This window comes from Streptomyces sp. SAI-135, assembly GCF_029893805.1.
In the GTDB taxonomy this organism is placed as follows: Bacteria; Actinomycetota; Actinomycetes; order Streptomycetales; family Streptomycetaceae; genus Streptomyces.
Genome location: NZ_JARXYP010000002.1, coordinates 7141203 through 7198873, shown reverse-complemented (window position 1 = coordinate 7198873; position 57671 = coordinate 7141203). Strand labels below are relative to the sequence as shown.

The 57671-nt window shown below is 71.7% G+C and carries 47 protein-coding genes and 2 pseudogenes (2 of these 49 cut by a window edge); 28 read left to right on the top strand and 21 right to left on the bottom strand.

Annotated features, from left to right (window positions below):
- The 4 genes from M2163_RS36945 to M2163_RS36930 all read right to left on the bottom strand — a co-directional run.
- A protein-coding gene (locus tag M2163_RS36945) for an NCS2 family permease (protein WP_280848566.1) crosses the window boundary here: on the bottom strand, window positions 1-955 show its 5' portion. 503 nt of this gene lie to the left of the window's left edge; only the first 955 of its 1458 coding nucleotides appear in the window; it begins with the start codon at window positions 953-955; its stop codon lies off the left edge, out of view.
- Window positions 956-1128: 173 nt separating this feature from the next.
- On the bottom strand, window positions 1129-3519 hold the full coding sequence (locus M2163_RS36940) for a molybdopterin cofactor-binding domain-containing protein (protein WP_280896160.1): 2391 nt from the start codon (window positions 3517-3519) through the stop codon (window positions 1129-1131).
- 1 nt (window position 3520) lies between these two features.
- Window positions 3521-4057 (bottom strand): (2Fe-2S)-binding protein, encoded by a 537-nt coding sequence (locus M2163_RS36935; RefSeq protein ID WP_280896159.1) that lies wholly within the window; start codon window positions 4055-4057, stop codon window positions 3521-3523.
- Complete coding sequence (locus M2163_RS36930) at window positions 4057-4947, bottom strand: FAD binding domain-containing protein (RefSeq protein ID WP_280896158.1); 891 nt, start codon at window positions 4945-4947, stop codon at window positions 4057-4059. Before M2163_RS36930 ends, M2163_RS36935 begins: the two co-directional genes overlap by 1 nt.
- Window positions 4948-5290: 343 nt before the next feature.
- Here M2163_RS36930 and M2163_RS36925 point away from each other — a divergent pair, with 343 nt between their 5' ends.
- Together M2163_RS36925 and M2163_RS36920 are read left to right on the top strand one after the other, a co-directional pair.
- Entirely contained in the window at window positions 5291-6964 is a 1674-nt protein-coding gene (locus M2163_RS36925; protein ID WP_280848570.1) for a PucR family transcriptional regulator, read from the top strand.
- Between the two features lie 127 nt (window positions 6965-7091).
- Window positions 7092-7865, top strand: a complete 774-nt coding sequence (locus tag M2163_RS36920; RefSeq protein WP_280896157.1) for a hypothetical protein — start codon at window positions 7092-7094, stop codon at window positions 7863-7865.
- A 330-nt stretch (window positions 7866-8195) separates the two neighbouring features.
- On the opposite strand, the gene M2163_RS36915 is transcribed toward M2163_RS36920, so the two are convergent.
- Window positions 8196-8996 (bottom strand): GntR family transcriptional regulator, encoded by an 801-nt coding sequence (locus tag M2163_RS36915; protein ID WP_280896156.1) that lies wholly within the window; start codon window positions 8994-8996, stop codon window positions 8196-8198.
- A 155-nt stretch (window positions 8997-9151) separates the two neighbouring features.
- Here M2163_RS36915 and M2163_RS36910 point away from each other — a divergent pair, with 155 nt between their 5' ends.
- Window positions 9152-10033, top strand: a complete 882-nt coding sequence (locus M2163_RS36910) for a (2Fe-2S)-binding protein (RefSeq protein ID WP_280896155.1) — start codon at window positions 9152-9154, stop codon at window positions 10031-10033.
- Window positions 10034-10347: 314 nt separating this feature from the next.
- On the top strand, window positions 10348-11385 hold the full coding sequence (locus tag M2163_RS36905; RefSeq protein ID WP_280896154.1) for a DUF2637 domain-containing protein: 1038 nt from the start codon (window positions 10348-10350) through the stop codon (window positions 11383-11385).
- Window positions 11386-11476: 91 nt separating this feature from the next.
- Here M2163_RS36905 and M2163_RS36900 read toward each other — a convergent pair whose 3' ends face one another.
- From M2163_RS36900 to M2163_RS36890, 3 genes are all read right to left on the bottom strand, one after another.
- Window positions 11477-11899 (bottom strand): ATP-binding protein, encoded by a 423-nt coding sequence (locus M2163_RS36900; protein WP_280896153.1) that lies wholly within the window; start codon window positions 11897-11899, stop codon window positions 11477-11479.
- An 809-nt stretch (window positions 11900-12708) separates the two neighbouring features.
- A complete protein-coding gene (locus M2163_RS36895; protein ID WP_280848575.1) occupies window positions 12709-13173 on the bottom strand; it encodes a hypothetical protein in 465 nt (154 codons plus the stop codon).
- Between the two features lie 95 nt (window positions 13174-13268).
- Window positions 13269-13880, bottom strand: a complete 612-nt coding sequence (locus M2163_RS36890) for a hypothetical protein (protein WP_280896152.1) — start codon at window positions 13878-13880, stop codon at window positions 13269-13271.
- 229 nt (window positions 13881-14109) lie between these two features.
- Between M2163_RS36890 and M2163_RS36885 the strand changes: the two genes are divergently transcribed.
- On the top strand, window positions 14110-15477 hold the full coding sequence (locus tag M2163_RS36885) for a helix-turn-helix domain-containing protein (RefSeq protein WP_280896151.1): 1368 nt from the start codon (window positions 14110-14112) through the stop codon (window positions 15475-15477).
- A gap of 46 nt (window positions 15478-15523) precedes the next feature.
- On the opposite strand, the gene M2163_RS36880 is transcribed toward M2163_RS36885, so the two are convergent.
- Window positions 15524-17266, bottom strand: coding sequence for a pyruvate dehydrogenase (locus tag M2163_RS36880; RefSeq protein ID WP_280848578.1), 1743 nt, complete (start codon window positions 17264-17266; stop codon window positions 15524-15526).
- Between the two features lie 54 nt (window positions 17267-17320).
- Window positions 17321-19189 carry a protein phosphatase 2C domain-containing protein gene (locus M2163_RS36875; protein WP_280896150.1) on the bottom strand — a complete coding sequence of 623 codons (1869 nt, stop codon included), beginning with the start codon at window positions 19187-19189 and terminating at the stop codon, window positions 17321-17323.
- Window positions 19190-19370: 181 nt separating this feature from the next.
- Here M2163_RS36875 and M2163_RS36870 point away from each other — a divergent pair, with 181 nt between their 5' ends.
- Together M2163_RS36870 and M2163_RS36865 are read left to right on the top strand one after the other, a co-directional pair.
- Window positions 19371-19853: a DUF456 domain-containing protein gene (locus M2163_RS36870; RefSeq protein WP_280848580.1), complete on the top strand. Its 483-nt coding sequence runs from the start codon at window positions 19371-19373 to the stop codon at window positions 19851-19853.
- A gap of 120 nt (window positions 19854-19973) precedes the next feature.
- The gene (locus M2163_RS36865; RefSeq protein ID WP_280896149.1) at window positions 19974-20345 is read left to right on the top strand and encodes a PPOX class F420-dependent oxidoreductase; all 372 of its coding nucleotides are present in this window, start codon (window positions 19974-19976) and stop codon (window positions 20343-20345) included.
- Here the strand turns inward: M2163_RS36865 and M2163_RS36860 are convergent.
- The 3 genes from M2163_RS36860 to rsgA all read right to left on the bottom strand — a co-directional run bounded on the left by M2163_RS36860 (window position 20342) and on the right by rsgA (window position 23535).
- The gene (locus M2163_RS36860; RefSeq protein WP_280848582.1) at window positions 20342-20824 is read right to left on the bottom strand and encodes a methylated-DNA--[protein]-cysteine S-methyltransferase; all 483 of its coding nucleotides are present in this window, start codon (window positions 20822-20824) and stop codon (window positions 20342-20344) included. The genes M2163_RS36865 and M2163_RS36860 overlap by 4 nt on opposite strands.
- 2 nt (window positions 20825-20826) lie before the next feature.
- Window positions 20827-22206, bottom strand: coding sequence for a DNA-3-methyladenine glycosylase 2 family protein (locus tag M2163_RS36855; protein ID WP_280897371.1), 1380 nt, complete (start codon window positions 22204-22206; stop codon window positions 20827-20829).
- A 228-nt stretch (window positions 22207-22434) separates the two neighbouring features.
- Window positions 22435-23535 carry a ribosome small subunit-dependent GTPase A gene (gene rsgA / locus M2163_RS36850; protein ID WP_280896148.1) on the bottom strand — a complete coding sequence of 367 codons (1101 nt, stop codon included), beginning with the start codon at window positions 23533-23535 and terminating at the stop codon, window positions 22435-22437.
- Window positions 23536-23884: 349 nt separating this feature from the next.
- Here rsgA and M2163_RS36845 point away from each other — a divergent pair, with 349 nt between their 5' ends.
- The 7 genes from M2163_RS36845 (at window position 23885) to M2163_RS36815 (ending at window position 30454) form a co-directional block, all read left to right on the top strand.
- Window positions 23885-24697, top strand: coding sequence for a hypothetical protein (locus M2163_RS36845; protein ID WP_280848584.1), 813 nt, complete (start codon window positions 23885-23887; stop codon window positions 24695-24697).
- 105 nt (window positions 24698-24802) lie between these two features.
- Window positions 24803-26002, top strand: coding sequence for an FAD-binding oxidoreductase (locus M2163_RS36840; protein ID WP_280896147.1), 1200 nt, complete (start codon window positions 24803-24805; stop codon window positions 26000-26002).
- Window positions 25999-26298: a (2Fe-2S)-binding protein gene (locus tag M2163_RS36835; protein ID WP_280896146.1), complete on the top strand. Its 300-nt coding sequence runs from the start codon at window positions 25999-26001 to the stop codon at window positions 26296-26298. The genes M2163_RS36840 and M2163_RS36835 overlap by 4 nt, the downstream gene beginning before the upstream one ends.
- A complete protein-coding gene (locus tag M2163_RS36830; RefSeq protein WP_280896145.1) occupies window positions 26291-27691 on the top strand; it encodes an FAD-dependent oxidoreductase in 1401 nt (466 codons plus the stop codon). Before M2163_RS36835 ends, M2163_RS36830 begins: the two co-directional genes overlap by 8 nt.
- An 87-nt stretch (window positions 27692-27778) precedes the next feature.
- The gene (locus M2163_RS36825; protein WP_280896144.1) at window positions 27779-28675 is read left to right on the top strand and encodes a dihydrodipicolinate synthase family protein; all 897 of its coding nucleotides are present in this window, start codon (window positions 27779-27781) and stop codon (window positions 28673-28675) included.
- Between the two features lie 34 nt (window positions 28676-28709).
- The gene (locus M2163_RS36820) at window positions 28710-29711 is read left to right on the top strand and encodes a proline racemase family protein (RefSeq protein WP_280896143.1); all 1002 of its coding nucleotides are present in this window, start codon (window positions 28710-28712) and stop codon (window positions 29709-29711) included.
- Between the two features lie 65 nt (window positions 29712-29776).
- Window positions 29777-30454: a GntR family transcriptional regulator gene (locus M2163_RS36815; RefSeq protein WP_280896142.1), complete on the top strand. Its 678-nt coding sequence runs from the start codon at window positions 29777-29779 to the stop codon at window positions 30452-30454.
- Window positions 30455-30500: 46 nt separating this feature from the next.
- On the opposite strand, the gene M2163_RS36810 is transcribed toward M2163_RS36815, so the two are convergent.
- The 4 genes and pseudogenes from M2163_RS36810 to M2163_RS36795 form a co-directional block, all read right to left on the bottom strand.
- Window positions 30501-31973 (bottom strand): cellulose binding domain-containing protein, encoded by a 1473-nt coding sequence (locus tag M2163_RS36810; protein ID WP_280896141.1) that lies wholly within the window; start codon window positions 31971-31973, stop codon window positions 30501-30503.
- Window positions 31974-32339: 366 nt separating this feature from the next.
- Entirely contained in the window at window positions 32340-33662 is a 1323-nt protein-coding gene (locus M2163_RS36805; RefSeq protein ID WP_280848592.1) for a radical SAM protein, read from the bottom strand.
- Window positions 33663-33720: 58 nt separating this feature from the next.
- A pseudogene (locus M2163_RS36800) lies at window positions 33721-34376 on the bottom strand (pyridoxamine 5'-phosphate oxidase family protein).
- A 91-nt stretch (window positions 34377-34467) separates the two neighbouring features.
- A complete protein-coding gene (locus tag M2163_RS36795; protein WP_280896140.1) occupies window positions 34468-35475 on the bottom strand; it encodes a hydroxyacid dehydrogenase in 1008 nt (335 codons plus the stop codon).
- 108 nt (window positions 35476-35583) lie between these two features.
- Between M2163_RS36795 and M2163_RS36790 the strand changes: the two genes are divergently transcribed.
- The 10 genes from M2163_RS36790 to M2163_RS36745 all read left to right on the top strand — a co-directional run bounded on the left by M2163_RS36790 (window position 35584) and on the right by M2163_RS36745 (window position 49071).
- Window positions 35584-36840 (top strand): D-arabinono-1,4-lactone oxidase, encoded by a 1257-nt coding sequence (locus tag M2163_RS36790; protein ID WP_280896139.1) that lies wholly within the window; start codon window positions 35584-35586, stop codon window positions 36838-36840.
- Between the two features lie 114 nt (window positions 36841-36954).
- Entirely contained in the window at window positions 36955-38199 is a 1245-nt protein-coding gene (locus M2163_RS36785; protein ID WP_280896138.1) for an ROK family transcriptional regulator, read from the top strand.
- 36 nt (window positions 38200-38235) lie between these two features.
- Window positions 38236-40080, top strand: coding sequence for a glycoside hydrolase (locus M2163_RS36780; RefSeq protein WP_280896137.1), 1845 nt, complete (start codon window positions 38236-38238; stop codon window positions 40078-40080).
- Window positions 40081-40311: 231 nt separating this feature from the next.
- Window positions 40312-41574, top strand: coding sequence for a sugar ABC transporter substrate-binding protein (locus M2163_RS36775; protein WP_280848597.1), 1263 nt, complete (start codon window positions 40312-40314; stop codon window positions 41572-41574).
- Window positions 41575-41594: 20 nt separating this feature from the next.
- Window positions 41595-42563 carry a sugar ABC transporter permease gene (locus tag M2163_RS36770; protein ID WP_280848598.1) on the top strand — a complete coding sequence of 323 codons (969 nt, stop codon included), beginning with the start codon at window positions 41595-41597 and terminating at the stop codon, window positions 42561-42563.
- A complete protein-coding gene (locus tag M2163_RS36765) occupies window positions 42560-43429 on the top strand; it encodes a carbohydrate ABC transporter permease (protein ID WP_280896136.1) in 870 nt (289 codons plus the stop codon). The genes M2163_RS36770 and M2163_RS36765 overlap by 4 nt, the downstream gene beginning before the upstream one ends.
- Before the next feature lie 27 nt (window positions 43430-43456).
- Window positions 43457-46321 (top strand): glycoside hydrolase family 2 TIM barrel-domain containing protein, encoded by a 2865-nt coding sequence (locus M2163_RS36760; protein WP_280896135.1) that lies wholly within the window; start codon window positions 43457-43459, stop codon window positions 46319-46321.
- Window positions 46322-46452: 131 nt separating this feature from the next.
- Window positions 46453-47460 (top strand): ATP-binding cassette domain-containing protein, encoded by a 1008-nt coding sequence (locus M2163_RS36755; protein WP_280848601.1) that lies wholly within the window; start codon window positions 46453-46455, stop codon window positions 47458-47460.
- Between the two features lies 1 nt (window position 47461).
- Window positions 47462-48265, top strand: a complete 804-nt coding sequence (locus M2163_RS36750; RefSeq protein WP_280896134.1) for an ABC-2 family transporter protein — start codon at window positions 47462-47464, stop codon at window positions 48263-48265.
- A gap of 5 nt (window positions 48266-48270) precedes the next feature.
- Entirely contained in the window at window positions 48271-49071 is an 801-nt protein-coding gene (locus M2163_RS36745) for an ABC-2 family transporter protein (RefSeq protein ID WP_280848603.1), read from the top strand.
- Window positions 49072-49117: 46 nt separating this feature from the next.
- On the opposite strand, the gene M2163_RS36740 is transcribed toward M2163_RS36745, so the two are convergent.
- Both M2163_RS36740 and M2163_RS36735 read right to left on the bottom strand, forming a co-directional pair.
- Entirely contained in the window at window positions 49118-50368 is a 1251-nt protein-coding gene (locus M2163_RS36740) for an MFS transporter (RefSeq protein ID WP_280896133.1), read from the bottom strand.
- A gap of 74 nt (window positions 50369-50442) precedes the next feature.
- A complete protein-coding gene (locus tag M2163_RS36735) occupies window positions 50443-50898 on the bottom strand; it encodes a MarR family transcriptional regulator (RefSeq protein WP_280896132.1) in 456 nt (151 codons plus the stop codon).
- Between the two features lie 173 nt (window positions 50899-51071).
- On the opposite strand from M2163_RS36735, the gene M2163_RS36730 reads away from it, so the two are divergent.
- The 3 genes from M2163_RS36730 to M2163_RS36720 all read left to right on the top strand — a co-directional run bounded on the left by M2163_RS36730 (window position 51072) and on the right by M2163_RS36720 (window position 53511).
- Window positions 51072-52037 (top strand): alpha/beta hydrolase, encoded by a 966-nt coding sequence (locus M2163_RS36730; protein WP_280848606.1) that lies wholly within the window; start codon window positions 51072-51074, stop codon window positions 52035-52037.
- 102 nt (window positions 52038-52139) lie between these two features.
- Window positions 52140-52727 carry a TetR/AcrR family transcriptional regulator gene (locus M2163_RS36725; RefSeq protein ID WP_280848607.1) on the top strand — a complete coding sequence of 196 codons (588 nt, stop codon included), beginning with the start codon at window positions 52140-52142 and terminating at the stop codon, window positions 52725-52727.
- Window positions 52720-53511: an alpha/beta hydrolase gene (locus M2163_RS36720; protein WP_280848608.1), complete on the top strand. Its 792-nt coding sequence runs from the start codon at window positions 52720-52722 to the stop codon at window positions 53509-53511. Before M2163_RS36725 ends, M2163_RS36720 begins: the two co-directional genes overlap by 8 nt.
- A gap of 400 nt (window positions 53512-53911) precedes the next feature.
- Here M2163_RS36720 and M2163_RS36715 read toward each other — a convergent pair.
- Window positions 53912-55588 (bottom strand): annotated as a pseudogene (locus tag M2163_RS36715) (DUF2264 domain-containing protein); the annotation flags it as partial.
- A gap of 126 nt (window positions 55589-55714) precedes the next feature.
- Window positions 55715-56755 (bottom strand): rhamnogalacturonan acetylesterase, encoded by a 1041-nt coding sequence (locus tag M2163_RS36710; RefSeq protein ID WP_280896131.1) that lies wholly within the window; start codon window positions 56753-56755, stop codon window positions 55715-55717.
- 194 nt (window positions 56756-56949) lie between these two features.
- Here M2163_RS36710 and M2163_RS36705 point away from each other — a divergent pair, with 194 nt between their 5' ends.
- A protein-coding gene (locus tag M2163_RS36705; protein ID WP_280896130.1) for a rhamnogalacturonan lyase B N-terminal domain-containing protein crosses the window boundary here: on the top strand, window positions 56950-57671 show its 5' end (the start). It continues 961 nt past the right edge of the window; the window shows 722 of its 1683 coding nt (coding positions 1-722); the start codon lies at window positions 56950-56952; the stop codon falls past the right edge of the window.

Below are 57671 nucleotides of genomic sequence, written 5' to 3'. Positions count from 1 at the left end.
GTTCGTCGGCGAGCTTCGCCTCGGTGCCGACGCCGATGATGGTGGCCATCGCGTCGAAGAACCCGGCGAGCACCAGCGTGAACACGATCATGCCGACCGTCATCGCGCCGACCTCGCCCCAGCCGCCGAACTCGACCTTGCCGAAGATGGAGAAGTCCGGCATGGAGACCGCGCTGCCGTGCAGTTCGGGTGCTCCGCTCGCCCACTGCTTCGGGTCGACGGCCCCGGCCGCGTTGAGGACGACGGCCAGTACGGTCCCGCCGAGGATGCCGATCAGGATCGCGCCGGGGACGCCCCGCGCCTGGAGCATGAAGATGGCGAGGAGGGTGAGGGCGAACAACAGGACGGGCCAGCCCGCGAGTTCGCCCGTCGGGCCGAGGGTCACCGGGGTGGCCTTGCCCTGGTGGACGAAGCCGGCCTTGTAGAAGCCGATCAGGGCGACGAACAGTCCGATGCCCATGGTGATCGCGTGCTTGAGGGCCAGCGGGATCGCGTTCATGATCATCTCGCGCAGGCCGGTGACGACCAGCAGCATGATGACCACGCCGTACATCACGCACATGCCCATCGCCTGCGGCCAGGTCATCGCGGGCGCGACCTGCGAGGAGAGCACTCCGGAGACGGAGAGACCGGCGGCGAGGGCCAGCGGCACCTTGCCGAAGAAGCCCATCAGGAGCGTGGTGAGGGCCGCCGCGAACGCGGTCGCGGTGATGAGCGCCTTCTGGCCGAGCGTGTCCCCCGCCACGTCCTTGCCGGACAGGATCAGCGGGTTGAGCAGGAGGATGTACGCCATCGCCATGAAGGTGGTGACGCCACCGCGCAGTTCACGCGCGACGGTGGATCCTCGCCGGGATATGTGGAAGTACCGGTCGAGCCAGGACCTGCCGGCCGGGACGCGGGTGCCTTCTCCCGCGTCGTCGGCGGTGGTCGCTGGCTCCAGTTGCTGCTGGGTCATGTGGGCCTACTCCCAAGGTTCACAGGGGCACCCGTGCGAACCGCCTCGGCGGTCACGGGATTTGGGAAGGTGCTGCGGCCGCACGACCCGGGGGACGGCCCGAGACGAACGATCTGGGTACTCCGGGCGGCGCGGCGAAGTGTGACGTTCCCTGTGCCGCCCGGAGGGACTTGCTACGCCTGGCCCGTGAGGTGTTCGGGCCTGACCGGCGTCCGGTTGAGCTCGAGCCCCGTCGCGTTGCGGATCGCCGCGAGGACGGCCGGGGTCGAGGACAGGGTGGGTGCCTCACCGATGCCACGCAGCCCGTACGGCGCGTGGTCGTCGGCGAGTTCGAGCACGTCGACGGGGATGGTCGGCGTGTCGAGGATCGTGGGGATCAGGTAGTCCGTGAAGGACGGGTTCCTGACCTTGGCCGTCACGGGGTCGACGATGATCTCCTCCATCACCGCCACGCCCAGGCCCTGGATGGTGCCGCCCTGGATCTGGCCCACGACGGACAGCGGGTTGAGCGCCTTGCCGACGTCCTGGGCACAGGCCAGTTCGATCACCTTGACCAGGCCGAGCTCGGTGTCGACCTCGACGACCGCGCGGTGGGCGGCGAAGGAGTACTGGACGTGGCCGAAGCCCTGCCCGGTGCGCAGGTCGAAGGCCTCGGTGGGCCGGTGCCGCCACTCCGCCTCGACCTCGACGCTCTCGCCCTCCAGCACGTCGGCCAGGTCCGCGAGGACCTCGCCGCCGTCGGTGACGACTTTGCCGCCCTCCAGGAGCAGTTCGGCGGTGGCCCAGGCGGGGTGGTAGGAGCCGAACTTGCGGCGCCCGATCTCCAGGACCTTCTCCCGGACCAGCTCGCAGGAGTTCTTGACGGCGCCGCCCGTGACGTACGTCTGACGGGAGGCGGAGGTCGAACCCGCCGAGCCCACCTGCGTGTCGGCGGGATGGATGGTCACCTGGGTGACGCCGAGCTCGGTGCGGGCGATCTGCGCGTGGACGGTGACACCGCCCTGGCCGACCTCCGCCATGGCGGTGTGCACGGTGGCGACGGGCTCGCCGCCGACGACCTCCATGCGGACCCTGGCGGTGGAGTAGTCGTCGAAGCCCTCGGAGAAGCCGACGTTCTTGATGCCGACCGCATAGCCCACGCCCCGCACGACGCCTTCGCCGTGGGTGGTGTTGGACAGACCGCCCGGCAGCTGCCGTACGTCCGCCTGCTCGCCGGCCGAGAGCCACTGCTGCTCCGGAGGAAGGGGCATCGCCTTGACGCGGCGCAGGAGTTCGGCGACGGGGGCGGGCGAGTCGACGGGCTGGCCGGTCGGCATGATCGTGCCCTGCTCCATGGCGTTCAGCTGCCGGAACTCCACCCGGTCCATACCCACCGCGTCGGCGAGCTTGTCCATCTGGGCCTCGTAGGCGAAGCACGCCTGGACCGCGCCGAAGCCGCGCATCGCGCCGCACGGCGGGTTGTTGGTGTAGAGGGCGATGGCCTCGATGTCCACGTCGTCGACGACGTACGGGCCGATCGACAGCGAGGAGGCGTTGCCGACCACGGCCGGGGAGGCGGAGGCGTACGCGCCGCCGTCCAGCACGATCCGGCACTTCACGTGGGTCAACTTGCCCTCGCGGGTGGCCCCGTGCTCGTAGTACAGCTTGGCGGGGTGGCGGTGGACGTGTCCGAAGAAGGACTCGAACCGGTTGTAAACGATCTTGACGGGCTTGCCGGTGCGCAGCGCCAGCAGACAGGCGTGGATCTGCATCGACAGGTCCTCGCGGCCGCCGAAGGCCCCGCCGACGCCGGACAGCGTCATGCGGACCTTGCGCTCGGGCAGGCCGAGGACGGGCGCGATCTGGCGCAGGTCGGAGTGCAGCCACTGGGTGGCGACGTAGAGGTGGACACCGCCGTCCTCGTCCGGCACCGCGAGACCCGACTCGGGGCCGAGGAAGGCCTGGTCCTGCATGCCGAAGGTGTACTCGCCCCTGACGACGAAGTCGGCGCGCTCGGCGGCCTGTCGCGCGTCACCGCGGACGATCGGCTGGCGGTGCACGATGTTGGGGTGCGGGACGTGTCCGATGTGGTGGTCGTCGCGGTTCTCGTGGATCAGGATCGCGTCGGGAGCGGTCGCCGAGGCCTCGTCGGTGATGACGGGCAGCTCGCGGTACTCGACCTTGATCTTGGCGGCCGCCCGGCGGGCGGTCTCGGGGTGGTCGGCGGCGACGATCGCGACCGGCTCACCGTGGTGACGGACCTTGCCGTGGGCGAGGACGGGGGTGTCCCGGATCTCCAGGCCGTAGTTCCTCACCTCGGTCGGAAGGTCGTCGTACGTCATCACGGCGTACACGCCCGGCAGGGCGAGCGCCTCGCTGGTGTCGATGGACACGATCTCGGCGTGCGCGACGGTCGAGCGGAGGATCTGTCCCCAGAGCATGTCCTCGTGCCACATGTCGGACGAGTACGCGAACTCGCCGGTGACCTTGAGGGTGCCGTCGGGGCGGAGCGTGGACTCGCCGATGCCGCCCTTGGTCTGCGAACCCTGGGTGATCTTGGTGGGGGTTCCGTTGGGAGTGGACACGTCAGACCGCCTCTCCCTGCCGGGCGGCCGCGAGACGGACCGCGTCCATGATCTTCTCGTAGCCGGTGCAGCGGCACAGGTTGCCCGAGAGCGCCTCGCGGATGTCCGCGTCGCTCGGGCTGGGGTTGCGCTCCAGCATCTCGTCGGCGGCCACCAGCAGGCCCGGTGTGCAGAAGCCGCACTGGACGGCGCCGGCGTCGATGAACGCCTGCTGGATCGGCGAGAGTTCGGTGCCCTCGCCGGTCTGGGAGTCCTGCCCCTCGGGAGCCGGGTGCCCGCAAGCGCGCTGCTTGGCGAAGTCCGCGAGCCCCTCGACCGTGACGACCTCGCGCCCCTCGACCTGCCCGGCCGCGACCAGGCAGGAACACACCGGGACGCCGTCCAGCCGCACCGTGCACGATCCGCACTCGCCCTGCTCGCAGGCGTTCTTGGAACCAGGCAGCCCGAGCCGCTCGCGCAGCACGTACAGCAGGGACTCGCCCTCCCACACGTCGTCGGCTTCCCGCGGACGTCCGTTGACTGTGAAGTTGACGCGCATTACGCAGCTCCCTCCGTGGTGGCGGCGGTGCCGCGGTAGGACTCCCAGGCCCAGGTCAGCGTGCGGCGGGCCATGATGCCGACCGCATGGCGGCGGTAGCTCGCCGTGCCCCGGACGTCGTCGATCGGGTTGCAGGAGGCGGCGCACAGGTCCGCGAACTGCTTGGCGACCGACGGGGTGATGATCCGGCCGTTGTCCCAGAACCCGCCTTCTTCCAGAGCGGCGTTCAGGAAGTCCTCGGCGGCCTTGGCCCGAACGGGGGTGGGAGCCGCGGAACCGATGCCCGTCCGCACCGTCCGCGTCGCCGGGTGCAGCGCGAGCCCGAAGGCGCACACGGCGATGACCATGGCGTTGCGCGTGCCGACCTTGGAGTACTGCTGGGGCCCGTCGGCCTTCTCGATGTGTACGGCGCGGATGAGCTCGTCGGGGGCCAGCGCGTTGCGCTTCACGCCGGTGTAGAACTCGTCGATCGGGATGCGGCGCGACCCGCGCACCGACTCGACCTCGACCTCGGCGCCGGCCGCGAGGAGCGCGGGGTGGGCGTCACCGGCCGGGGAGGCGGTGCCGAGGTTGCCGCCGACGCCGCCGCGGTTGCGGATCTGCGGGGAGGCGACGGTGTGCGAGGCGAGGGCCAGGCCCGGGAGCTCGCCGCGCAGGCTCTCCATGATGCGGGTGTACGGCACGGAGGCGCCGAGCCGCACCGCGTCCTCGCCGACCTCCCACTCGGTGAGGTCGCCGATGCGGTTCAGGTCGAGCAGGTACTCGGGCCGCCGATGGTCGAAGTTGATCTCGACCATCACGTCGGTGCCGCCCGCGATGGGCACAGCGGTGGGGTGCTCAGCCTTGGCGGCGAGCGCCTCCTCCCAGCTGGCGGGGCGAAGGAAGTCCATGACCGGCTCTCTTCTTCGTCTCGTGATCGTACGGATCGAGCCAGTTCGTGTGCGGCGGGCCCGGCTCGTTCATGTGCTGTTTACGCGGAGTGAGGTCAGTACACAGCGGCGTACTCCGACGGGGTCAGTCACGGAAACCATGAAGGAGTTGGCTGGTCGCGGCCCTCATCTTGTAGATTCGTATGAACGGAGGCCCTCAGTAACCTCCATGTTTTCCTGCGGAAACGTGCGGCACGGCCCACGTGACCTGGGACACAGCACCGGAGGCGGCAGCGGCCGCTCCCCACTCCACCGGACCCCTTCCCCATCGTAGATTTCGAGACAAAGAACGGCGGCGACGAGAATGCGGCTGCGCGCACTGCTGGACACCGACGCGCTGGGCCTGCGGCTGCTCGGCGGCGAGGACGAACTGGATCGCACCGTGCGCGGTGTGATGACCACGGACCTGCGCGACCCCAGCCGCTACCTCTCGGGCGGGGAACTCGTCCTGACGGGTCTCGCCTGGCGCCGGGACGCCGCCGACTCGGAGCCGTTCGTCCGCCTGCTCGTGCAGGCCGGGGTGGTCGCGCTGGCGGCCGGCGAGGCGGAGCTGGGGGATGTCCCGGAGGACCTGGTCGTGGCCTGCGCCCGGCACCGCCTGCCGCTGTTCGCCGTCCACGAGTCGGTGGCCTTCGCGACGATCACCGAGCATGTCGTACGGCAGGTCTCCGGGGAGCGCGCGGGCGATCTGGCGGCCGTGGTGGACCGGCACCGCCGCATGATGACCTCGGGTCCGGCGGGCGGCGGCCCGGACGTGGTCCTGGACCTGCTGGGCTCGGACCTGGACCTGCGCGCCTGGGTCCTGTCCCCCACCGGCCGACTGATCGCGGGCCCGAAGGCGGCGGGCCCCGGCCTGCCCGCGGACACCTGCGCGAAGCTCGCGGCGGAGCACCTGGCCGCGGTCCGCACCGGCCGCCGGGGCCCCCACAGAGTCACGGTCGGCCCGGCGGCGTACTCCCTCTTCCCGGTCCGCAGCTCGGGGCGCGCCCCGCAGGCGTCGAGGGACGTGCGCGAGACGGTCCTGTCCGACTGGCTGCTGGCGGTGGAGGCGGACGCCGGCGACTGGCCGGCGGAGCGCCTGGACCTCCTCCAGGGCGTCGCCCAGCTGATCGCGGTCGAGCGCGACCGCAGGGACGCCGCCCGTACCGTCCGGCGCCGGCTGGCCCAGGAGGTCCTGGAGCTGGTCCAGACCGGAGCGGCACCGGCCGAGATCGCGGCCCGGCTGCGGGTTGCGGCCCCCGTCCTGCTTCCCGGCCTCGGAGCGGCCCCGCACTGGCAGGTCGTGGTGGCGCGGGTGGAATGGCAGGACGGCGAGCTGGAGGGCGGCCCGATGGCGCAGTCCCTCCTGGAGGAGATCCTGGTGGACCCCCTCGCGACCGGCCCCGAGCCCTCCGACCGCATCGCGGTGGCCCACACCGGCGACGAGGCCGTCGCACTGGTCCCCCTCCCCGCGGTCTCGACCGAGCACGACGGCTCGGAGTCGGGCATCCTGGCGGACGCGCTGCTCGAAACGGTCCGCGACCCCCTGTCGGCAGGCCTGGACGACGACGGCCGGGTCACCCTGGGCGTCAGCGCGTCCGTCCACTCGGCGGAGGGCCTGCGCGGCGCGCTGGAGGAGGCCCGCCACGCCCGCCGGGTGGCGGCGGCCCGCGTCGGCCGGGTCTGCGCGGCAGGCCACCAGGAACTGGCCTCGCACGTCCTGCTGCTGCCCTTCGTGCCGGACGACGTGCGCCGCGCCTTCACGGCCCGCCTTCTCGACCCGCTGCGGGACTACGACCGCCGCCACCGGGCCGAGCTGATCCCCACCCTTGAGGCCTTCCTGGACTGCGACGGCTCCTGGACCCGCTGTGCGACCCGCCTCCACCTGCACGTCAACACGCTGCGCTACCGCGTCGGGCGGATCGAGCAGTTGACCAGCCGGGACCTTTCGCGCCTCGAGGACAAGCTGGATTTCTTCCTGGCGCTGCGGATGAGCTGAAACCCGGAGGTGCCCGGACTCCCACGACTTTGTGAATTCCTTCACCCACCCCCTTGGCCGGGCCCGTCGTTTCGTGCTGAGATGCCGCCACCACTCAAAGCTCGACGGCGCGCTCGGGGAGGGCAACGTGGCGCATACCGCCATGTCTGGTAACGGAACGACCGCCGGTGACGATCCACTCCAGACCGCGGTATGGCGGCTGCGCTCAAGAGCCTGCTGGGCCGACGCGGCCGCCCTGCTCCAACCGGTCACCGCGCCGGCGGCCCTGCAGAGAGCGGCACTTCTGGTGGAACGCTGCCTGTACACGGAGCAGGGCTGGGCGGAGGCGGAGGACGCGCTGCGCACCGCCGAGGCGCTGGCCCACAGCGACGACGAACGGGGAGCGGCCGCTTGTGAACGGGGGCAACTTGCGTACGCCTCGACGCTCCACGGGGTCCGGGACCGCGCGGACGAGGCGAGGGCGGCGCTGGGCCGCGCGGCGGCGCTGATCCCTCCGGGGGCACAGGGGCGGGCCCTGCTGGACTTCCGGCGGGGCCTGCTGGCGGAGAACCTGACCCACTCCCCCCAGGCGGCCCGAGCGGCCTACCGCCGCGCCCACGCGGGCGCCACGGCCCAGTCCGACTCCCTGCTGCTGTCCTTCACCTGGCGCCACCTCGCCGGACTGGCCCTGCGCGAAGGGGAGTTGGCCGAGGCGCGGCACGGCTTCGCCGAGTCGCTGCGGATCCGCGAGGAGTTGGGCTACCTGGTGGGCACGGCACCGGCGCTCGCCTCGCTGGCGGACGCGGAGGTGGAACCCGAGGCGTCCCGGCTGCGCGAGGAGGCGCGGCGGCTGTACCGATTGCTGGGGGGCGTACCCACGTGGCTGGCGCGGCAGTTGGCCCCACCGGCGGCCACGGCCTGAGCTGACGGGGTGCGGGTGAGGGTCGTGAGGCGACTGCGGGTCGGCGGGGGCTGATCGCGCAGTTCCCCGCGCCCCTGGGCAGGTGCAGTCACCCGCACCAGGAGGGGCCGCGGGTTGCAAGGGCCCACCGAAGCCGCACAGGCCGCCGCAGGCATCAGGGGCACGGGGAACCGCGCAACCGGCCCCCAACGGCCCGCGGACAACAGACAACCGCTCCGCGGATTGCAGACGCCCACCGGAGCCGCACAGGCCGCCGCAGGCATCAGGGGCGCGGGGAACTGCGCAACCGGCCCCCACCGGCCCGCGGACGACAGACGACCGCAGGAACCCTCAGGTTCCGCCGGCGAAGTGGCCGCCCACCAACGCCCGCACCACATCCAGGTCCCGCGCGATCAACGCGTCCAGCAGCGCCGTGTGTTCGGCCGCGTCCGCGATCAGGTCCGCCCGCCCCCGCGCGGCGGGCCCGCCCACCAGCGGCCACTGGGACCGCCGGTGCAGGTCCTCGGAGATCTGGACCAGTTGCTCGTTCCCGGACAGCAGCAGTACCGCGCGGTGGAACGTCCGGTCGGCCTCCGCGTAGGTCGCCCGGCACCCCGAGGACGCGGCCCGTACGGTCGCCTCCGCCACCGGGCGCAGCTCGGCCCACCGCTCCACCGGCACGCTCCGCGCCAGCCGCAGCACCACCGGCACCTCGATCAGCGCCCGCACCTCGGCCAGCTCGGCCAGCTCACGGGCACCCCGCTCGACCACCCGGAACCCCCGGTTGGGGACGACCTCGACGGCCCCCTCCAGCGCGAGCTGCTGCATGGCCTCGCGCACGGGCGTCGCCGAAACCCCGAACCGTTCCCCGAGCGCGGGCGCCGAGTACACCTCGCCGGGCCGCAGTTCCCCCGCGAGCAGCGCCGTGCGCAGCGCGTCGAGGATCTGCCCCCGCACCGAGGCCCGCTGCACGACCGGGCGCGGAATCGGCACCTCGCTGTGGGTGTGCTCGCCCCGGGCCCCGGAACCGGTCTCGTCCCGGACCCGCGCCCCGTCGGAGACCCGTGTCTGCGGCGGCACCCGGACCGCGCCCACGCCGGCGTCCCGCCGCGCACCCGTCGTCCCGGCGGAGCCCTGCGCACCCTGCTTCACGGGCCCTCCTCCGGACGTGTCAGTACTTGAGGTCATTAACGGCAGGTTGTTACTCACCCGTCAAGCACCTTAGGCGCAGAACCCTCCAGTTCAAATCCCGGACGAGTTGGTAAGGTAAGGCTTACCTTTAAGCGACTGCGAATCGGTGGACCCGCATGCCCGTACCGCTGCCCGCCCCCCGTTCAGCCCCTGGTCCGGCCGCCGGTTCGGCCGTCACCGCCGCCTACGCGCGCCTGACCGAGGCCCTCCCGGCGCTGACGGTCACGGAGCTGCCGCAGGACACCGCCCTCCCGGCCACCGACGGCTGGGTCACCGCAGCCGCCCTCGCACAGCACGCGCCCGCCCTGGACGCCTTCCTCGCCTGGGACGACGAGCAGGTCCTCAGGGACAACGCCCAGAAGGGCCGCCCGGACGTGATCGCCGGCTTCGGACTGCACCGGTACGCCTGGCCGGCCTGCCTCCTCTTCACCGTCCCGTGGTTCCTGCAGCGCCGGGTCCCCCGCTACCCGGTCGCCCACGTCTCCTACGACCGCACCCGGGGTCCGATGTCCCTCGCGGTCCACCCGGGGCCCTTCGCCTGCCTCCCGGACGACCCCGCGGCGGCACTGCCGGGCGCGTACACGGTGCCCGACGAGGAGGCCCTGCGCGCCGAGTTGCGGGAGGCGATCGCCGAGCACATGGAACCGCTCCTCGCCACCTTCGGCCCGCGCATGCGCCGACGCGGCAGGGCGCTGTGGGGCATGGTGACCGACGAGATCGTCGAGGGCCTCTGGTACGTCGCCGAGCTGTTCGGCGAGCACGAGAAGCGCCGGGCCGAGCACGCCCTGGAGCTCCTGCTGCCGGGGACGACGAAGCCGTACGCCGGCTCCCCGGCCTTCCGGGTGCTCGCCGGACCGGACGGCGGGCCCCTGCTCACCCGGGACCGGGTGAGCTGCTGCATGTACTACACGCTGGCCCCCGAGGACACCTGCGTCACCTGCCCGCGCACCTGCGACACGGACCGGATCGCCAAGCTCACGGCGGCCGCGGCGAGTTGAGGCACCCTCAGGGGACCCCCGGCGCGGACACCGCTTCGGCGTCCCGTAAGATCAACGCCGACTGGGACGCCCGTTCGGTTACAGGCAATTCACAACTTCCTCACTTGGCGCAGGAACTTTCCGGGGAACCACCCGTACGGGTAGTCTTATTCGAACTCAACTCCCGCCCCTCATGCGGCAGTTCGAGCAGAATGCCGCCCTGGGCAACCCCTTGCACTTCCTTGGCGGCCTCTTGCCCCGAAAACGCCTGAGGGTCGTTGGGATTGGGCCACTATGGCGGGCGTTACGCCCTATCCCAATGCAAGGGACCCCAGATGAGACTGACCGACATATCGCTGAACTGGTTGCTTCCGGGCGCCGTACTGCTCCTGGGCATGCTGGCGGCGGTGGCGGTGCTCGCGCGGAGCAAGCGGTCCGGCGGGGAGCACGCGAAAGACGACTCGTGGGAGCGGAGCGAGGAGCGCCGCAGGCGCAAGGAGGCCATATACGGCACCGCCTCCTATGTCCTTCTGTTCTGCTGTGCGGCGGTCGCCGCCGCCCTCTCCTTCCACGGTCTGGTGGGCTTCGGCCAGCAGAACCTGAACCTGTCCGGCGGCTGGGAGTACTTGGTCCCGTTCGGCCTGGACGGGGCGGCGATGTTCTGCTCCGTGCTCGCGGTCCGCGAGGCCAGCCACGGTGACGCGGCCCTCGGCTCCCGGATACTCGTGTGGACGTTCGCCGGTGCGGCGGCCTGGTTCAACTGGGTCCACGCGCCCAGGGGGTTCGGCCATGACGGCGCCCCGCAGTTCTTCTCCGGCATGTCCCTCTCGGCCGCCGTCCTGTTCGACCGCGCGCTGAAGCAGACCCGCAAGGCCGCGCTGCGCGAGCAGGGTCTGGTGCCGCGTCCGCTGCCGCAGATCCGTATCGTCCGCTGGGTGAGGGCGCCTCGTGAGACGTACAAGGCCTGGTCGCTGATGCTGCTGGAGAACGTGCGCAGCCTCGACGAGGCGGTGGACGAGGTCCGTGAGGACAAGCGTCAGAAGGAGGCGGCCCGTCTCAGGCGCCGCGAGCAGGAGCGGGTCGAGCGGGCCCAGCTCAAGGCGATCAGCCGGGGCCATCGCGGGTTCGTGGGCCGGGGCGGCGGGCGCCAGTTGGAGCAGCAGCCGCAGGCAGCCCTGGAGCGGGCCTCGGCGGAACCCGCGATATCCAGCCCGGAGCCGCTGCCGGTACGCCAGCGGCCCTCTCTCCAGCCCGTCCGGGGCGGCTCCGAGTCGCACTCGGTCGACCTCACCGCGGAGGACGACACAATGGCGCTGCCGCGTCTCGACTCGCTGGAGCGCAAACTCAAGGACCTTGAGCAGCAGTTCGGCTGAGGCGAGGGCCGAGGCCTGAAGGGCGCGGCCGCGAGGCCGAAGCATCACGGGAAGGGGGCGTGACCGAGCGGTCACGCCCCCTTCCCGTGGTTCACGCCGCTCCGGCGTCGAGTTCGAACCAGACGGCCTTGCCCACTCCGTGTGCCCGTACGCCCCAGGCGTCCGCGAGGGACTGGACCAGGGCCAGGCCCCTGCCGTGCGTGCACTCGTCGGTGTTCGGCACCCGGACCCGGGGTATGCGGGCGACGAAGTCCCGCACCTCCACCCGCAGGGCCCGCGGACCGACCGTGGCGGTCACGACCGCGTCATGGTCGGTGTGCACCAGGGCGTTGGTGACGAGTTCGCTGGTGAGCAGTTCGGCTATCTCGGACCGTCCGGGCCTCCCCCAGTGTCGTAACAGCTCGCGCAAGGCCCTGCGTGTCTCCGGTACGGCCCCCAGGTCCGCCCGCTCCAGTCTGCGCCGGAGCTGAGGCGACTGCGCCTGCTCCAGGGCGCTGTCGGCCTTCTCCTCCATCGTCTGTGCCGAGAAGGCCCCTCCTGCCGTGGGACCGCCTCCTCGTGCCTGCCTCTTCATGACCCCCGCCCGCGTGCCGATGTCGGTTTCCCTCCTGCTCGAACACGTTCACGGGGATCCATGCCCCCGTAGTTCAGGCGCCAGTCATGTCGAATCGTCAACGACCAGGTGTTCGGCCACGTTTGCTGCGGCGACCAGGGGCGTGCCCGCGAAGCGGAGGAAGCCCGGACCGCGCCGGGCGGCACCCCGCGCGCGACGGCGCGGTCGCATGACGACGGCGCCCCGCGGCGGTCCCTGCGGGCCTCCCGCCCTGCGGTGCCTGTGCCGCCGGTTCCCCCCGGGTGGCATGTGCCCGGCCCCTCGGCGCCCGCCCCGGCCGACCCGCCGCGCGGCGCGCCGTCCCTTCACGAGCGGGAAGGCACGGGAAAGTACCTGGTCGGCGGGGTGGCTCCGAGGACAGGGAGGAGCGAGCGGAACGGGGTTGCCAGGTGAGGACCGGTCCCGGCCGCCCGCGGCCCCGGCCCGGGCGCCGGGTCGGGAGCCTGCCGTACGACGGCTCACGCGCCCCGTGCACGGCGTGCGCCCCCGCCGCCCGGGCCCGGTGGACGGGGCCCGGAGGGCGGGGGTGAGCCGGTGCGGGTGCCACCTCGGCGGGCCTCCGGGTCCGCGGTGCCGCAGGGCCCGCCGGCCCACCCGGCTCCGGGACACCGGGACCGCCCGGCGTGGGCCGATCCGCCGACCGCGCGCTGCCGAGCCCGTCGTATCCGGGGAAGGGCTGGGGCGGCAGGGAAACTGGCCTGATCTGGCCGCTACTTGCTCTTGAGGCCCTTGGCGCCGATGTGGAGGATCTTGTGGCTGTCGCGGGTCATGTCGACGACGAGGGTGCTGGTCTGTCCGGCGCTCCAGGTGAGGGTGACGACGGCCTCCGTGCGGGCGGCGGTTCCGTTGTCGGTGACCTTCCACGCGAGCGGTACGTTCTGGGCGCGCAGGACACCGTCGGCGTGCTCCTTCTCCTCCCAGGCGTTCAGTTCCTTCTGGAAGGCGGGCGTCAGGTAGTGCGCGCGCAGCGCGTCCTGGAGTTCGCCGGCGCCCTCGTCGCTCACCGCGTCGATGTAGGCGCCGTAGAAGTCGGCGATGCGCGTGATGTTGTCGGAGGGCTTCCCGCTGACGCTGCGCGGGGCTCCGGCCGAGGCCTGGGCGGTGACGCCGAGGCCGAGGGCCAGGGCGAGGCCGACGGCCACAGTGGCGCGGCGGGTCGTCTTGGTCGTGGTCATCGTGTTCCCCGTTTTCGTTCCGGTGTGAGCTGCTGGTGATGTGGTCCGTGCGGGGCCGCCCGCCCGACCCCCGTGCGGGAGGGCGGCCCCGGTTCTCAGTAGAGCTTGTTCACCGCGGTGGCGGTCGTCTTCTTGAAGGCCTTCACCGGGGCGTCGGCGAAGTCGCCCATCTGGGACCACTCCACGACGGTGACGGTCCGGTCGTCCCGGCCCACGGACAGCAGGTGGATGTCGGTGGCGCCGATCGCGTGCTCGGTGTGCAGACCGTGCACCCGGGCGCCCTCCTCGACCGCGACCTTGCCGTAGTCCTTGTACGTCGCCTCCAGGTCCGGGTCACCCTGTTCGAGGCGGTCCGCGCAGGTGCGGATCTCCTTGTTCATACGGGCCGCCAGGGCCGCGGCCTTCGCCTTGGTGCCGACCTCGATCGTCAGCTGGCGGGCACTGGTGTCCAGGTCGGTGCGGAAATCGCGGTACCGGGAGTCGTAGCCCGGCAGCGCGTCCGCGAGGCAGAGCAGCAGTTCGTCCGGAACGCCGTCGGTCACCTTGCCCGCCGTCCAGGCGGACGAGGGGTGCGGCGGGAGCTCGGCGGCCGAGAGGAACCTGGGCGCGGCGGGCGCGGCCCCGGCCTCGACGGAGAGGGTGACCCCGAGCATGAGGCCGGTGAGAGAGAGTACGGTGAGCGCGCCTGCTCGACTGCGCTTGGGCATGGGTGTCCCCCGTGAGATACGTGCACCAAGAAAATGGGTGCAGGGATGTGGGATGCCACGCCGACGCCGGATGGTCGGTCCGGCCCGGTCGGTGCGACACCAAGAGCATCAGCGGTCACACCGGGCGGACGCAACATGGGACACGGGATCCGTCGGCATGGAACCATCCCAGGCCCTCTGACGTGCAGGTACAGGGAGTGGCTGGGATGCGGGAGCTAGGGGGAAATCGTTGTCGGCACCGGAACCACAGGACGATGTCCAGGAGTTCGCGGCTCTGCTGCGGCGGCTGAAGGAGCGCACGGACCGCAGCTACGGTTCGCTGGCCCGGCGGCTGAACATGAACACCTCGACGCTGCACCGGTACTGCGCGGGGGATGCCGTACCGGTCGACTTCGCACCGGTGGAACGGTTCGCCGCCCTGTGCGGGGCCTCGGCCGAGGAGCGGATGGACCTGCACCGGCTGTGGCTGTCGGCGGTGGCGGCGAGGCAGCGGCCACGGATCGCGGAGGCTTCGGAGGCCCTCGTCGTGCCGGCCGGGACAGCGGGAGATCCGCGCGCGGAGGAGAGCAAGAGCGAAGACGAGGGACCGGGCGACAGTGGGCGGGCGGACGCGCCGGACACCGTGCGGGTGACGGTGTCCGCGCCGCCGCCCCTCCCCTGGTTCCGCCGCCGGCGTTTCCTCGTCACCGCGGCCGCCGTCGTGGTCGCTCTCGCCACCCTGGGCAGTCTGTCGGCGCTGCCGTCCGGCCGTCCCGCCTCGGACAAGGTGGCCCAGGCTCCCGACCCGTCGTCCCGGGCGACCGCGTCGGGTCCGCCCGCCCGCTCCGGATCGCCGTCACCGAGTCCCGGCGCCACGTCCGCCTCCCCCTCCGCCGAGGCCAGCGGGACGCGGCCCTCCGCTTCGGCCTCCCACAGCCGCGGCACCTCGAAGAAGAGCACGGGGGCCGGGCAGCAGGGGACCTCTGTCGGCACTCCTCTGACCTGGAGCGCGAACTCCCAGATCTGGGAGGGAAGCTGCGGTCACGACTACGTCATCGACAAGCCGCCCTCCCAGGTTCCGCCGCCCCCGCTCGTGCAGGACGCCGGGACCTGGGCGGCGACCCAGGGCGCGATCCACGGGCGGGAGACGAAGGTGCAGATCACCGTGCAGGGGCGGTCCTCCACGGCCGTCGTCCTGGAGGCACTCCGCGTCCGGATCACCGGCCGCGGCTCCCCGGCACCCGGTACCGCGTACGCCATGGACCAGGGCTGCGGCGGCGGGATCACCCCCCGCGGCTTCGACGTGAACCTCGACATCGACCGCCCCGTCGCCCACGCGGTCGCCGGCAACGACACCGGACAGACCGTCCCCGCGGTGGAGTTCCCCTACCGGGTCTCCGCCACGGACCCGGAGGTGCTGCTGGTCACCGCGACGACACAGACCTACGACTGCAACTGGTACCTGGAACTCGACTGGTCCTCCCAGGGCCGCACGGGCACGGTCCGCATCGACGACCACGGCCGCCCGTTCCGCACGAGCAGCATCAAAGGCCTGACCCGTCTCTGGTACGGCACGAACGCCGCGGGCGAGCGCGCGTGGGTGAAATCCGAGGGCTAGGAGCCGACCGGGGACGCCCCCGCTCGGCGAAGCCGTCACGCGGCTCTCAGGGCCGTGGCACGTTGCGGAGGTTGGAGCGGGCCATCTGGAGCATGCGGCCGACTCCGCCGTCGAGGACGATCTTCGATGCGGACAGGGCGAAGCCGGTGACCATCTCGGCGCTGATCTTCGGCGGGATGGACAGGGCGTTGGGGTCGGTGACGATGTCGACGAGGGCCGGGCCCTTGTGCCTGAACGCCGACTTGAGCGCCCCTGCCAGGTCCTTGGGCTTCTCGACGCGCACGCCGTAGGCCCCGCAGGCCTGGGCCACGGCGGCGAAGTCGGGGTTCTTGTTGGCGGTGCCGTAGGAGGGCAGCCCGGCGACCAGCATCTCCAACTCGACCATGCCGAGCGAGGAGTTGTTGAAGAGGACGACCTTCACGGGCAGGTCGTACTGCACGAGGGTGAGGAAGTCGCCCATCAGCATGGAGAACCCGCCGTCGCCGGACATCGACACGACCTGGCGCCGGCGGTCGGTGAACTGGGCGCCGATCGCCATCGGCAGCGCGTTCGCCATCGACCCGTGCGAGAACGAACCGATCACGCGGCGACGGCCGTTGGGCGAGATGTACCGCGCGGCCCACACGTTGCACATGCCGGTGTCGACGGTGAACACCGCGTCGTCGTCGGCGAGTTCGTCCAGTACGGCGGCCACGTACTCGGGATGGATGGGGACGTGCTTGTCGACCTTGCGGGTGTAGGCCTTGACGACCCCTTCGAGCGCGTCGGCGTGCTTCTTGAGCATCTTGTCGAGGAAGCGCCGGTTCGTCTTCTCCTTCACCCGCGGCGTCAGACACCGCAGGGTCTCCTTCACGTCACCCCAGACCGCCAGGTCCAGCTTGGAGCGGCGGCCGAGGTGTTCGGGCCGCACGTCGACCTGGGCGATCTGGACGTCGTCGGGGAGGAAGGCGTTGTACGGGAAGTCGGTGCCGAGCAGGATCAGCAGGTCGCACTCGTGGGTGGCCTCGTAGGCGGCGCCGTAGCCGAGCAGCCCGCTCATGCCGACGTCGAAGGGGTTGTCGTACTGGATCCACTCCTTGCCCCTGAGGGCGTGCCCCACCGGTGACTTGACCTTCTCCGCGAACTCCATGACCTCGGCGTGCGCGCCCGCGGTGCCGCTGCCGCAGAAGAGCGTGACCTTCTGGGCCTTGTCGATCATCTCGACGAGCTTGTCGATCTCGGCGTCGCCGGGGCGGACGCTGGGCCGGGAGGTGACGAGGGCGGTCTCGGCGGCCTTCTCGGGGGCGGGCTGGTCGGCGATGTCGCCGGGGAGGGAGACGACGCTGACTCCGGAGCGGCCGACGGCGTTCTGGATGGCGGTCTGGAGCAGCCTCGGCATCTGCTGGGGGGTGGAGATCATCTCGCTGTAGTGACTGCACTCCTGGAAGAGGCGGTCGGGGTGGGTCTCCTGGAAGAACCCGAGGCCGATCTCGCTGGAGGGGATGTGCGAGGCGAGGGCGAGGACCGGGGCCATGGAGCGGTGGGCGTCGTAGAGGCCGTTGATGAGATGGAGGTTGCCGGGCCCGCAGGAGCCGGCGCACGCGGCCAGCTTCCCGGTGATCTGCGCCTCGGCCCCCGCGGCGAAGGCGGCGGTCTCCTCGTGCCGTACGTGCACCCAGTCGATGCCGGCGTTGCGGCGGACCGCGTCCACGACCGGGTTGAGGCTGTCGCCGACGACGCCGTAGAGGCGTTTCACCCCGGCCCTGACGAGGATGTCCACGAACTGTTCGGCGACGTTCTGCTTGGCCATGGATCCATGCACCCCTTCGGTCTCCTTGGGTCCATCAATCCACACTGGCCGCGATCACGCCTCCCAAACAGCTGCGGCCGTACGGTCGTCGGCGTATCCCTTGACCCGGACTTGGCTGTCGGCGAGGAACGCGGCGAGGCCGGGCGGGGGGCCTGACCACCTTCCGGTGAGGTAGTCGCACAGTTCGGGCTCGCCGCGCAGCGGGTCGGCGAGGCCGCCGGTGCACATGAGGAGGGTGTCACCCGGGCGGGCGACGGAGGCGCGGAAGCGGAAGGCCTCGCGGGGCGGCTCCGGGGCGGGTTCGTAGGGGCTCGGGGGTGTGGGGATGCCGAGGTCCATGGTGAGGCGGTCGCCGTCGGGGGTCTCGGAGGGCAGCGAGCCGAAGCCGACGACGGGTTCGCCGGTGACGTCGGTAATCCGCGGTTCGATGTCGTGCCACTCGCCGTCGCGGAGGCGGAAGAGGCCGCCCGCGCCGACGCCGAAGAAGACGCGGACACGGCAGTCGGGGTCGGCGGGCAGGAGCAGACAGCGCAGGGTGGCGGCGTACTCCTCCGGGTCGACGCCCTGTTCGACGGCGCTGGCGCGGAGCTTGCCGAGGCTGCGGTCGGTGAGCCGGTGCAGCCCCGACTTGAGGTCGCCCCGGCGGGCGGCACCGATGTCCTGCGCGAGCCGGGCGTGGCTGCGTCCGACGGCCCGGCCGATCCAGTGGCACGCCTCGGCGGCGGCGCGGTGGGCGCCGGGGGTGGCGCGGGCGCCGGTGGCCATGGCGACGAGGATCAGCGCCTGGTCGCCGGTGCCGAACCGGGCGGTGAGCAGGGAGTCCCGCCGTGGCTCGCCCCGGAACCTGGCCGAGTCCCCGCGCACCGACACCGCCCGCAGAGTGCAGGCTCCGTACCGGGCCCCGTCCAGCACGGTGTCCGCCACCAGGTCGTCGAGCTCGTCGGGGTCGGCGGGTGGCAGGGCGGTGGGTTCGGCGTCATAGGTGGGCGGCCCGGAGCCGACGAACCCGACGGGGGCGGGAGGGAGGGTGGGCAGGTCGAGGCGGGTGGCGGTGCGGGGTGTCTGCGGAGCGGGGGCGGCTTCGTGATCGTGTCCGGGGGGCTCGGGTGCGGGGTTGGGCTGGGTGGAGCCGGGACCGGCGGGGGCTTCCTGGGCGGCGCCGGTTTCGGGGCCGGGCGGGGTGGCCCACCAGTCGCCCGCACCGTGCCGCGTCTCGGCCGCGCCCACGGGACCCGGCACGTCCTCGGCACGGGCGTCGGTGTTCTGCGGTGGGGCGGAGGGGTACGGGGGTGCCGGGGGCCGCGGGGGTTCGGCCGGTGTCGGGGGTTCGGTCGGCCTCGGGGGGTCGGTCGGCATGCGTGAGGCCGGGACGGTCGGGGTCGGAGGTGTCTCCGTGGACGCGCGACCAGCGGGTGGCGAAGGTGGCCGGTCCTCTGGGGCGCGCGCGACGAAGCCGGGTGGTTTGGGGCCGGGCGGGAAGGGTGCGGGCGCGTCAGGAGGCGGTTCCCACGGAGTCCGGGGGCCGCCGGGCGATGGGCCCACTGCATCGGACGAACCTGCACGCGGCGCGGGAACCCCGCCACCGCCCCGAGCGCGCCACTCGTCCCCTGACCCGGCCCCGGACCCAGACTCGGACTCGGGCCACTGCCCCCCGGCCCCGGTCTCCGCCCGGGCGGCGGCCCGCTCGCCCTCGCCGCCGGCCTCCGCGGAGCCGGGTTGCCGGGGCGTGCCGTCCGCCCGGTCACCGGCACCGCCACCACGCCCCTCCCGGGTCGCCGCGTCCCCGACCGCCCCCGTGGCGGAGGCGAAGCGGTCGTCCAGGGTGTCCGGGGCAGGTGCGGGGCCCGTGTCGTCGGTGGAGTCGTACAGCTGTCCCCACCAGTCGTCCTCGTGACCGGTGGGCCTTCCCCCCTGCTGGCTCATGCCCCTAATTGTCCACCGCGGCGGCCGTATGAAAACGGGGCATCGGGAAAATCAAGCACCGCCGCACCCGTCGAACGGCGTGTCGAGTGATCCGTCGAACTCACGTCCCCCACCAGGTCGCCGGGCCCCGCCGGACGTGCGCTGATCTGCGCTTCGCGCCACCCTCCTGCACCCTGGACGAATGGGAGTGTGGGACCTCCTGCTGGTCGGCCTGGTCATGCTGTTCGGCCTGGTCGGGGTTCTGGTGCCCGGTGTGCCGGGGTCCTGGTTCGTGTGGGCGGCGGTCCTGTGGTGGGCGCTGAAGGATCCGCAGCCGCTCGCCTGGTTCGTGCTCGTGTCGGCCACCGCCGCCCTGTTCCTGTCCCAGGTGGTCCGCTGGGCGCTGCCACCGCGCCGGCTGCGAGACAGCGGGGCCACCCCGCGGATGGCGGTGTACGCCGGTCTGGGCGCGTTCCTCGGGTTCTTCCTCGTCCCCGTGCTCGGCGCGATCCCCGGCTTCATGGCCGGCGTCTACGTCTCGGAACGGCTCCGCCTCGGCCGCCACGGCGAGGCGAGGGCGGCCCTGCGGCAGGCGATGCGCTCGGGCGGCTCCAGCGTGCTGGCGGAACTGTTCACCTGTCTGCTCATCATGGGCGCGTGGCTGGGGGCGGTGCTGTGGGGCTGACACGGAACCGCGACCCCGGACGGGCCCCGGCCCGGCCGCCCCGTCCACCCCGTCCACCCCGGACGAGCCCAGGACCGGAGTCCGATGTGCGGGCGGCTCGCGCGTGTTTGGGTGGTTGCCATGACCGAATTCAGCGAGGCCGAGCGCGCGTACCTGAGGTCCCAGCGGCTGGGGCGGCTGGCCACCGTCGACCCGCAGGGACAGCCGCAGGCGAACCCGGTCGGCTTCTTCCCGCAGGACGACGGCACCATCCTGATCGGCGGCCACGCGATGGGCCGCACCAAGAAGTGGCGCAACCTCCAGAAGAATCCGAAGGTCGCGCTGGTGGTGGACGACATCGTCAGCCTGAGGCCGTGGCGGGTGCGCGGCATCGACATCCGCGGAGAGGCGGAACTCCTCACCGGCCCGCACGAGTTGGGCCCGCACTTCAGCGAGGAGCTGATCCGCGTCCATCCGCGACGCATCCACAGCTGGGGGCTGGAGGAGTCCTAGAGGGCCCTTTCGAGGGCGAGCAGGGCCGTCTTGCGCTCCAGGCCGCCCGCGTATCCGGTGAGCCGGCCGTTGGCGCCGATCACCCGGTGGCACGGGCGGAGGATCAGCAGCGGGTTCGCTCCGATCGCGCCGCCCACGGCCCGGACGGCGACCCCGGAGGCACCGACACGGGCGGCGATCTCACCGTACGTCGTGGTGGCGCCGTACGGGACGTCGTCGAGGGCGTCCCACACCCGGCTCCGGAACTCGGTGCCCTCGGGGCGCAACCGCAGCTGGAACTCCTTGAGTTCACCGGCGAAGTAGGCGGCGAGCTGCTCCTCTGCGTCCCGGAAGGGGGCGGGGTCGTGGACCCAGCCCTCCTGGACGGTACGGCCGTTCTTCTGCCCGGGCACGGACAGCGAGGTCAGCGCGCCGGTCTCGTCGGCGGTGAGGAGCAGGCTGCCGACGGGGCTGTCGACGCGGGTCCAGCGGACGGTCATGATTACTCCAACTCCCCTGCGGTGCGCAGGTGTTGCCAGGCATAGGAGCGCCAGGGGCGCCAGGTGTCGGGGGCGTCGAGGCCCGGTGGGGCGACGTCGGGGTCACCGAGGGCGCGGGCGCGCATGACAGCGACGGTACGGGCGTCCAGACCCGGCAGGGCGAGCAGCGCCTGCTGTGCCTCGTCGCGGTCGGCGCCCGGATCGAGTCGTACGGTTCCGTCGGCGAGGGCGGTGGCGAGGGTGCCCAGGGTGCCGGGCGCCCCGGAGAGGGCCGCGGGCTCGGGGAACAGGTGGGTCAGGCTGCCGCAGGGCGCGTCCAGGGTCTTGCCGTACCGCTGGACGAGCCGTTCGGATTCGGTACGGCCCACCAGTGCCCGTACGGCGAGCTCCTCGGGGTCGGCGGCGCCGGGTGACCGCAGTCCGGGCCGGGCGGCGACCAGAGGGGCGAGCCGGGGGTCCGCGCCGAGCCGTTCGTCCACGGCGTAGGGATCGGCGTCGAGGTCGAAGAGGCGCCGCAGCCGTCCGACGGCGGTGGTCAGGTCGCGGGGGTCGGTGAGGTGCAGCTGCGCGTCGAGCCAGCCGCCGGGGTGCGCGCCGGAGGTGGTCCTGGTGGTACCGGGGCGTTCGTGGACGGCGACGATGCCGGTGCCGTGCGGGAGGCGGAGGGTACGGCGGTAGGTGCGCCGGCCGGGTGGTCCGCTCACCTCCTCGACGCCGGGTACGGCCTCGCGCTCCAGCAGGTCGAGGACGGCGCCGGAGCGGTAGGGGCCGCGGTGGGCGAGCCGTAGCGGAATGCCGGCGGTGGGGGTGGGTGCGCGGCGGGCGGTCCGGGCGGCGGCCCGCAGTCCGCTGGGGGTCGAGGCGTAGATCTCCCGGATCGTGTCGTTGAACTGCCGGACGCTGGCGAAGCCCGAGGCGAACGCGATCTCCGTGACCGGCAGGCCGGTGGTCTGGAGCAGGACGCGCGCGGTGTGGGCGCGCTGGGCGCGGGCCAGGGCGACGGGTCCGGCGCCCAGTTCGGCGGTGAGCTGGCGCTGGACCTGGCGTGCGCTGTAGCCGAGGCGGCCGGCGAGCCCGGCGACGCCCTCCCGGTCGACGACGCCGTCGCCGATCAGGCGCATCGCCCGGCCCACCACGTCCGCCCGGACGTTCCAGTCCGCGGAGCCGGGCACCGCGTCCGGACGGCACCGCCGGCAGGCCCGGAAGCCGGAGCCCTGCGCGGCGGCGGCCGTCGCGTAGAAGCGGACGTTGTGCCGTTTCGGGGTCACCGCGGGGCAGCTGGGCCGGCAGTAGATGCCGGTCGTCTCGACAGCGAAGAAGAACTCCCCGTCGAACCGGGCGTCCCGGCTGCGGACCGCTTCGTACCTGGTGTCCTCGTCCATCACGCGTTCCAGTCTCCGCCCTGCGCGGGGGCGCCGCTGGCGGAAATCGGACAGGGCGATGCCGGGGGGAGAGCGACGGGCCCGTGGCCGGGTGCGGGTGCGTCGTGGCTGGTCGCGCAGTTCCCCGCGCCCCCAAGCAGGTGGGTACAGCCAGGCGGTCCACGACTGCACCCACCCAGGGGCGCGGGGAACTGCGCGACCAGCCCCCGCTCGGCCGCAGCCGAACGTCTACGCCCAGCGCCCCCTCTTCGCCTCCATCGCCGCCTTGCCCTGCGCCCCCCGCTTCTTCCACTCCTTCCGGATCTCCGAACGGAGCCTCGCGTCGGTCTTCGCCACGATCCGCTGGTTCTCCCGGATCAGCTTCCGGTAGCTCTCCAGCCGCCGCTCGGGCAGCTCACCGGAGTCGATCGCGGCCAGCACCGCGCACCCGGGCTCGCTCTCGTGCGCGCAGTCGTGGAAGCGGCACTGCCGGGCCAGTTCCTCGATCTCGGAGAAGACCTGTCCGACACCGGTCTCGGCGTCCCACAGGCCGACGCCCCTGAGGCCGGGCGTGTCGATCAGCACACCGCCGCCGGGCAGGGCGAGAAGGTTGCGGGTGGTGGTGGTGTGACGTCCCTTCCCGTCCGCGTCCCGCGTGGCCTGCACGGCCATCGCGTCCTCGCCGATCAGGACGTTCGCCAGGGTCGACTTTCCCGCACCGGACTGTCCGAGCAGCACGGTCGTACCGTCGGAGACAACCGCGAGGAGCAGGTCGAGCCCCTCCCCGTCGAGGGCGCTGACCGTCAGCACCGGAACCCCCGGTGCCGTCGTCTCCACGTCCTGCACGAGATGCGAGAGGGTCACCGCGTCCGGCACGAGGTCGGCCTTGGTGAGGACGACCACGGGCTGAGCGCCGGACTCCCAGGCCAGGGCGAGGAAGCGTTCGATACGACCGAGGTCGAGTTCGACGGCGAGCGACACGGCGACGATGGCGTGGTCGACGTTGGCCGCGAGGATCTGCCCCTCGGACCGCTTGGAGGAGGTGGAGCGCACGAAGGCGGTACGGCGCGGCAGATACGTCCGTACGTACCGCGGATTGCCCGCGGGCTCGACGACGGCCCAGTCGCCGGTGCACAGCACCCGCATCGGGTCGTTCGGGGTGACGAAGGCGGTGTCCGCCCGCAGCAAGCCGTCGGCGGTGACGACGTCGCACTGCCCGCGGTCGACCCGGACCACGCGTCCGGGCAGGAGCCCCTCGGGCTCGTAGGGGGCGAACGCGTCCGCCCATGCCTCGTCCCAGCCGTAGGGAGCGAGAGCGGAGAAAACCTGAGAAGTGGAGCTGGAAGTCAAGGGAGACCCTTCACAAGGGTGGCCCGGCGCAGGGAGTTGATGTCAGCCGAGGGCCACGGAGGTGGACTTGATGATCTGGATGCGGGCAGGGCGCAGCGCAAAGACAGCCATCGGTCGACACCTCCCTCATTCCTCGCTCGTGGGGCACGGCAGCCGTGAGCCGCCGTGCGAAGTGCCCTCACTGTAGAGGCACGCGCGTCGGGGGCGCCATGGGTTTTCCGGTCCCCGGAGCGCGGGCCCTGCGCCCGCCCGCCCCACTCGCCTCACTCGAACAGCCCGGGTGCGCTGGTCGTCCGGGAGATGCGGTTGTGGCATGGGAGGCGACCCCCCATCTCCAGGAGAGCCCGTGATGACCCAGCGCCCCTCCCGCCCCCTGCGCCTCCTCGCTCCGGCCCTGGCCGCCGGTGTCCTGTTGACGACATCCGCGTGTTCGGACGGCGACGACAGCGGGCGGGGCCGCGCGGACACCACGGAGATCTCCTCCTCGCCGCTCGCCCAGGCGTCCCCGGCCGCGCTCACCCCGGCCGGGGCGCGGGCCGCGCTGGTGACCGAGGCGGATCTGGAGGACGACTGGAGCCAGGTCAAGAACGCGGCCACCTGGCGCGACAGCCTGCTGGTCGGCAAGGTGGACGTCGCCGACTTCATCACCGGCAAGGCGGACGCCGCCGACTGCCAGAAGCTTCTCGACCGGCTCTACGGCGACGATCTCCTGGGCAAGCCGTCCGGGGCGTCCGCGCTCACCGGCTTCGAGGAGGGTGCGTCCCGGCTGCTGTACCAGGTGGCCGCCTACGACAGGGCGGGGCTGGACAGCTCCTTCTCCTGGCTGAAGAGCCTGCCGGTCAAGTGCGACCAGTTCACGGTGACGGACGACTCCGGGGCCGAGCGCACGGTCCAGGTGACCGAGCGGTCCCTGCCCAAGGAGGGCGACGCCCGTCAGGGGCTGCGGGTCACGGTCCGGGGCACCTCGGGCGGCGAGCCCGCCACGCTCACCCTCGACGTCGCGGCCGTGCGGGTGGGCACGGACGCCATCACCCTCACCAACGGCGGCCTCGACGGAGTGGACGGCGACAGCACCGAGCAGGCGGTGAAGCTGGGCACGGCCCGGCTGAAGGACGTCCAGGCGGGCCGGACCCCGTCCGCCGACCCGGGTGAGGTCGACTGACGGGCTGACGGGAACCGCCCGTCCGGGGCCACGCCCGCGGGCCCGGCGGCGGCCATCGGCCGTCGGGGTGTTCCCGCCCTGTGCGCCATGTGACATAGTACTGACGTGAGCAAGCGACTGACCTGCGATGTCGTGGTCGTCGGCGCCGGGATGGTGGGCGCGGCCTGTGCCCTGTACGCCGCCCGGGCGGGTCTCGACGTGATCGTCGTCGACCGCGGCCCGGTGGCCGGCGGCACCACCGGCGCCGGTGAGGGCAATCTCCTGGTCTCCGACAAGGAGCCCGGCCCCGAGCTCGGACTCGCCCTGCTGTCCGGCCGGTTGTGGGCGGACCTGGCGGAGGAGGTCGGCGGCGCGATCGAGTACGAGCTCAAGGGCGGCGTGGTCGTCGCCGCCGGCCCCGACGGCCTTGAGGCCCTGGAGAAGCTCGCGACCGGACAGCGGGCCGCGGGTGTCGAGGCGGAGCGGGTGGACGCGGACCGCCTGCGGGAACTGGAGCCCCACCTGGCCCCCGGGCTCGCGGGCGGCGTGCTGTATCCCCAGGACGCGCAGGTCATGCCGACGCTCGCCGCCGCCCGTCTCCTACGGGCCTCGGGCGCCCGGCTGTTCACCGGTGCGGCGGTGACCGAGGTGCTGCTCGGGGCCGGCGGTGCCGTCCGCGGGGTGCGGACCGGCCGGGGGGAGATCCACGCGCCGCACGTCGTCAACGCCGCCGGGACCTGGGGCGGTGAGCTGGCCGCGCTGGCGGGAGCGGACCTGCCCGTGCTTCCGCGGCGCGGCTTCGTCCTCGTCACCGAGCCGCTCCCCCGCCTGGTCCGCCACAAGGTGTACGCCGCCGACTACGTGGCCGACGTGGCCAGCGACTCGGCGGCCCTGCAGACCTCGCCGGTGGTCGAGGGGACGGCCGCGGGGCCCGTCCTGATCGGCGCGACCCGCGAACGGGTCGGCTTCGACCGCTCGTTGTCGCTTCCCGCGCTGCGGGCGCTGGCGGCGGGCGCGACCCGGCTGTTCCCGTTCCTGGAGCGGGTGCACGCGATGCGGGCCTATCTCGGCTTCCGGCCGTACATGCCCGATCACCTGCCCGCGATCGGGCCCGACCCGCGGGTGCCGGGGCTGCTTCACGCGTGCGGCCACGAGGGCGCGGGCATCGGACTGTCCACCGGGACGGGGCAGTTGATCGCCCAGGTGCTGACCGGGCAGGCCCCTGCCCTGGATCTCGCGCCCTTCCGGCCCGACCGTTTCGACACCTCCGGCTCTTCACCCGCCACCTCGCCCGCCACCTCGCCCGGCTCCCGGGAGGCCTCGTGAATCCGCTGGACCTGGTGCGCGCCGAGCCCGGCCCCGCCTTCACCGTCACGCTCGACGGGCGGGAGGTCGAGGCCCTGCCCGGCCAGACCGTCGCCGCCGCCCTGTGGACGGCGGGGGTCACCTCCTGGCGCACCACCCGGGGCGAGGGCCGCCCGCGGGGGATCTTCTGCGGCATCGGCGTCTGCTTCGACTGCCTGGTGACCGTCAACGACCGCCCGAACCAACGCGCTTGCCTGGTGCCCCTGCGGCCGGGTGACGCGATCCGCACCCAGGAGGGGACGGGCCACGATGAGTGAACCCAGCCTGGCGGTGATCGGCGCGGGCCCGGCCGGACTCGCCGCCACCCTCGCGGCGGCCGCCCGCGGCATCCGCGTCACACTGATCGACTCGGCGCCGGAGGCGGGCGGGCAGTTCTACCGGCAGCCCGCACCGGGGCTCGGGGCCCGCCGCCCGCAGGCCCTGCACCATCAGTGGCGGACCTGGGAGCGGCTCCGGGACAGGCTCCGCACCCACGTACGGGCGGGCACCGTACGGCACTTGACGGACCATCACGTCTGGTTCGTGGAGCGCCGGGGCGCCGCCCGGCTCACCGTGCACGCCCTCACCGGCCCCGAGCAGGCCGAGGCGGCCGAGGTGCACGCCGACGCCGTCCTCCTCGCCACCGGGGGCTACGAGAAGGTGCTGCCCTTCCCCGGCTGGACCCTGCCCGGCGTGGTCACCGCGGGCGGGGCGCAGGCCATGCTCAAGGGCGGACTCGTGCTGCCGGGCCGCACCGCCGTCGTCGCCGGGACCGGGCCGCTGCTGCTGCCCGTCGCCACCGGGCTCGCCGCGGCGGGCGCGACGGTGGCCGCGCTGGTGGACTCGGCCGACCCGGCGGCGTTCGTACGGCGGTCCCGGGCGCTGGCGGCCCGACCGGACAAGGTGGTTGAAGGCGCCGGGTACGCGGGCCGGTTGCTGCGGCACCGGGTGCGCACGTTCCTCCACCACACCGTCGTGGCGGCGCACGGCGCCGAGCGGCTGGAGGCGGTGACGGTCGCGGCCCTCGACCGGAACGGACGGGTGCGCCCGGACACCCGTCGGCGCCTCGACTGCGACACCCTCGCCGTGGGCCACGGCATGCTGCCGCACACCGACCTCGCCGACGCGCTGGGCTGCCGCGTCGACGGGACCGCCGTGCACGTCGACGACGAGCAGCGCACCGACGTGCCGGGCGTGTGGGCGGCGGGCGAGACCACCGGCATCGGCGGCTCCGCCCTCTCGCTCGCCGAGGGGCACATCGCCGGGCGGTCGATCGCGGCACGGCTGGCCGGGCGGACGCCGGACCCGGCCTCGTGGGCGGCCGCCGCGCGGACCCGGGAGCGGCTGCGGGCCTTCTTCGCCGCCGTCGACTCCGTGTACGCGCCGCCCGCGCACTGGGCCGAACAGGTCACCGACGAGACCGTGGTGTGCCGCTGCGAGGAGGTGCCGGCCGGTGCGGTGCGGGAGGCGGTGCGGGAGCTGGGGGCCGGCGATCTGCGGACCGTGAAGCTGCTCACGCGCGCCGGGATGGGCTGGTGCCAGGGCCGGGTGTGCGGGCCCGGGGTGGCCGGAATCGCCGGATGCGAGCAGTCGGCGGGGCGCAGACCGTTCGCGCGGCCGGTGCCGCTGGGCGTGCTGGCGCGGGCCGGAGAGAGCGAGGAGTCGGCGTAGACCGGAGAGGGTCGTCACTGGCCCCGGGATCAGTGCAATGTCACACCTCATGAACACCCCATGAACACCCCAGGAGAGGGAAACCGTATGACCACCACCGACCTGCGCCCCTGGCGCGGTGTTCTCGTCGCCACCGCGCTGCCGCTGAACGACGACCTGTCCGTGAGCCACGACCAGTACGCCGAGCACTGCGCCTGGCTGGTCGAGAACGGCTGCGACGGGGTCGTGCCGAACGGCTCGCTGGGCGAGTACCAGGTGCTGACGCCCGAGGAGCGGGCCGAGGTCGTGAAGACGGCCGTGGCGGCGATCGGCGGTGAGCGGGTGATGCCGGGAGTCGCCGCGTACGGCTCGGCGGAGTCCCGCCGCTGGGCCGAGCAGGCGCGCGACGCGGGCTGTGCCTCCGTGATGCTGCTGCCGCCCAACGCCTACCGCGCCGACGAGCGGTCCGTGCTCGCACACTACGCCGAGGTCGCGAAGGCGGGCCTGCCGGTCGTGGCGTACAACAACCCCGTCGACACCAAGGTCGACCTGGTGCCGGAGCTGCTGGCCAAGCTGCACGCGGAGGGGTTCATCCGGGCGGTCAAGGAGTTCTCCGGTGACGTCCGGCGCGCCTACCAGCTCGCCGAACTCGCCCCGGAACTCGACCTGCTGATCGGCGCCGACGACGTACTGCTGGAGCTGGCGCTCGCCGGGGCCAAGGGCTGGGTGGCCGGCTACCCGAACGCGCTGCCCAGGTCGTCGGTCGAGCTGTACCGGGCCGCGGTGAGCGGCGACCTGGCCACCGCGAAGAAGCTGTACGAGCAGTTGCACCCGTTGCTGCGCTGGGACTCCAAGGTCGAGTTCGTGCAGGCGATCAAGTTGTCGATGGACATCGTGGGCCGGCCCGGCGGGAAGTGCCGTCCGCCGCGGGTCCCGCTGCTGCCCGAGCAGGAGGCCGTCGTGCGGGCCGCCACCGAGAAGGCGGTCGCGGCCGGGCTCGTGTGAGTCTCGTACCGTCCCTTCGAGCACCAGGAGCGTCATGCGCAGCAAACTCGTCCTGCACGCCGTCGACTCGCACACCGAGGGCATGCCCACCCGCGTGGTCACCGGCGGGATCGGCACGATTCCCGGCGCGACCATGAACGAGCGGCGGCTGTGGTTCCGTGAGCACCGCGACGACGTCAAGCAGCTCCTGATGAACGAGCCGCGCGGGCACTCGGCGATGAGCGGCGCGATCCTCCAGCCGCCGACCCGCCCGGACTGCGACTGGGGTGTCGTCTACATCGAGGTCTCGGGCTATCTGCCGATGTGCGGACACGGCACCATCGGGGTGGCGACCGTGCTGGTGGAGACCGGGATGGTCGAGGTCGTCGAGCCGGTCACCACGATCCGGCTCGACACCCCGGCGGGGCTGGTCGTCGCCGAGGTCGCGGTGCAGGACGGCAGGGCGCAGCACGTCACGCTCCGGAACGTGCCGTCCTTCTCCGTCGCCCTGGACCGGAGGATCGCACTGGCCGACGGGCGGACGGTGACGTACGACCTGGCGTACGGCGGCAACTTCTACGCCATCCTGCCGCTGGAGGAGTTCGGGCTGCCCTTCGACCGGGACCGCAAGGACGACATCCTGCGGGCGGGGCTGTCCCTGATGGCGGCGATCAACGCCGAGGAGGAGCCGGTCCATCCGCAGGACCCGTCCATCCGCGGCTGCCACCACGTCCATCTGCTCGCACCCGGCGCCACCGCCCGACGCTCCCGGCACGCGATGGCCATCCATCCCGGCTGGTTCGACCGCTCCCCCTGCGGCACCGGCACCAGTGCGCGCATGGCCCAGTTGCACGCGCGCGGTGAACTCCCGCTGCACACCGAGTTCGTGAACGAGTCCTTCATCGGGACGCGGTTCACGGGCCGGCTCCTCGGCACCACCGAGGTGGCGGGCCGCCCCGCCGTGCTGCCCAGCTTCACCGGGCGCGCATGGATCACCGGCACGGCCCAGTACCTGCTCGACCCGACCGATCCGTTCCCGGCGGGCTTCGTCCTGTGAGCCCCGTGCGGGTCGAGGATAATGCCGGGTGCCGCGTGACATTGCACCACTAGGAGATGCCCCTCATGGCCGCCCAGCGATCCAGCACCCCGGCCCTGCCCGTCCTCGGCGGCAGGAAGAGCAGCTACCGGGAGCGGGTCGCCGACGCCCTGCGGGCCGCGCTGATCGCGGGCGAGCTGCTCCCGGGGCAGGTGTACTCGGCGCCCGCGCTCGCCGCCCGCTTCGGTGTGTCGGCCACGCCCGTGCGCGAGGCCATGCTCGACCTCGCCAAGGAGGGCCTGGTCGACACCGTCCCCAACAAGGGGTTCCGGGTCACCGCGGTCTCCGAGGAGCAGCTCGACGAGTACACCCACATCCGCTCGCTCATCGAGATCCCCACCGTCGTGGAGCTGGCCTCGACCGCCGACCCGGTCTCCCTGGAGGCGCTGCGTCCGGCAGCCCGGGAGATCGTCCAGGCGGCGGTCTCCGGTGACCTCATCGCGTACGTCGAGGCCGACACCCGCTTCCACCTCGGCCTGCTCGCGCTCGCGGGCAACGCGCACCTGGTCCAGGTGGTCGGCGACCTCCGCAAACGGTCGCGGCTCTACGGCCTCACGCCCCTGGTCAAGTCCGGCCGCCTGCTGGCCTCCGCCGAGGAGCACCTCGAACTCCTCGACGCGCTGGTCGCCCGCGACGAACCGGCGGTGCGCGAGGTGATGACCCGGCACATCGGTCATGTGCGGGGGCTGTGGGCGGCGCCGTAGGACGAGTTGCATGCTCCCGCCGCCCCCTGCGCTCAGGGCGTGCACCTCAGGACTTCACGCACTCCCGCCCGTTGAGGGAGAAGCCGTACGCCGGGGCGTTCCTGCTCTGCCAGGAGGCGAGGAAGCCGAAGGAGAGCGAACCGTCCGCGGGGACCGACTTGTTGTAGTCGGCGGCGGTCGCGGTGACCTTCGCGCCGCTCTGGTTGAAGTCCGCGTCCCACATCTGCGTCACCTTCTGGCCGTCCTTGAAGGACCAGGTGACCTGCCAGTCGTCGAGCGCCTCGGCGGTGGTGACGGTGACCTCGGCCTGGAAGCCGTCGGGCCACTGGTTGACGAGGGAGTACTCGACCCGGCAGGCCGGCGTGACGCTCCGGGTGGGCCCCGGGTCCTCGGCGCTTGCGGAGGAGGTGCCCTGGGGTTCGGGGTCGGAGTTCTTCGCAGCCGTGGACTCCGACGGGTTCCCCGTGGGCGCCGTGGGGGTGCCCGCCGAGCCCGGCGCCCGTGAGGTGGCGGCCGGGACGGACGAGGTGGGGTTGGCCACCGGCTCGCCCTCGGTGGAGACACCTGGTTGGGCGGCGCCGCTCTCCATGTCGTCGCCGGGCATCATCGAGACGGCGAGGGCGAGCAGGGAGACCAGGACGGCGGCCACGAGCAGTCCGTTGCGCACGACCTTCGCCTTGTGGGCGCCGGGGTTCGGGGGCGCGCCCTCCAGCGCCGGCGGGCGCCCGGCACCGAGGCGCACCTCGGCGGCCCGGCGGCGGCGCTCCAGATACGCGAGTCCGCCCCAGCCGATCACACCGCCCGCGAGGGCCGCGGGCAGGCCGCCGCCGTGCAGCCGAAGACAGGCGGCCGCCTCGGCGCACTGCTGGCAACGCGCGAGATGGCGGGAGAGGTCCTCCGGGGTCTCACCGGAGGTGGAGCGGGTGACGGCGTCCAGCAGCCGGGCGTAGCTGCGGCACTGCGCGTCCATCGGCATGTCGAGGTGGTTGCGGTGGCTGCGGTCCCGGAACAGGCCGCGCACCTGGGCGAGTTCGTCACCCACGGTGGCCGGGTCGAGGCCGAGCCGGCGGGCCACCACGGGCAGCGGCAGCGCCTCCACCTCGGCCAGCCACAGCAGTTCGGCGTCCGCCGCCTGAAGGTCGCGCAGTCCGCGCAGGGCGATGGGGCGCTGGAGCGGGGGGCCGGTGTAGCGGGCGGCCTTGTCGGAGTTGAGCCACAACCGCAGATCGGGGTCGAGACGGTGGCCGAGGCCCTGCATCTCCCAGTCCGCCGCGGTGACGCGAACTGCGGTGAGCAGCAGGGGTATTCGGGGCAGCCGGGCCGGACGGCGGCCGGCGCCGCGGACCGCGGCCTCCGCCTCGCGGGCCTCACGCATGCCCAGGGAGAACGCCTCCGTGGCCAGTTCGGTGGCGGCGGCGGAGCCGGCCGTGCACAGATCGGCGTACGACAGCACGGCATCCCAGCACTCGGAGAACAGCGCGGCCTCGGCGGCGTCCTGGGGGGTCGGCAGGTCGGGCATGGGTCTCCTGCATCAAAAGCGAGGTCAACTCGCCATACTGGCAAAGGAGTTGGGGGGAACCTCGCGGCAGGACAGGAGCCTTTCACGTCTCCCACACAACTGACAAGCAGGCCATTCAAATCGGTTACCGAGGGTTCGGTCCAGCCCCACACGGCACAGGGCCACGCGGAGTCACACCGTTGTGTACGGACCGGAACCGGGAACGTATCAATCCCGCCACACGAGAACCAGCCGTGACGGAAAATACGCCGTGCCGGGACCGGACATGCCACCGCTCCGGGCAGCCGCGGGAACCGCGGAAGCCGCCCGGAGCGGGATGTCGTACGGAGCGGGACGTCGTACGGGAGGGATGTCGTACGGGAGGGATCAGACCTCGGCCGGCTCCGGCGCGGCCGGGAGGCTGTCCATGAAGGAGCTCACGGAGAAGACGGCACGGCCGGGTCCGGGCGGGCCGTATCCGGGGGGTGAGGAGAGGCCGAAGTCCTCCATGGTCTGGCGATAGGCCTGGAGCAGCCGGATGTGGTACTCCAACGGCGCGCCCTGCGGGTTGGCCTTGCCGAGCGGGGTCGTCGGCTCGGGGCACCACGTGGTGAAGCGGGGCGTGATGCCGTTGGACATGAAGAAGCGCAGGCCCTCGGTGGTGGACGCGATGGCCTCGTCGACGGTCTTGAAGCCGAAGGGCTCGGCCATCTCGACGCCCGCGACAAAGTTGGGGATCACATTGCGCGCGCCGAACACCTCGGCGGAGTCCAGGATCCGCTTGTGCCACTCGTCGCGGCCGACGTACCGCTCCTTGCCCGGGCAGTACATCTTGAAGAGGTACTCGTCCCACACCTCGTAGTTGGGGTGGTAGATCTGCACGCCGTAGTCCTTGAAGCGCTGCACGTCGTCGCGGGGCAGCGCCTGGGCGACGACCTTGCCGATCCAGCGGCCGGGGAAGCGCTCCTCGATGGCCTTGGCGTAGTGGCCGTAGAAGTCGGCCTCGTCGCGGCCGGAGACGGTCTTGGTGATCGCGCCGCCGGTGAGCGTGTAGGCGGTGGACGCCTTCGCGGTGTCGTACCGGTCGATGATCTCCAGGGCTTCGAGGACCTCCTCGACGTCCTTGACCCCGGTGTACGGCCGCCCGGCCGCCTTGTGCTGGCGCCAGTTGTGGTTGATGTCGCAGTACTGGCACTCCTCCTTGGCGCCGAAGTACTGGCACACCCGGAAGACGGTCAGATAGATGAGATAGCCCCACTGGATGGTCGGGGCGACCTCCATGACGGACTTGCCGTTGGAGAGCTTGTGCCGGTAGTACTCCGGCATCGGCGGCACGCCCACGTCGGCGATGCGCTTGCCGTCGAGGTAGAGCCCGAGCATGCCGCTGTCGTCGGCGGCGACGCGGTAGGGCGAGGCCGGGTTGACCCGCACCGAGACGACGGTCCTGCGCAGGTCGTACGGGCCGCCGGTGAGGATGATCTCCTCCGGCGGCCGGCGCAGCGCGGCCTCGCCCAGCTCCGGCAGGGTGCCGTGGTCGAAGGAGAAGATGAAGTACGACTTCGGCTTCACCTCACCTGATTCGTTGTCGCTGAGGGCGGACGGGTCGAAGGCCACGCCACCCCGCAACAGGTCCTCCTTGAAGACGGCTTCCCGCGGAACCTGCGGGAACCGCTCCATCAGATCCTCGACCAGCGCGGTACGGCTGCCCATCCCGTGTCTCCTCCCGGTTCGGACGTACGACTCCTCACGGTATGCCCTCGCTCGGACATCATCGGTGCCGGGTCCCCTCACGGCGTGCGACATGTCCAGGTACGGGGGTTTGTGCGGGCAGGAACGGGCCCGGAACGGGTGCACCCCACACCGAGGTGAGCGGAAGCACACCCGCCCACAGCCCCGGCTCGGCGTCGGGTCCGTCTCCGTCGTCGGGCGCGCCGGTGCGGATCTTGACGGAGGCCTCGTCGAGCCGGAGGGCGAGCAGGGTGGTGGCCGCGAGTTCCTTCCGGCTCGGCCGTCTGGCGTACGACCACTGCCCGGGCGCCGCGTGTTCGGTGAGCCGGCGCAGGCCCTCCAGCTTCTCCTCGGGGTCGGTCACCTTGCGGGCCTCGCCGTGGATCATGGCGCTGCGGTAGTTGACGCCGTGCTCGAAGACGGACCGCGCGAGGACCAGCCCGTCGACGTGGGTGAGCAGACCGGCGTACCGCCGGCGAGGCTGCGGCTGGCCACCGATCCCTGCGGACAGAGCCGTCGCTCGTGCCGCCCGTACGCCGTGGGCACGACCATCGGCCGCCCCTCGACCACGGCCCCGAGATGACAGACGAACCCGGCGTCGAGGATCGCCTCCAGGTCGGCCCGGTCCAGGCTGCCCTGTTCGCGCAGGCGCCGGTGGCGGGTGAGATCGGTCTCGGGAAGCTGGTCAGGAGCCATGAACCAGGACGCTACTGACACAGCGATGCCAGGACCAGTCTCCTGCCCCGCCGGCCCTTGCAGCAGCCGAAAACACAACGAAATCCGCAGCTCAGGCCGTCCGCTCCAGCTCGGCGAAGTCCACCGGCCACGCGAGCCCCGCCCCGGACACGAGCCGCTGCGCCTCCTCGGCGACCGCGAGGCCCAGGCGCGCCAGTTCGTTCCCCTGGGATCCCGCGAGGTGGGGGGTGACGAAGGCGTTCGGCAGATCGTGCAGGGGTGAGTCGGCGGGCAGGGGTTCCGGGTCGGTGACGTCCAGGACCGCGGAGAGGCGGCCGGTACGGAGCTCCTCGACGAGGGCGTCCGTGTCGACGAGACTGCCCCGCGCGGTGTTGACCAGGACCGCCCCGTCCGGCATCAGGGCCAGCTCGCGCCGGCCGATCAGATGCCGGGTCTCAGGGGTCTCCGGGGCGTGGACGGTCACGATCTGCGAGGTGCGCAGCAGGTCGGCCAGCCCCACCAAGGGCACCCCCAGCTCGGCTGCCGCCGCCTCGTCGACGTACGGGTCGGTCAGGCTCACCGCGAGGTCGAAGGGGCGCAGCAGCTCGATCACCCTGCGCCCGATCCGTGAGGCCCCGATCACCCCGACCCGCCGCCCGTGGTTGCCGAGGCCGGGCACCACCCCCCAGCCGGGAGAGGCCCGCTCTGCGCGCATCCGCTCGCGGCGCACGAAGGCGTCCTTGCCGGCGAGCAGGATCACGGCGAGCGTGTACTCGGCGACGGGCACCGCGTTGGCCTCCGCGGCCGAGGAGACCGCGATCCCGCGCCGCCAGACCTCGGGGGTGGCGAAGCCCTTGACCGAGCCGGCCGAGTGCAGGACGGCCCGCAGTTTCGGGGCCGCGTCGAGGACGGCCGCGTCCAGGCGCGGACAGCCCCACCCCGTCACGAGGATCTCGGTGCGGGTCAGGACGTCCGCGAGCGCCGGGTCGGTGAGGTCCTCGGCCACCAGCGCGGGATCGATGTCCACGTGCTCCCGCAACCGCGCCAGCACCTCGGGCGGGAAGACGAGCGGCACGTTCTCGGCCGTCATGGCGAACAGCGCCTGGGGTCGCTCGGGCACGGTGGGGGTCCTCCAGACCTGGCGAAATGTTGTAGAAAACGCTCTCTACGTTAGGCCGCGGCAAATGAGAGGGTCAACGCATACACACTCCCGGGAGGAACGACGGACATGTCGGAGACGATCACGAACTGGGCGGGGAACATCACCTACTCCGCCGGGGAACTGCACCGGCCCCACTCGCTCGACGCCATCGCAGCGCTGGTCGCGGACAGCACGCGGGTGCGGGTGCTGGGCAGCGGGCACTCCTTCAACGAGATCGCCGAGCCGGGTCCGGGGGGCGTCCTGCTGTCGATCGCCGGTCTGCCGCCGGTGATCGACGTGGACACCGCGGCCCGTACGGTACGGGTCTCGGGCGGCGTCCGGTACGCCGAACTGGCGCGCACGGTCGGCGCCCACGGCCTCGCGCTGCCCAACATGGCGTCGCTGCCGCACATTTCGGTGGCCGGCTCGGTCGCGACCGGCACCCACGGCTCGGGGGTGGGCAACGGTCCGCTGTCCTCGGCGGTGCGGGCGGTGGAGCTGATCACGGCCGACGGCTCGGCCCTGACCATCGGCCGGGACGACGACCCGCGCTTCGGCGGCGCGGTCACCTCCCTGGGCGCGCTCGGAGTGGTCACCGCGCTCACCCTGGACCTGGTGCCCTCCTTCGACGTGGAGCAGTACGTCTTCACCGAACTCCCCCTCGCCGGGCTGGACTCGGCGGTCTTCGAGACGGTCATGTCGGCGGCGTACAGCGTCAGCCTGTTCACCGACTGGCGGGCGCCCGGCTTCCGGCAGGTCTGGGTCAAGCGGCGGACCGACCAGCCCCTGGCGGACTTCGCGTGGGCCGCGCCCGCAACCGAGAAGATGCACCCGGTACCGGGGATGCCCGCGGTCAACTGCACGGAGCAGTTCGGGGTGCCGGGGCCCTGGCACGACCGACTGCCGCACTTCCGGGCCGAGTTCACACCGAGCAGCGGGGCGGAGCTCCAGTCGGAGTACCTGCTGCCGCGCGCGTACGCCGTCGAGGCGCTGCACGCGGTGGACGGCATCCGGGAGACGGTCGCCGACGTGCTCCAGATCTGCGAGGTGCGGACGGTGGCCGCCGACGAGCAGTGGCTGAGCCCCTCCTACGGCCGCGACACCGTGGCCCTGCACTTCACCTGGATCGCGGACACCGCGGCCGTCCTTCCGGTGGTGCGTCGGCTGGAGGAGTCGCTGCACGACTTCGAGGCGCGGCCGCACTGGGGGAAGGTGTTCACCACGCCCGCCGAGGTCCTGCGCGAGCGCTACCCGAGGCTCGGCGACTTCCGGAAGCTGGCGCGTGAGCTGGACCCCGAGGCAAAATTCGCCAACGCCTTCGTGGGGGCCGTACTCGCCGACTGACTTTATAAAGCCCCTTTCCTAACCCCTTGTACAAAGTCCTCCGCAGCCCATAGCCTTGCGCCGCGCCGGTGCCACTGTCGTTCCGGCATGAGCGAAAGGACGGGGGCAGGACCGGTGAAGCGCACATCACGCGACATCCGCACCGCGAACCGCTACGAGGTGTTGCGCCAGATCATCGCCGAGTCGCCCACGTCCCGGCAGGAGCTGGCGGCGGCGACCGGGCTGAGCCTGGCCACCGTCGCCACGCTGGTGGGCGAGCTGCTCGACCTGCGGATGATCACGGAGGTCGGGTTCGAGGAATCGGCCGGCGGGCGTCCGCGGGGGCTCGTCGCCGTCAACGCGTCGGGGGGCGCGTTGATCGGCGTGGACATCGCGGAGACATACGTCCACGTCGAGCTGTTCGACCTCGCGCTGAACGTCCTGGCCCGTGCCGAGGAGGACGTCCGCCCCGGTGAGAGCCTCCCCGAGCAGGTGGTCGGCCATGTCGCGGCCGCTGTCGGCTCGGTGGTCACGCAGGCCGGGATCGAGGGCGCCCGGGTGCTCGGCGTGGGCGTGAGCGTGCCGGGCCAGGTGGACCGCGCGACCGGCATCTCGGAGTACGCGCCCAACTGGGACTGGCACGACGTGCCGCTGCTCGACCTGCTCTCCGAGTACATCGCCTACCCGCTCTACCTGGACAATCCGCTGCGTGCCGTCGCCGTGGCCGAGCAGTGGTTCGGGGCCGCGCGCGGACGTGGGAACGCCGTGGTGGTCACCCTCGGCACCGGTGTGGGCGCCGGGCTCGTGCTGGGCGGCGCCCTGCACCGCGGTGTGTCCAACAGCGCCGGCGAGTGGGGTCACAACACGATCGTCCTGGACGGACGCCTGTGCCGCTGCGGCAACCACGGCTGTGTGGAGACGTACGTGGGCGCGCCCGGCATCATGCTGAACCTGCGGGAGCTGAGCCCCGACAGCGAGCTGCTGCACCCGGGGGACCAGACCGCGACGATCAGCGCGCTGGCCCGGGGGATGCGCACCGGGGACCCGGTGGCGGTCGAGGTCGTCCGGCACACCGCCCGCTATCTGGGCGCCTCCATCGCGCACCTGGTCAACCTGGTCAACCCCGAGGTGGTCGTGCTCAGCAGCTGGGTAGCGGCCGCCCTGGGCGAGCCCCTGGTCGCGGAGGTGCGCGAGGCCGTCGGCCGGCACGCGCTGCCCCGGCCGATGGCCGCCACCGAGATCGTCCTCTCCCCGATCCCGACGGACCCGGCGTGCCTGGGCGCGGCGACGTTCGCGCTCGAAGGGGCGCTCCAGTCGGTCGGGCAGAGGTCCGCGAAACGCACCACCCCCGCAAGGACGAAGACGCACGACCCCCGCTAGGAGCCGTACCGCACCACCTTCATGACGACGGAAGGGATGCACGTGTCTCACCCCCACCGCAAGAGATCGGCCCTGCTGACAGCCGCAGCCGCGTTCGCTGTCGCGGGACCGCTGATATCCGCTCCGCAGGCGTCGGCCGCCACCCCCACGGTGGCCGAAGTCTCCCCGCACGCCGCCCAGACCATCGACAACATCGGTGCCTCGGGCGCCTGGTGGGTCAACGACCTGAAGAACTTCGACCCGAAGGTCCAGGCCCGGGTCGCCGAGCTGCTGTTCTCCAAGGACGGCCTGGCGCTCAGCAGTTACCGCTACAACATCGGCGGGGGCGGCACCGGCGTGACCTACGCCCCCCGCGCTCCCGAGAACTTCCTGAACGACGACGGGTCCTACGACTGGAGCAAGGACAAGGCGGGCCGCACGTTCCTGTACGCGGCCGCCAGGTACGGCGTGCAGGACCTGATCGCCTTCGTCAACAGCGCGCCGGCGCAGTGGAAGACCAACGCCAAGAGCTGCGGCGGCTATCTGAAGGCGGAGAACACGCAGGACTTCGCCCACTACGTCGCCGACGTCACCGACCACTTCGCGAAGCAAGGCGTGACGTTCGACTACATCAGCCCCTTCAACGAGCCGACCAACAGCTTCGACAGCTGCGGCCAGGAGGGCATGCTGGTGCCGGTCGACCAACGCGACGACATCGTGCGGGCGTTGGGCGCCGAGCAGCGGGCGCGGCAGCAGCGGACCGGCATCATCGCGGACGAGTCCAGCTCCACGGTGAGCTTCAACACCGAGCTCCCGCAGTGGATCTCGCAGCCGGACACCGCCCAGTACGTCGACAGGCTCGCCCACCACACGTACAACAACCCGGGCGACGACCAGCGGGCGAAGATCTACGAGACGTCCAGGTCGGTCGGCAAGCGGTCCTGGTCCACGGAGATCTGCTGCTTCGGCAAGGGCGGCACGGGCTGGGCGCAGGAGTACGACCCCACGATCGACGGCGGCCTGAACCTCTCCCGGATCATCTACAAGGACTTCGCGACCGCGCACGACTCGGCGTTCCAGTGGTGGGTCGCCCTGTCGGAGATGATCGGCAGCGACCCCCTCACCCGCAACGACGAGGGCTGGAACGACGGCCTGATCTACTACGCCCCGAACTACGCCGCCAACGGCAACCAGACCCTGTACTTCACCAAGCGCTACTACGCGCTCGGCCAGTACAGCAAGTTCGTCCGGCCGGGCGCGGTCGCCCACAACGTGACCGGCGTACCGGACGGCGTCGAGGTGTCGACGTACGACGACCACGGCAAGTGGGTCGTCGTGGCCAACAACCACAACACCACCGACACCGCGGTGAACCTGCACTTCAACAGCAAGGCCCCGGTGCGTGCGAGCAAGGCCGTGCGGACCTCGGCGACCGAGAGCTGGGCGAACGTCACCAAGCCCGCGGTCAGGGGCGGCACCGCCTCGGCGACCCTGCCGGCCCGGTCCGTCACGACGTACGTCCTCGACCAGAAGGGCCGCGGCACCTCGGCGGTCACGGGCGCGCTCCAGGGCAGGCAGTCCGGCAAGTGCCTGACCGCGGACGCCTCGGGTGCGGTGATCACCAGCTGCACGGGAGGCCCCGAGCAGGTGTGGTCGTACGACGCGAAGGGCCGCCTGAAGGGCGTGAACGGCTTTCTGACCGCGGGGAGTTCGGGGCTCGCCACGAGCCCGGAGGCGACCCGTGACGGCAGCCAGCAGTGGCTGCTGAACTCCAACGGCCAAGTCGTCAGCGAGGCGTCCGGCACCTGCCTGGACGTCGGCGGACAGGCGACGGCCGACGGCAGCAGGGTCGGCCTGTGGTCCTGCAACGGCGGGACCAACCAGGCCTGGTCCAGGCAGTAACACCCCACTCCTCCAAGGGGTCGCGGGCCGCTGGTGCGGCGGCCCGCGATCCCAGGGCGTCCGGTATCCCGAACGCTGCGCAACGCTTCGAGCAGACTTCGTCCAACCCCTTGCCGAAGCCTTAGCCGAAGGTTAACGTCCCCGCACCGCCACAGCATTCGAGCCACCTGGCACTGAGCCGCAGAGCCAAGGCGCAGAGCCGCAAGCCGTATTCGAGACAAGGACGTCAGCATGTCGGCAATGAGCAGCACCAACTGGAACCGTCGTCACGTCATGAAGGCCGCGATGGGTCTGGCCGCCGCCGGCGGACTGGCCGCGTGCGGCAGCAACACCGGCCGGAGCAGCGGGGGGTCGGGCGACGCGCTCGTCCAGTTCTTCCACGCCTACGGCGAGGCGGGTACGGAGCAGGCCATCAAGCGGTACGCGAAGGCGTACAAGAAGGCCAACGTCACCACCAACTGGATCACGGGCAACAACTTCGAGGCGAAGCTCTTCGCTTCCCTGCTCACCAAGCAGGCGCCCGACGTGTTCGAGTTCCACCCGCAGATCCAGATGGTCAAGAGCGGCCAGGTCGCGGACCTGACCGACATCATCGACCCGGTCAAGGACGACTTCAACCCGGCCGACATCAAGTCGCACACGGTGGACGGGAAGATATACGGCGTCCGCATGATCGACGACCCGCAGTTCTTCTTCTACCGGAAGTCGATGCTGGAGGCGGCCAAGGTCGACGTGCCGACCACCCTCGACGAACTGCTCGAGGCCGCCGAGAAGCTCACCACCAGCAAGGTCAAGGGCGTCTTCCTCGGCAACGACCTCACCCCGGCCATCAACCCGCTCATCTGGTCGGCCGGAGCGGACACCCTCACCCCCGACAACAAGCCCGCCTTCCACACGGACGCGGTCGTCGCCGGCATGAAGCAGCTGCGCCAGCTCTTCACCAGCGGCAACCTGCTGCTCGACGCCCCGGCCGACTACTGGGACCCCTCCGCGATCAACCAGGGTCTGTGCGCCATCCAGTTCTGCGGTATGTGGGCCATGCCCGCCATGCAGAAGGCACTCGGCGACGACCTCGGCGTCTTCCCCTTCCCCAAGGTCGGCGACAACGGCAAGCAGTCGGTCTACAACGGCGGCTGGTCGATGTTCGTCAACGCCAAGGGCAAGAACGTCGACGCGGCCAAGGAGTACGTGAAGTGGCTGTGGATCGACCAGAAGCAGTACCAGGAGGACTGGGCCACCTCCTACGGCTTCCACATCCCGCCGCGCACCTCCATCGCCGAGTCCGCCACCAAGCTGAAGTCGGGGCTGCCGGCCGAGGGCGTCAAGCTCTTCAACGAGTTCGGGCACTTCGACAACATCGGCTGGACCCAGGCGATGATCACGGCCCTCACCGACGCGTTCGCCAACAGCATCCGTAAGAACGGCGACCCGAACGCCGCGCTCGCCACCGCGGAGAAGAAGGTCGACGCCGAGCTCAAGAAGCTGTTCGGTTAGGCCGACGGGGAAACCACGACATGTCGACCACCACCACGCGCGGGGTCGCCCAGCCCGCCCCGGCCAAGGCCGCACCGGCCCGGCCGCGGCGGCGGCTGCGGGGCAACCCCACCTTCAACTTCTGGCTCTTCACCGGACCGTTCCTCGTCGGCCTGGCGATCTTCGTCTTCGTGCCGATCGTCTGGAGCATCTGGCTCAGCTTCTTCGACGCGCGCTTCACCGTCACGCCGAGCAAGTTCGTCGGCCTCGACAACTACAAGAGCATGCTGACGAACCCCAACTTCACCGGTTCCCTGGTGACGTTCACGGTGTTCGCCGCACTCATCGTGCCGCTCACCTGGGCCCTTTCCCTGGCCCTCGCGATGCTGGTGCACCGCCTGCGGTTCATGCGGGCGTTCTTCCGGTCGGTGTTCTTCCTGCCGACCGCCGTGTCGTACGTCGCCGCCGCGCTGATCTGGAAGATGTCCATCTTCACCGGCGTCCGCTTCGGCCTGATGAACACCGTCCTCGGCTGGTTCGGCGTCGAGAACATCGCCTACCTGTCCGACCCGAATCCGCCCTGGTACTGGCTGGTCATCGTGACCGTACGCCTGTGGCTCCAGGCCGGCTTCTACATGATCCTGTTCCTGGCCGCGCTCCAGAACATCCCGGCGGAGCTGTACGAGGCGGCCGCGATCGACGGCGCCAAGCCGGGCTGGCAGACCTTCCGGTACATCACGCTGCCCCAGCTGCGCGCCACCTCGACCGCGGTGATCCTGCTGCTGCTCGTCGCCGCCTACCAGGCGTTCGACGAGTTCTTCAACATCATCTCGACCAAGGCGACCTGGGGCCAGACCCCTCTCATGATCCTCTACAAGACCGCCCTCGGCGAGAACCAGGACTACGGTGCCGGCAGCGCGGGCGCCGTCATCCTCACGGTGCTGATCTGCTCCGTCACGCTCCTCCAGGGCAAGTTCATGGGCTTCGGAAGGGGGGAGGACTCCAAGTGACCACCACCGCACCTCAGGTGGGCAGGGACAGCCGCAAGAAGCGCGGCGGCGTCCTCGGCAACACGGGCCTGTACATCGCCGTCAGCGTCGCGGCCCTGCTCTTTCTGCTCCCCTTCTACCTGATCCTGCGCAACTCCCTGTCCACGGACCCGGAGATCACCGGCGAGAACTGGAAACTGCTCCCCTCCTTCCAGTGGGGCAACATCAGCGAGCTGTTCAACGACCCGACGGTGGACTTCGCCAAGTCCATGTGGAACTCGACGGTGATCGCCGTCTCCATGACCGTCGGCACCCTGCTGATCTGCTCCCTGGCCGGCTACGGCCTCGCCCGGATCCCCTACAAGCACGCCAACAAGGTCTTCTACGTCGTCCTGGCGACCCTGATGGTCCCGACCGCCGTCACCTTCGTGCCCAGCTTCGTGCTGGTCTCGTCCCTGGGCTGGATCGACACCTACCGCGGCCTGATCATCCCGGGCCTGTTCAGCGGTTTCACCTGCTTCCTGTTCCGGCAGTACTTCCTCGGGTTCCCGAAGGAGCTGGAGGAGGCGGCCCGCGTGGACGGACTCGGATACTGGGGCGCATACTGGCGCATCGTGGTGCCCAACTCGCTGAACTTCTTCGCGGCGATGGCGACGATCACGTTCATCAGCGGGTGGAACGCCTTCCTGTGGCCGCTGGTCATCGGCCAGGACCCGAGCTCCTGGACCGTCCAGGTGGCGCTCTCCTCCTTCATGACCAACCAGACCGTCAACTTCCACCTGATCTTCATGGCCACGGCCATTTCCATCCTGCCCCTGGTGTTCGTGTTCCTCTTCCTCCAGCGCTGGCTGGTCCAGGGAATCGCGCAGACCGGCATCAAGGGCTGACACCTCTCTCTCAGGACCTGGAGACCGATGTCCTTCCGCACCACCAGCAGCGCCTTCGACTACGTCGAGGACGTGTCCCCGGGCAGCGGGGCCCTCCCGCCCCGCGCCTGGTACGCGTCCTCCGACGCGAAGGCCCTGCCCCTCGACGGCACCTGGCGCTTCCGGCTGTCGGCCACCGCCGACGCCGAGGACGACTCCTTCGCCGAGGAGGGATACGACGCGGCCGGCTGGGCCGAGGTCACGGTCCCCGGGCACTGGGTCCTCCAGGGCGACGGCGCCTTCGGGCTGCCCGTCTACACCAACCACCTCTACCCCTTCCCGGTGGACCCGCCGCACGTGCCGACGGAGAACCCCACCGGTGACCACCTGCGGGTCTTCGACCTGCCGGAGGACTGGCCGTCGGACGGCGGCGCCGTCATCCGGTTCGACGGCGTCGAGTCCTGCGCCCGGGTCTGGCTCAACGGCACGGACATCGGCGAGTTCAAGGGCTCCCGGCTCGCGCACGAGTTCGCCGTGGGGCATCTGCTGAAGCCCACGGGCAACGTCCTGGCCGTCCGTGTGCACCAGTGGTCGGCCGGCTCCTACCTGGAGGACCAGGACCAGTGGTGGCTGCCGGGCATCTTCCGCGAGGTGACCCTGCTGCACCGCCCGGCGGGCGCGGTCCTCGACTTCTTCGTGCACGCCTCCTACGACCACCGCACGGGCGAGGGCACCCTGCGGGTCGACTCCGACGTCGACGGGCGGGTGCTGGTGCCCGCGCTCGACATCGATGTCGCCACCGGTGAGTCCGTGACCGCCCTGGTGGCCCCGTGGAGCGCCGAGAGCCCCCGGCTCTACGACGGCGAGCTGGTCACCGAGGGCGAGCGGGTCCCGCTGCGCATCGGCTTCCGCACGGTCGTCCTGGAGGACGGCCTGATCAAGGTCAACGGCAGGGCGGTCCTGTTCAAGGGCGTCAACCGGCACGAGTGGCACCCGGAGACCGGCCGCGCCCTGGACCTCGCGACCATGCGCGAGGACGTGCTGCTGATGAAGCGGCACAACATCAACGCCGTGCGCACCTCGCACTACCCGCCGCACCCCGCCTTCCTGGACCTGTGCGACGAGTACGGCCTGTGGGTCATCGACGAGTGCGACCTGGAGACCCACGGCTTCACCGAGCAGGGCTGGCGGGACAACCCCGTCGACGACGACCGCTGGACCCCGGCCCTCCTGGACCGTGCGGCCCGCATGGTCGAGCGGGACAAGAACCACCCCTCGATCGTCTTCTGGTCGCTGGGCAACGAGGCCGGCACCGGTCGCGGTCTGACCGCGATGGCCGAGTGGATCCACGGGCGCGACCCCGAGCGGCTCGTGCACTACGAGGGCGACTGGAACTGCCGGGACACCGACGTGTACTCGCGGATGTACGCCTTCCACGACGAGGTCGAGAGCATCGGCAAGGAGCTCGACGGCGGCACCCACAAGCGCCGCGAACTGCCGTTCATCCAGTGCGAGTACGGCCACGCCATGGGCAACGGTCCCGGCGGTCTCGCCGACTACCAGGACCTCTTCGAGAAGTACGACCGGCTCCAGGGCGGCTTCATCTGGGAGTGGATCGACCACGGCGTCAAGCACGCCGAGCTGGGCTACGCCTACGGCGGCGACTTCGGCGAGGAGCTGCACGACGGCAACTTCGTCTGCGACGGCCTGGTCTTCCCGGACCGCACCCCCTCCCCCGGGCTCGTCGAGTACAAGAAGGTCATCGAGCCGGTCCGCATCGAGGGCGCCGACGGCACCGTACGCGTCACCAACAAGTACGACTTCGCGGACCTGTCCGCCCTCGCCTTCGAGTGGTCCTACGAGGTGGAGGGGGAGCGGGTCGAGGCAGGCACGCTGTCGGTGCCGGTGCTGGCTCCCGGCGAGTCGGCGGACCTGAAGCTGCCGGAGCCGCCCGCGCACGAGGGGGCCGAGGCGCAGTGGACGGTCCGCGCGCTGCTGGCGTCCGACACCGCCTGGGCGCCGAAGGGCCATGTCGTCGCGTGGGGCCGGCTCCCGGCCGTCGCCGCGGTACGGCCCTCCGTCGCGCCCACCGAGCGGCCGGTGCGCGGCGAGAAGCTGATCACCCTGGGCCCGGGCGCCTTCGACGCCCGTACCGGAGCGCTCCGGACGATCGGCGGGGTGGCCGTCGACAACCCGCGGCTGGACGTGTGGCGGGCGACGACCGACAACGACGAGGGCACGGAGTGGAACTCCGGCATCCAGTACAGCGCGCTGTGGCGCACGCTCGGCCTGCACCGGATGCGGCACCGGCTGGCCTCGGTGGAGGTCGGCGAGGACGCGCTGACGGTCCGCACCAGGGTGGCGCCCGCCGCCCGTGAGGTGGGCCTGGGTGTGGCCTACCGCTGGACCTCGGACGGCTCGCGGCTTCGCCTGACGGTGTCCGTGGGCCCCGAGGGCGAGTGGACGCAGCCGCTGCCCCGGCTCGGCATCCGGCTCGGGCTGTCCGAGGCCGACCAGGTGACGTGGTTCGGCGGCGGCCCCGGCGAGGCCTATCCGGACACCCACAAGGCCTCCATGGTCGGGCGCTGGAACGCGACGGTGGACGAGCTCCAGACCCCGTATCTGCGCCCGCAGGAGAACGGTGCCCGCGCGGACGTGCGCTGGGTGGAACTCGGCGGTCTCAGGATCGAGGGCGACCCGGAGTTCTCCTTCACGGCCCGGCGCTGGACCACGGAGCAGCTGGACGCGGCCACCCACCTCACCGACCTCACCCCGGGCGAGACGGTGTGGGTCAATCTCGACCACCGCCACCACGGCATCGGCACCGCGTCCTGCGGTCCTGGCCCTCTCCCGCAGTACCACCTGCGGGCCGAGCCGGCGGAGTTCTCGTTCGTGTTCTCGGTGATCGATTAGTCCAATGCACAGGTGGATTAATCCATTGCCTGTGTGATCGTGCCTCTGCGACGGTCATCGTGTACCCGCGGCCGGTCGGCCCTCCAAGCCGACCGGCCGCACCTCTTGTTCACGACAAGGGAGTTCACAGCGTGCCCGGAAGCATCGAGGTTCGCGGCCTGTCCCGCACCTTCCACACCACCGTCCGCCGCCCCGGCCTCGCCGGCACACTGCGCTCCCTGGTCAACCCGGAGCGGGTCGCCAAGCACGCCGTCTCGGACATCACCTTCGACGTGGCGCCCGGCGAACTCCTCGCGCTGCTCGGCCCGAACGGCGCGGGCAAGTCCACCACCATCAAGATGCTCACCGGCATCCTCACGCCCACCTCGGGCGAGGCCCGGGTGGCGGGCGTGCTGCCGTACGAGGATCGCGAACGCAACGCCCGTAACATCGGCGCGGTGTTCGGGCAGCGCACCCAGCTGTGGTGGGACCTGCCGGTGCGCGAGTCGTTCTCGATCCTCAGGGACATCTACGAGGTGCCGAAGGCCGAACACGCGGCCCGGCTCGCGGAGTTCGACGCGATCCTGGAGCTGTCCGCGTTCTGGGACACCCGGGTCCGTCACCTCTCCCTGGGCCAGCGGGTGCGCTGCGACCTGGCGGCCGCGCTGCTGCACGACCCGCCGGTCGTCTTCCTCGACGAACCGACCATCGGCATGGACGTCGTCGTCAAGGAGCAGGTGCGGGAGTTCCTGCGCCACCAGGTCGAGGAGCGCGGCCGTACGGTCCTGCTGACCACCCACGACATGACCGAGGTGGAGCGGCTCGCCGAGCGGGTGGTCCTGATCAACCACGGCAGGCTGGTCCTGGACGGCAGCCTGGACGAGATCCGCCGCAAGTTCGGCTCGACGTGGCAGGTCCGGGCGACCCTGGCCGACGCGCACACCGAGGTCGTGCCGCTGCGCGGGATCGCCGTACTGAAGAAGGACGGACCGCAGGTGGTGTTCGGGCCCGACGGACCCGACGCCCCCACCGTGCACCAGGCGCTCAAGTCGGTCATCGAACGGTACGAGGTGACGGGTGTCGCCATCGACGAGGCAGACCTGGAAGACGTGATGCGAGCCGCGTACGTGCACGTGGAGCCTGCCGTGGAGGGGGTCTGACATGGCCGTCCTGCACGCCTGGCGCGCCGCCCGGGTCACCCCGCTCGGCGAGCTGCACGCACCGCCGCGGATGACGGCCGTCCTGGTCCGGCTGGTCGTCCAGGTGGTCCTGGTGGCGTCCCTGTGGCACGGCCTGTACTCCCGCACCGGCACGACCGCGGGCCTCGCCGAGGGCCAGGCCGTCTCGTACGCCGTCCTGGCCGTACTCGCCTCCCGCCTCAGGGAGTTGGACCAGTACGCCGGCCGGGACACCGTGCTCCAGCACATGCACTTCGGCACGATCGTCTACTGGTACCTGCGCCCGCTGCCGCCCCAGCGCTACCACGCCCTGCGCGCGCTGGGCGAGCAGTTGTACGGGTTCGCGTGGGCGCTCGGCGGCTATCTGGTCTGCCTGGCGGCCGGGGTGGTGGATCCGCCGGGGTCCGCCGCCGTGGCGGGGGTGTTCGCGCTGAGTCTGCTGCTGGGCCAGTGGGTCCTGTACCACGTGATGCTGATGCTGGACCAGCTGTGCTTCTGGACGGTCCGCAACAACGCGGCGATGCTGATCCTGATCTTCGCGCAGAACCTGCTGTCCGGGGTGTACGCGCCGCTGTGGTTCTTCCCGGACTGGTTCATCACGCTGAGCGGATTCCTGCCGTTCCAGGCCACGTTGAGCGTGCCGCTGTCGATCTACATCGGCCGCATTCCGCTCTCCGACGCGTGGGAGCAGCTGGCGGTCCAGGCGTTCTGGGGCGTGGCGCTGACCCTGTTCACCCGTTTCCTGTGGCGGCGGGCCGCCCGCCGCGTCATCTCCCAAGGAGGCTGAGGCCCGTGAACGGCATGCGGATCGCGTGGCGCGTCACGCGTCTCAACTTCCGTGCGCAGCTCGAGTACCGCACGGAGTTCCTGCTGATGATCGCGATCGGGGCGATCTGGCAGGTGTCGGTGATCGTGTTCGCCACCGTGCTGCTGACCCGGTTCACCGGGATGGGCGGCTGGGACAGCTCGGAGGTCCTGCTGATCCCGGCGACGAGGATGCTGGCCCACGGTCTGTTCGTCCTGTTGCTCGGCCGGGTGCACGGGGCGGGACGGCAGATCCAGGAGGGCAGGATCGACATCTATCTGACCCGCCCGATGCCGGTGCACCGCCAGCTCCAGCTGGCGTTCTTCCCCACCAACGCGATCGGCGACCTCACCGTCGCCGTGGGCCTGATGGTCGGCGCGCTCAGCCGCAGCCGGCTGGACTGGACACCGGGCCGGATCTCCTATCTGATCGCGGCGGTCATCGGCGGCATGCTCCTGGAGGCGGCCCTCTTCACGGCGATCACCTGCGCTGCCCTGCGCTTCCCGGCCGCCGACTACTGGAGCCGCTGGCTGGAGGAACTCCTCGGCACCTTCGGCAGCTATCCCCTGAACGTCCTGCCGAAGGCGGTCGGCGGCCTCCTCACCTACGGCCTCCCCCTCGCCTTCGTCGCCTACTTCCCCGCGGCGGTCCTCACCGGCCACGGTCACGACACCGGCGCCCCCTACTGGCTGGCGGCCCTCTCACCGCTGCTGGGAGTGGCGGCCTACCTGGGCTCACGGGTGCTGTGGCGGTGGAGCCTTCGGCACTACGCGGGGGTCAACGGGTGACATCCCGGCCGTGAGCGGTGTCGGGACCGCTGCGCGACGCGTCACGTCAGGACCGCCGGACCGGGGTGAGCAGGGCCGCGCCCGCGACGAGTACGCACGCGGTGCCGGCCAGCAGGCCCACCGGGGCCGTTCCGTGGTGTTGCGCCGCCCAGGTCAGGACGGCCGCGCCGATCGGGGCCGCCGAGTAGTGGAGGGTCCAGAAGGCGGAGGTGACGCGACCGAGGAGGTGCTCGGGCGTGACCTCCTGGCGCAGGGACATGGAGCAGGTGCCGGCCATTGCGCCGCAGGCGAGGAAGACCGCGGTGAGCACGGCGACGGCCGGTACGCCATCGGCCCGGCCGATCCCGGCGAAGGCGAGCCCGCACAGCGCCACCGAGGCGGTCCAGACCGCGCCGAAGCCGAGCCGCCGACGGACCCGGGCCACCAGAAGGGCACCGGTGACGGTGCCGAGGGCGCCGACGGCCATGACGGTGCCGACCGTGCCGTCGTCGTGGCCCAGGTCGTGCTTGAGGTGGTAGATCACCAGGTCGTTCAGGCCGAGGGTGAGGAAGCTGAACACGAACAGCAGCACGGTGAGCGAGCGCAGCACCGGGTGCCCGCGCAGGAACGCCACCCCGGTACGCAGGTCACACCACAGGCCGGCGGGTCCGGACGCCTCTTCGGGACGGGCGCGGAACCGCACGGAGAACGTGCACAGCGCCGAGACCCCGAAGCTCGCCGCGTCCACGCCGACCGCCGTGGCGGGGCCGGTCCAGGCCGCGACCACTCCGGCGCACACCGGTCCCAGCACCCCGGCCGCGGCGGCCGTCGCGTTCAACCGGCCGTTGGCCTCGGTGAGTCGACCGGTTCCGACGAGACTCCGTACGACGGTGACGTACCCGACGGCGAACAGCATGCCGACCGCCTCGCACACCGGCAGCACCGCGTACAGCAGCCACAGACGCGGCCCGAACAGCCAGGCCAGCGGGATCACCGCGTACAGCACCATGCGCACGAGGTCGCAGCCGATGAGCAGCCGGCGCCGGTCGACCCGGTCCACCACCACGCCCGCGAACACGGCGGCGACGACGGACGCGGCACCGCCGACCGCCGTCAGCAGTCCCATCCGGGCGAGGGAACCGGTGCTCTCGAGGACCAGCAGGGGCAGGGCGATCAGGGCGAAGGAGTCTCCGAGGACGGAGAGGGTCTGCGCGGCCCAGAAGACGGCGAAGTCGCGTTGCCGCCAGAGCGGGAGTGAACCGGCCTGCGGCGAAGGGGACTTGCCGGTCGTGCCGTCCCGCTGTGCCTCGTACGCCATGCCCCTCCCCCGGTGCCCCGGCAACCCTAGGACCACGGGAGACGGCCGCCAAGCGAATTACCGCCCGGCCCGGCTCACCCCGCCGTCACATTGCTCGTGATCAGCCGGAGCAGTTGCTTCACCGAGGCGTCCTGCTCGGGCGTCAGCCCCATGGCGTCCCCCATCGCGGGCGGCACCGCGCGGGCCTTCTCCCGCAGCGCCGCGCCCTCGTCCGTGAGCCGGATGGCCACCGACCGCTCGTCGTCCGGCCGGCGTTCGCGGCGCAGCACCCCGGCCGCCTCCAGGCGTTTGAGCAGCGGTGACAGGGTGCTGGACTCCAGTTGCAGGGCCGCACCCAGGTCGCGCACGGAGATCGAGTCCTGATCCCAGAGCACCAGCAGCACAAGGTACTGGGGATAGGTCAGGCCGAGTTCGTCGAGCAGCGGGCGGTAGCGCGCGGTGACCGCCCTCGACGCCGCGTAGAGCGCGAAGCACACCTGGTCGTCCAGGAGCAGGGACGGCTCGGCCCGCCCGTCTGCGGTGGTACTCACGAACGGCTCCCTTCGGTGGGTTCCCCCACCGTACGCGTTCAGGTTTCCCCGATTCTATCGAGCACGAATTAGTTGTGCACGACTTAATCGTCCGCTACTGTTCTCGATGTGCCGCCGCTCGGCCGAACCGACAGACCGAGCGCGCCCGCGGCACCCGATCCGAGGAGATCGCCATGACCGACAGCACCCACCGCCCCGTACTGGAACCCGCCGCCCAGGCCTTCGTGGAGGCCACCGCGAACCCGCCGTACCTCTTCGACCTGGGCCCGGTCGAGGGCCGCAAGGCGGTCGACGAGGTGCAGTCGGGCGAGATCGCGAAGCCCGCCGTCGACGAGGAGTGGGTGACCGTCCAGGGCGGCCCCACCGGCAGTGTCCGGGCGCGGATCGTCCGGCCCGCCGGCGCCACCGGCACCCTCCCCGTGGTGATCTACATCCACGGCGCGGGCTGGGTCTTCGGCAACGCCCACACCCATGACCGGCTGGTCCGCGAACTCGCCGTCGGCGCGAACGCCGCCGTCGTCTTCCCCGAGTACGACCTCTCCCCGGAGGCCCGTTACCCGGTCGCGATCGAGCAGAACTACGCGGTCGCCCGCTGGGTCGTCGAGCAGGGCGCGGGCAAGGGATTCGACGCCACACGCATCGCCGTGGCCGGGGACTCCGTCGGCGGGAACATGACGGCCGCCCTGACGCTGATGGCCAAGGAGCGCGGGGACGTCCCGCTCGTCCAGCAGGTCCTCTTCTACCCGGTCACCGACGCGAGCTTCGACACCGGCTCCTACCAGCAGTTCGCCACCGGCTACTTCCTGCGCCGCGACGCCATGCAGTGGTTCTGGGACCAGTACACGACCGACGAGAAGCAGCGCGCCGAGATCACCGCGTCCCCGCTGCGCGCCACGACCGAGCAGCTCACGGGCCTGCCCCCGGCGCTGGTGATCACCGCCGAGGCGGACGTCCTGCGCGACGAGGGCGAGGCGTACGCGAACAGGCTGCGCGAGGCCGGAGTCCCGGTCACCGCGGTCCGCTACCAGGGCATCATCCATGACTTCGTGATGCTCAACGCCCTGCGCGAGACGCACGCCGCCGAGGCCGCCATCGCCCAGGCGGTCAGCACGCTCCGCACGGCGCTCGCGACCGCCTGACCTCTCCCCGTCGCTGCCCGAAGGCCCCGGATCCCGAAAATCCGGGGCCTTTTCCTATGCCATCCAGTATGTTGCCTAGGAGCCCTAGGTAATGGAGTACGCATGGTCCCCCGAGCCGGACTGAGCACCGACCGCCTCACCGAGGCGGCGGCCGACCTCGCCGACGAGATCGGCTTCGAGAACGTCACCCTGGCCGCCCTGGCCAAACGCTTCGGCGTGAAGGACGCGAGCCTGTACGCGCACGTCAGGAACCTTCAGGACCTGCGCACCCGGGTGGCCCTGCTCGCCGGCGGCGAGCTGATCGACCGGATCGCCGTCGAGGTGGCGGGCCGGTCCGGGAAGGACGCGCTGGCCGCCTTCGCCGGGGCCTACCGCGCGTACGCGCTGGAACGGCCGGGCCGGTACGCCGCGACCCAGATCCGGATCGACCAGACGCTGATCGCCGGCACCCCCGCGCTCCGGCGCACTGCCGAGATCACCTACGGCATGCTGCGCGCCTACGGTCTCGCCGAACCCGATCTCACCGACGCGGTACGCCTGTTGCGCGCCACCTTCCACGGTTTCTGCGCCCTGGAGTCGGCGGGCGGCTTCGGCGCACCCCGCGACGTACAGGAGTCATGGGACAGGGCGGTCGACGCCCTGCACGTGGCACTCGAGAACTGGCCCCAGGAGGAGAACACCGATGACTGACCCGTGCTACGACATCACCGGCCACGGCCCCGTACTGCTGCTGCTTCCCGGCGGCGCGGGGCACCCGATGGGCCTCGGCCCGCTGACGCAGGCGCTCTGCGGGCACTTCACCGTCGTCACCTACGACCCTCTCGGCCTCGCCCACGGCCGGCTCGGTGAACCCGTCGCCGACCAGCGGGTCCAGGACTGGAGCCACGGGGCGCGGCGGGTGCTCGACGAGACGCTTGCGGAGGGCGGCACGGCGTATGTCCTCGGCACCAGTGCCGGGGCCGTGGCCGCGCTCGATCTGGCGGTCAGGCACGCGGAGCGGCTGCGGCACGTGGTCGCGCACGAGCCGCCGTGCGTGGGGGTGTTGCCGGACGGGGCACGGCAGCGGGCGGCGTTCCGCGATGTCTGTGCCGTCTACCGGGCCAGGGGGCTCGCGGCGGCGGGCGCCCTGATGACCGCCGTACTGGAGGAGCGGGACGCGGGAGAGCTCCCGGCCGGCCAACCCCTGTCCCGGGAGGAGGAGTTGACGACCCCCATGGCACTGGCCCTCGCCCACGTCATCGAACCCTTCACGTCGTACGTCCCCGAGGCGGGCCCTTCCCCCGCCCCCCTCACCGTCGCCGCGGGCGCCGACTCCCGCGGCCAACTCCTGTACCGCACCGCCGAGTACCTGGCGAAGCACCTTCAGGCCGACTTCGCCGAGTTCCCCGGCGGCCACCTCGGCGTCCTCCAGCACCCGGAGGATTTCGCCGAACGGCTCACGGGCACGCTGCTCGGGGCCGGCCCGCGGTCATGACAGGTGGGTGTCAGGCGCCGGGGTCGGCCTCCGGGTGGGTGAACCGCACGGGCTTGTCCAGCGACCGGGCGTAGGCGATCTCGGCCCGGGTGCTGTCTCCGATGTGGTCGCCGACCACGAGCACCTCGTCGGCGAGCCGGATCTTCGCCCGGTGCAGGTCGTCGAGCCGAGCCTTCAGCGCCTCGGCGTCGGCGGGGTCGCCCCAGAGCTCGTGCGGCGACTTCATGTCGCACCCCGGCTTGACGACGATCCTTCCGGCTTCGGTCTCCCGCAGATCGGCCTCGGCCATCTCGGTCATGAAGCGGGTGGAGCCGCAGATCGCGACGATGCGCGGGAGGCCCAGCAGCTTCTTCGCGTCGGCGAGCCGCTCCTCGGGGGTGAGCGGTCGCGGACCGGGCACGACGTCCACACCGGAGCCCTCCCACCGGACCCGCGTCCCGGAGCCTCCCTTCCATGTCACCGTCAACTCCCGTGCCCCTGTGGCCCTTGCGGTCACCGTCTCCCCCAGCGGCTCGGCATCGGCGTCCGCGGTGAGGCGGGCCAGCGCGACGAACAACGTGTCCCCCTCGCCCGTCACCCCGCTCAGCTCGTCGTCGAGGCCCACGGCGGGCAGCAGTTCGGACCGGACGTCGTCCCGCGCCGCCCACCCCGTCACCCGCACCGGCGTCCCGGGCTCGGCCCCGGCCACGAGGAAGGCACGCACCTCCACGGCTCCCCGCGCCAGCACGACACTGCGGACCCGCGCACCCCCGGCCGCCGTGTGCCGGGAGGCCGCCCACCCCTCCCCCACCCCCAGCGGCTCGATCTCCGTCCGGCTCGGATCGCCGTTCACGAAGAGGCTGTTGTCGTACGACGGGGAGGGCTCGGTCGCCGTGGAGTAGGCGAGGCGGGTGTAGTACGGGTCGTAGCGGACGTCCTCGCTGCCGTGGTTGTGGAGGCGGACCAGGCCGTCGGAACGGGTGGACTGGAGAAGCCAGTTGGGGGCGGTGATCGAGGTGAGCGCGTCGGAGCGTTCGGCGGGGCCCGGTTCCTCCACCGCCGTCCACACCTCGTGGTCCGCCGGGAGGAGCAGGCCGAGGAAGCCCTTGCTCGCCCAGTACGGCGAGGCCGGGCCCGAATAGCCCTGGAGGACCGCCGGGTCGGGGCCGTGCCAGCCGAGGGTGAGCAGGCCGCGGGAGTCCACCGCGCCGCGGTCCAGGAAGTACTTGAGGGCGCCGGAGGCCAGCCGCCGGGTCTCGCCCGAGGAGAGCGGGGTGTGGCCGGTGAGCGCGCCCAGCCACAGGGGGGCCGTCGTCGCGAAGCGGTAGGTGAGCGAGCGGCCCTGGTGCATCGGGGCGCCGTCGGCCCCGAACAGGCGGGCGTAGTCGGCGAGATGGCGGGAGAGGCGGCCGCCGTACAGGTCCAGCAGCCGGTCGTCCTCGGCCAGCCAGGCGTGCAGCACCGGGTAGAGGTGCATGGCCCAGCCGTTGTAGTAGTCGAACTTGCGGCCGTCGCCGTCGGTGTACCAGCCCTCGCCGACGTACCACTGTTCGATGCGCTCCAGACCGCGGTCGATCGCCTTGCGGGAGGCCTCCGGCTCGTGGCCGAGCGAGGACAGGAAGCCGGCCACCGTGACGGGGAAGAGCTCCCAGTTGCAGGGCCATGCCTCGGCGGTGAGCGCGTCGGTGAGCCAGGCCGCGGCGCGCTGCCGTACGGCCTCGTCCAGCCGGTCCCAGAGCAGTGGCCTGGTGATCCGCAGCGCGAACGCGATGGACGCCGCCTCCACCAGTGGTTGGCCGCGGTCCTCGATACGGGGCCAGACCCCCGAGACTCCGGCGGCGAGGCCGTCGGCGTACCGCTCCAGCGCGGTCGCGTCCTGGCGGAAGGCCGCCAGCAGGAGCGTACGGGCGTAGCCCTCAAGGCCGTCGGAGAGGCGGCCCGACCAGCTCTGGCGGTCGCCGGGGAGGTGGTAGAGGGCGCGGTCCTCGGTGGCGTACGGCTCGACGGCGGCGAGCAGGGCGTCGGCGGCGGCCTCCCAGTGGGCGCGCGTGCAGCCGGTGTGCGGACTGAGGGTGCGGTCCTCGGGGGGCAACTGCATCGGTTCTCTCTTCCTCGACTCGCAGACTCGCCGGATCGCAGACCCGCCGGATCGCAGACTCGCAGACTCGCCGGCTCGGGACACAGACCTGGGGCGCCCCGGTTCCGGTCGGGACGCCCCAGGCGTCTATCCCACCCGCACCAGGCCCGCGGGCACCAGCCCCTGTGCGACGAGTTCGTCGCGGACCAGGCCCGCGTACACGGTGGCTCCGTGCACGGAGGTGTGGGTGTTGTCCCTTTTCTCGTTGTAGAGGTAGATCGCCTTGGAGCCCTCCACGCCCAGGGACTCCACGAGCGACTTCGTCCTCGCCGTCAGGTCGATCAGCGGCACGTCCTCGGCCGCGGCGACCGAGCGGATCACCGCGGGATGGTCCACCCCGAGGCCGTTGACCAGCAGGGCCGTCCCGTTGTTCAGCGTGCCGTCCGAGTTGAACCAGCGTCGCACGACGGGCGTCACGAGGACAGGGTTCCCGCCTTTCTCCCTGACACCCGCGACCAGAGTCTCCAGGTTCGCCCGGTAGGTCGCCTCGTCGGTCGTCTTGTCGTTGTGGGCGAGCTGGACGAGGACGAGGTCGCCGGGGCGGATCAGCGGCTGGACCGTGGCCCACAGACGCGGCTCGGACAGGTAACTCACCGTGCTCTCGCCGGAGTCGGCGTAGTTGGCCACGGACAGGCCCTTGCGCAGGTACTGGGGCAGCTGCTGACCCCAGCCGGAGTAGGGGTCACCGGGCTGGTCGCAGACGGTGGAGTCGCCGACGAGGAAGATCTGGCGGGCGTGCCGGGCCGGGGTGACCGAGATACCGGCGAGCGCGGGGGCCGAGCCGCTCAGCGCGAGGTCCAGGCCGGGTGTGCCGTCGGGGCCGGTCGGCTCGCCCTCAGGGGTGCGGACGTTCACGGTGAAGCTGCGCGAGACCCGGTCACCGGCCGCGACCGAGGTCTCCGGCAGCAGGGAACGCCGGGTCTCGCCGGTGATCGCGGTGCTCGACCCGGCGTCGCCGCCGAGCAGGACCCGCACGTCGTACGTGCCGGGCGGGACGTCGAAGTGGCAGCCGGCCGCGGTGCAGTTCTCCAGGCCCGGCGGACGTCCGGTGTGCGCCTGCGCCGGTACGGCCGTCAGGCCCGCGGCCAGCGCCACCGCCGCCAGCACGGCGAGGTTGAAACGTCTCATTCGTGGTTCCTCCGTCAGGGGGCAACACCTGGCGCCGGACCGTACCGCCATCTGCAAGCGCTTTCTAGACCTTGGGTCGATTTCACAAGATTGCCAACCTCCAGCCAGCGAAAGCCCTTTCGCAAAATCGATTCAACTGTCACTCTCCAAAGCACCCGCACCACCCCCACACCTCCCGGAGGAGGCACCCCCACATGTCCGGATCCACCGTGAACAGACCGGTCGGACGCCGAACCCTCGTCCTCGGCACCGCGGCCGCCGCAGGGACGGCCGCGCTCGCCGGGCCGCTCGCCCCGTCCGCGTCCGCCGCGGGTTTCGGCTGGTCCGACGACGGCTCGAACTACGTCGTCGACACCGGCGCGAACCTCGTCTTCAAGGTCAGCAAGACCAACGGCGACCTGACCTCGCTCGTCTACAAGGGCACGGAGTACCAGGGCTACGGCGGCAAGAACTCGCACATCGAGTCCGGTCTCGGCACCTCCACCGTCACCGTCAAGCAGTCCGGGTCCACGATCCTGGTCTCGGTCGCGTACGGCACGCTCCGGCACTACTACGCGGCCCGCAGCGGCGAGAACAACGTCTACCTGTGGACCAACCGGGCCGACACCTCGGTCGCCTCGACCCGCTTCATCCTGCGCGTCAGGGCGGGCCTGTTCCTCAACGACCAGCCCGATTCGTACACGTACGCGCCGACCACCATCGAGGCCTCGGACGTCTTCGCCAAGTCCGACGGCCAGACCCGCTCGAAGCACTACTCGAAGCTGCGGGTCATGGACTACGACTACGTCGGCTGGAGCGCGAACGGCGTCGGCCTGTGGATCGTCCGCTCCAACCACGAGAAGGCGTCCGGCGGTCCCTTCTACCGCTCCCTGCTGCGCCACCAGAGCGCGGACGGCGGCGGCCTCTACGAGATCCT

Excerpts from the sequence above, each read along its gene's own strand:
- M2163_RS36935 (WP_280896159.1), bottom strand. The coding sequence starts at position 4,057 with ATGCGCGTCAACTTCACAGTCAACGGACGTCCGCGGGAAGCCGACGAC.
- M2163_RS36820 (WP_280896143.1), top strand. The coding sequence starts at position 28,710 with ATGCGCAGCAAACTCGTCCTGCACGCCGTCGACTCGCACACCGAGGGC.
- M2163_RS36895 (WP_280848575.1), bottom strand. The coding sequence starts at position 13,173 with ATGACCACGACCAAGACGACCCGCCGCGCCACTGTGGCCGTCGGCCTC.
- M2163_RS36825 (WP_280896144.1), top strand. The coding sequence starts at position 27,779 with ATGACCACCACCGACCTGCGCCCCTGGCGCGGTGTTCTCGTCGCCACC.
- M2163_RS36870 (WP_280848580.1), top strand. The coding sequence starts at position 19,371 with ATGGGAGTGTGGGACCTCCTGCTGGTCGGCCTGGTCATGCTGTTCGGC.
- M2163_RS36730 (WP_280848606.1), top strand. The coding sequence starts at position 51,072 with ATGACCGACAGCACCCACCGCCCCGTACTGGAACCCGCCGCCCAGGCC.
- M2163_RS36815 (WP_280896142.1), top strand. The coding sequence starts at position 29,777 with ATGGCCGCCCAGCGATCCAGCACCCCGGCCCTGCCCGTCCTCGGCGGC.
- M2163_RS36855 (WP_280897371.1), bottom strand. The coding sequence starts at position 22,206 with ATGGACGAGGACACCAGGTACGAAGCGGTCCGCAGCCGGGACGCCCGG.
- M2163_RS36780 (WP_280896137.1), top strand. The coding sequence starts at position 38,236 with ATGCACGTGTCTCACCCCCACCGCAAGAGATCGGCCCTGCTGACAGCC.
- M2163_RS36770 (WP_280848598.1), top strand. The coding sequence starts at position 41,595 with ATGTCGACCACCACCACGCGCGGGGTCGCCCAGCCCGCCCCGGCCAAG.
- M2163_RS36720 (WP_280848608.1), top strand. The coding sequence starts at position 52,720 with ATGACTGACCCGTGCTACGACATCACCGGCCACGGCCCCGTACTGCTG.
- M2163_RS36805 (WP_280848592.1), bottom strand. The coding sequence starts at position 33,662 with ATGGGCAGCCGTACCGCGCTGGTCGAGGATCTGATGGAGCGGTTCCCG.
- M2163_RS36910 (WP_280896155.1), top strand. The coding sequence starts at position 9,152 with ATGCCCGTACCGCTGCCCGCCCCCCGTTCAGCCCCTGGTCCGGCCGCC.
- M2163_RS36750 (WP_280896134.1), top strand. The coding sequence starts at position 47,462 with ATGGCCGTCCTGCACGCCTGGCGCGCCGCCCGGGTCACCCCGCTCGGC.
- M2163_RS36845 (WP_280848584.1), top strand. The coding sequence starts at position 23,885 with ATGACCCAGCGCCCCTCCCGCCCCCTGCGCCTCCTCGCTCCGGCCCTG.
- M2163_RS36725 (WP_280848607.1), top strand. The coding sequence starts at position 52,140 with ATGGTCCCCCGAGCCGGACTGAGCACCGACCGCCTCACCGAGGCGGCG.
- M2163_RS36875 (WP_280896150.1), bottom strand. The coding sequence starts at position 19,189 with ATGAGCCAGCAGGGGGGAAGGCCCACCGGTCACGAGGACGACTGGTGG.
- M2163_RS36930 (WP_280896158.1), bottom strand. The coding sequence starts at position 4,947 with ATGGACTTCCTTCGCCCCGCCAGCTGGGAGGAGGCGCTCGCCGCCAAG.
- M2163_RS36925 (WP_280848570.1), top strand. The coding sequence starts at position 5,291 with ATGCGGCTGCGCGCACTGCTGGACACCGACGCGCTGGGCCTGCGGCTG.
- M2163_RS36810 (WP_280896141.1), bottom strand. The coding sequence starts at position 31,973 with ATGCCCGACCTGCCGACCCCCCAGGACGCCGCCGAGGCCGCGCTGTTC.
- M2163_RS36865 (WP_280896149.1), top strand. The coding sequence starts at position 19,974 with ATGACCGAATTCAGCGAGGCCGAGCGCGCGTACCTGAGGTCCCAGCGG.
- M2163_RS36900 (WP_280896153.1), bottom strand. The coding sequence starts at position 11,899 with ATGGAGGAGAAGGCCGACAGCGCCCTGGAGCAGGCGCAGTCGCCTCAG.
- M2163_RS36860 (WP_280848582.1), bottom strand. The coding sequence starts at position 20,824 with ATGACCGTCCGCTGGACCCGCGTCGACAGCCCCGTCGGCAGCCTGCTC.
- M2163_RS36830 (WP_280896145.1), top strand. The coding sequence starts at position 26,291 with ATGAGTGAACCCAGCCTGGCGGTGATCGGCGCGGGCCCGGCCGGACTC.
- M2163_RS36905 (WP_280896154.1), top strand. The coding sequence starts at position 10,348 with ATGAGACTGACCGACATATCGCTGAACTGGTTGCTTCCGGGCGCCGTA.
- M2163_RS36710 (WP_280896131.1), bottom strand. The coding sequence starts at position 56,755 with ATGAGACGTTTCAACCTCGCCGTGCTGGCGGCGGTGGCGCTGGCCGCG.
- M2163_RS36775 (WP_280848597.1), top strand. The coding sequence starts at position 40,312 with ATGTCGGCAATGAGCAGCACCAACTGGAACCGTCGTCACGTCATGAAG.
- M2163_RS36890 (WP_280896152.1), bottom strand. The coding sequence starts at position 13,880 with ATGCCCAAGCGCAGTCGAGCAGGCGCGCTCACCGTACTCTCTCTCACC.
- M2163_RS36740 (WP_280896133.1), bottom strand. The coding sequence starts at position 50,368 with ATGGCGTACGAGGCACAGCGGGACGGCACGACCGGCAAGTCCCCTTCG.
- M2163_RS36790 (WP_280896139.1), top strand. The coding sequence starts at position 35,584 with ATGTCGGAGACGATCACGAACTGGGCGGGGAACATCACCTACTCCGCC.
- M2163_RS36760 (WP_280896135.1), top strand. The coding sequence starts at position 43,457 with ATGTCCTTCCGCACCACCAGCAGCGCCTTCGACTACGTCGAGGACGTG.
- M2163_RS36880 (WP_280848578.1), bottom strand. The coding sequence starts at position 17,266 with ATGGCCAAGCAGAACGTCGCCGAACAGTTCGTGGACATCCTCGTCAGG.